Genomic DNA, 53,745 nt, shown 5'->3' on the forward strand with positions numbered 1-53,745 from the left:
AGGGAAGGGGTATCGCCCTGCGGCGGAGCATCCTCGCCCCTGACGGCGGCGGCGGCCGGCTTCGCGGCGCCGTTCGGCGTAGCAGCCGGTCGTGCGGCCGGCGGCGCGCCGGCGCCGACATCGGGACCATGCGCTGTGTCGGCGCGCTCGATGGTGACGGCGGAAGCCTGGACGTCGCCGATCTCGGTCGCGGTCGCCTCGGCGACGCGGCGCGTCAGCGTTGTGAACTCCATCGTCTTCAGGAAGCCGATCAGCTTCGGCCCGTCCGGCGCATGCAGGACCAGATCGTCCAGCCCCTCCTTCAGGGGCACGTCGTTCTTCAACGTCACCAGCTCACGCGAGATGCGCGCCTTGTCGGCATTGGCGATGATGGTTTCGCGTCGCTTGTCCTGTTTGATCTCCGTGGCGCGCGCGAGCAGGCCGTCGAGGTCGCGGAACTGCTCCAGAAGCTGCGCCGCGGTCTTCGGCCCGATGCCGGGCACGCCGGGCACGTTGTCGACGGAGTCGCCGGTCAGCGCCTGCAGGTCGATCATCTTTTCCGGCGGCACGCCCCATTTCTCGATCACTTCCGGGATGCCGATCTGGCGGTCCTTCATCGGGTCGTACATGCCGACCGTCGGGCCGACCAATTGCATCAGGTCCTTGTCGGAGGAGACGATGGTGGTGTCGGCGCCGACCTCGCAGGCCAGCCGGCTATAGGTGGCGATGATGTCGTCGGCCTCAAAACCTTCCATCTCGATGCAGGGCAGGTTGAACGCCACCGTCGCCTGGCGGATCAGGCCGAATTGCGGGATCAGGTCTTCCGGCGGCGCCGAGCGGTTGGCTTTGTATTCGGGATAGAGATCGCTGCGAAAGGTCTTTGACGAATAGTCGAAGATGACGGCGAAATGCGTCGGCACGATGCCCACGCTGGTGTTGCGGGCGTCCTGCATCAGCTTCCAGACCATGTTGCAGAAGCCGAGCACGGCGCTGGTCGGCAGGCCGTCGGATTTGCGGTTGAGCGGCGGCAGCGCGTGGTAGGCACGGAAAATGTAGCCGGAGCCGTCGACAAGAAAGAGATGATCGCCTTTTTTCATGCCGGCAGGGATAGCGCGGCCAGGCTTCGCGGTCCATGCCAAAGGCTGCGCAAACCAACGGTTCCGGCAACACCCCTGACAGACACTGTCTCGGCCGAATCGAACCGCTCACGGGCATGTTACAAAAGTGTAATCCTCGTGCCCTTGAATCGCCATGTTCACAGACCCAAATAGCTGTCATCGGCAATTTTCGCCGAAGTCCGGAGTAAGGCCCGTCCCCCGCCTATCCCGGGCAACCTGCGGCAGCCTATCCCCCCTCTCCGGGCTGCCGCAACGTTTCGAGTAAAGACCGCCGTGGTTCCCCCTCCACCACGGCGGTTCTTTTTTGCCCTTCGACATGCCGCTCATCCGTGGTCCAACGATCGCGGCTTTGCGTTTTCGGTCCGGCCCTTTAGGGTCTGCCCAAACTCGAAAGGCAAAAGCATGTCCAGAATTTCCCCCGTCCTCGACCGTCTCGACCAGAATCTCGACCAGAGCCTGGAGCGGCTTTTCGGCCTGCTCGGCATCAAGTCGATCTCTACCGATCCCGCCTACGCCGCCGACTGCCGCGAGGGCGCCGAATGGCTGGTGGCCGAGCTCAAGCTGATCGGCTTCGACGCCAGCCTGCGCGACACGCCCGGTCACCCGATGGTTGTGGCGCATCACGAAGGGCCGGCCGGCGCGCCGCATGTGCTGTTCTACGGCCATTACGACGTGCAGCCGGTCGATCCGATCGAGCTGTGGGAAACCGATCCTTTCGCGCCGTCGATCAAGGAGATCGAGCCCGGCCACAAGGTGATCACCGGGCGCGGCTCGGCCGACGACAAGGGTCAGCTGATGACCTTCGTCGAAGCCTGCCGCGCCTGGAAGCAGGTGCATGGCAATCTGCCGTGCCGCGTCACCATCCTGTTCGAGGGCGAGGAAGAATCCGGCTCGCCGTCGCTGAAGCCGTTCCTCGAGGCGAACGCCGCCGAGCTGAAGGCGGATTTCGCTTTGGTCTGCGACACCAGCATGTGGGACCGCGAGACGCCGTCGATCTGCGTGTCGCTGCGCGGCATGGTCGGCGAGGAAGTCACCGTCAAGGCGGCCAGCCGCGACCTGCATTCGGGCCTCTATGGCGGCCCGGCCGCCAATCCGATTCGCATCCTGGCCAGGATCCTCGCCGACGTCCATGACAAGGACGGCCATGTCACCATTCCGGGTTTCTATGACGGCGTCGAGGAGACGCCGTCGCAGGTGCTGAAGTCCTGGGAGGGGCTGGGCGAGACCGCCGAGACCTTCCTCGGCCCGGTCGGCCTCTCCATCCCCGCCGGCGAAAAGGGCCGTTCGGTGCTCGAACTCACCTGGGCGCGGCCGACGGCCGAATTCAACGGCATCACCGGCGGCTACACAGGCAAGGGCTTCAAGACGGTGATCGCGGCGGAAGCCTCGGCGAAAGTTTCGTTCCGGCTCGTCCACAAGCAGGACCCGAAGAAGATCCGCGCCGCCTTCCAGGCCTTCGTGCGCGAACGCATCCCCGCCGACTGCTCGGTCGAGTTCCACCCGCATGGCGGCTCGCCGGCGATCCAGCTTTCCTACGACTCGCCGTTCCTGGCCAAGGCCAAGGATGCGCTCTCCGACGAATGGGAGAAGCAGGCCGTCACCACCGGCGGCGGCGGCTCCATTCCCGTGGTCGGCGACTTCCAGACCTATCTCGGCATGGAATCGCTGCTCGTCGGCTTCGGCCTCGACGACGACCGCATCCATTCGCCCAACGAGAAATACGAGCTCACCTCCTTCCACAAGGGGCAGCGTTCGTGGGCGCGCATTCTCGACGCGCTGACGCGCTGAAATCGGTGAAAGTCAAGTTTCTATTGATTTTTCGGCGGATCGCGGCGAGGACGAATTATCCAGCGCAAAGGGCTGCAGCGTCCTTTGCGCAAAAGATGCGCGGCGCTGCAGGCCCGATCCGGAGAAGAGAATGACCGACATCCGTTTCCACAAGAGCGATCTCCCGGACCTGTCCCGCTACAATGTCGCGGCGGTGGCCATCGACACGGAAACGCTGGGGCTCAATCCGCATCGTGACCGGCTCTGCGTGGTGCAGATTTCGCCGGGCGACGGCAGCGCCGACGTTATTCAGATTGCGCCTGGCCAGAAGGAGGCGCCCAACCTCGTCAGCCTGCTCAGGAACGACGCGGTGGTGAAGTTGTTTCACTACGGCCGTTTCGACATTGCCGTCCTTTATCACGCGTTCGGCGTCATGGCCGAGCCGGTCTTCTGCACCAAGATCGCCTCGCGGCTCGTCCGCACCTACACCGACCGCCACGGGCTGAAGGACCTTTGCAACGAGCTGCTCGGCATCGGTCTCTCCAAGGCGCAGCAGTCTTCCGACTGGGCGGCGGAAACGCTGTCGCCCGAGCAGATCGAATATGCAGCCTCCGACGTGCTCTACCTGCACCGGCTGCGCGAGGTTCTGGCCGCGCGGCTGGCGCGCGAGGATCGCACCAAGGAGGCTGAAGCCTGCTTCCGTTTCCTGCCGACGCGCGCCAAGCTCGACCTGATGGGCTGGGCGGAAGAGGATATCTTCGCGCACAGCTGACGGAACCCGGCGCGTCGAGCGGCGTTCCTGCCGGTCCATTGTCGGAATGTGATGGGGAGGGAGAAGATGGCAGAGCGCAAACCGATAGAAAGCGCGCCGAAGGACGGCTCCAAGGTCACCATCCTGTGGAAGGACAATGACGGCGTCGTCAACGAATCCGTCGGCCAATATCGCGATGGCGCCTGGTGGGTCTACACCGACAGCAACACCCAAAAGAAGGTCGACCCGACGAGCTGGCGGCCTGCATCGGGCGATGACGACGAGGACCGGTAGCGCCGGCGCTGGCGAAGCCAACGACTTTCGCATAGCCTGAAGCCGTTGATATCGAAGGCTGATTCGGGGCCTGGCTCCGCAATCGCCGCTTGCCTGGAGGAACCCTGCATGGGTATCGAAAGTCTTCTCGTCTTCATCATCATCGGCGCCATCGCCGGCTGGCTTGCCGGTCTTATCGTATCGGGCTTCGGCTTCGGCCTGATCGGCAACATCGTCGTCGGCATCATCGGCGCCTTCATCGCCGGCTGGCTCTTCCCGAGGCTGGGCTTCGCTATCGGCGGCGGCATCCTGGCGTCGATCATCCATGCCACGATCGGCGCGATCATCCTGCTGCTCGTGGTCAAGGTCTTGAAACGAGCGTGAGGCTCGATCGCTGGAAAGGGGCGCGATGAGGCAGAACCTGCTCTATCTCATCATCGGCGCGCTGGTCGTCGTGGTCATCGCGCTCGGCATCTACATCTATCGTGAGCAGACCAGGCCGAAAGGCGTGGAGCTCAAGATCGACGACAAGGGTATTTCGATCCAGCAGAATTGAGCTGCCACGATGCGACCGCGAAATCGGCCGCATCGTGCGATCGGCAAGCATTTGATTTTCAATCGCTTCGAACGCGACTTCGTCGCGTCGACAGCCGCTAGTCACGGGCGAATTCGTAGGCGTAGAAGACGAGCCCATCACCGACCTTTTGGGTTTCGATCAGGTGCATCGGCTTCGTGTCGCTGGTTCCGTCGAAGAACCGCAGGCCAGTGCCGAGAACAACCGGGAAGACGACCAGCCGCAGTTCGTCAGCCAGGTTCTGGCCTATCAATGTGCGGACGAGCCGATAGCTGCCGTGGACGAGAATTTCCCCGTCCACTTTCCGCTTGAGCTCCGAAATCTCCTTTACCGCATCACCGTTGATGACCGTGGTGCCGCTCCACGGAAACGGCGAAACGCCCGGGTTTCCGGGGGTAGAACCACCGGCCCGCTTCGTCGCGCCGTGTGAAGTTGAAGGCGCGACGTTACCGCCTCAATAAGTCCCGCGGATTAGCCCCAGGGCAAAACGTCTACAGGTAGCTATCTCGATCTTTGGCCTTCTCGGTTTGGCAATCAACCTCACTCAGAGCAGCCTTGCGGTAAGCGCCCTCGAACACGCGGATAGCTCTCTCGAATTTAGCCGGATTAGGCGCCAAGTGCCTATCCAGCCCATGGTACAAAAGGATGGAGACAGCCATCATGGCTTTCCCACTTTCGCTTGGTCTCAGCCCCGGGCACTTTTTCAATACGCCATAGATGTTACCTGAAATTGCTGCAGCCCGATGCAATTTGCCATCTGCCATACGTGCCAAGTAACTGATGTTTTGCTGCTCTCCCTGTCCGGCTGAAGCCGTCGATATTGTGAAGCAGATGCCCGCGACGACCGTTGCTAAAATGCGGTTCAACATTTCCCCCTTTTTTTGCAGTCAACTCGCCCCTACTATTCACCCGTTATCATAGCTTAGCTTGAATTTCAAAAAGCTCGCTAACGGCGCTATAGGTCATCAGCAAAGATCAGCTTTGGCTCGTCCCCGGGCCGGGCGGGGATTTTCCGGGCTCGCGTCTGCGCCTCCGGCATCATTGAACGGAAGGGAAGCTAAGCCGAAGAAGTGTTCCCGTTCCAAGCCCGCTCCCTTGCAACCCGGCCCAGCCGGGCGCATCGGGGGCCGATGGTTCTAACCCGTCAAGAGCGCCATTTCGCGCTCCTGCCAATTTGCAAAAGCCAACCACGGTGCTTTCGAAATAGCGAAAGCGTTGGAAATACTTATTAGATTTCCGCGCGGAATATCTTTAAACCTGTAGGTGCGATTCCTACTTCATTTGTCGTTATGTCTATCAAGGCAACACCGATGTGAGATTTCTCACGGCCACGCCTCTCCTCACGGGGGACTCGGGAGGCGCGGTCATTTTCCCATACAATGAGCAGCCCAAGCGTTCGACACACCCTTAGTGCGTCGAACGTATAGGTGCGCAATCTCCCCGCTTCATTAGTCAACACCAGCCGGGTGACGGTCGGGTGAACGAGCCCGCGCGCCCTATAGGAGAGAAGAGATGGAAGCCCTTCAATATCTCGGCCCGATGAAATGGATGGCGATCGAGGTAGCCGTGCTGGTCATCGTGCTGGCAATCCTGTTCTGGTGGAGCGGCGTGGTCCGCTACGTCCCAAACGACAGGCTCGGCATCTTAGAAAAACTATGGAGTTTTCGCGGCTCGGTCAGCAGTGGCTTCATTGCGCTCAACCGTGAGGCAGGCTACCAGCCGGAAGTCGTGCGCGGTGGCCTGCACTTCTTCATGCCGTTCCAATATTCGATGCATCGCGCCAATCTTGTCACCATCCCGCAAGGCCAGATCGGCTATGTCTTTGCCCGTGATGGCAAGCCGTTGCCTCCAACGCAGACACTTGCTTCCAACACCGACGCTGATGATTTCCAGGATGTGCGCGCCTTTCTCGAAAAAGGCGGACAGAAAGGACCGCAACGCAAGATCTTGCGTGAAGGCACCTATGCGATAAATCTCGCACAATTCATCGTGCTGACTGCCCAGTCGATCTATGCCGTTAATCTGAGTTCGTCGGAACAAAGCCTTTTTTCCAACATGTCCAGCATGATCTCGGAGCGGGGCGGCTTTGAGCCAGTCGTCATCCATAATGCCGATGACATGATTGGTATCGTCACCATCCATGACGGTCCGGCCCTGCCAGACGGCGAGATCATCGCGCCGACCGTCGCCAACGAACCGAACGACCCGAACTTCCACAACAATTTTCAGGACCCGGAGAAGTTTCTCAACGCCGGCGGTTACCGTGGCCGGCAGCTTCAGGTGCTGGCCGACGGCAGCTACTTCCTCAATCGCATTTTCGCGACCGTCGAACTGGTCCAGAAGACCATTATCGACGTTGGCACGGTGGGTGTCGTCGTCTCCTATAACGGCCGTCATGGCACGGATCTGTCCGGGCAGGCATACCGTCACGGCGAGCTGGTCGAAATCGGCGCACGCGGTGTCTGGTCAACGCCGCTGCTGCCAGGCAAGTATGCGTTCAATACCTATGCCGGCAATATCGTCACCGTGCCGACCACCAACTTCGTGCTCAAATGGACAAAGGAGCAGTTTGGCGAACACAGGCTGGACGAGAACCTGGCTGAAGTCTCGTTGATCACCAAGGATGCGTTCGAGCCTGTGCTGCCGCTCTCCGTCGTCGTGCATATCGACTATATGAAGGCGCCGCTCGTGGTGCAGCGTTTCGGTGACATCAAGCGGCTGGTCGAGCAAACGCTCGATCCGATGGTTTCTGCTTACTTCAAGAATATCGCCCAGACAAAGACGCTGATCCAGCTTCTGCAGGAGCGCAGCGATATCCAGCGCAAATCGGGCGAGGAGATGCGCGAAAAATTCAATTCCTACAGTCTCGAGCTGCAGGAAGTGTTGATTGGCACGCCGCGCGCCGCCAATGGCCAAAACAGCATAGAGCAGATTCTGATCCAGCTGCGCGAGCGTCAGATCGCAGTCGAAAAGGTCGAGACTTATAAGTTGCAGGAGAGGGCGGCCATCCAGGAACGCACGTTGCGTGAGAAGCAAGCGCTCGCCGAACAGCAAGCCAAGATCACGACGTCGGCACTTACCATCGAGATCAGTGAGAACGAGGGCAAGGCGCAACTCGCCCGCACCCGCCAGGAGGCGGAAACCATTCAGGTCAATGCCAAGGCAGAGGCCGAGAAGGTGCGCCTCGGCGGCCAGGGCGAGGCCGACATGATCAAGGCTGTCGCGCTTGCCGATGCCGAACGCATCAAGGCGACCGGTTTTGCGGAGGCCGAGAAGGTGCGCGCCCTCGGTCTGGCGGAGGCCGAGGCCACCGAGAAGAAGGTCGCGGCCTTCGGCGGCCCGGACTATCAGCTCAACTCGCAGGTTCTCATGCGCTTCGCCGAGGCGATCGAGAATGGCAGGCTGCCCCTCGTGCCGCAGATCCAGATCGGCGCTGCCGGCGGTGAGAAGGGGGCCGCCAATGGCCTTGTCGAGATGATGCTTTCGATGCTCGTTGCCGACCGGATTGGACGGCAAAACCTACCGGATGCTATCCCGGCACCCGTTGAGGAGGAATGATTGAGGATGGGCCGGTCGTACCGGCCCATTTTGCGCTTCAAGCCTGCTACAATATGCGGCGTCAGGCTTGTCCATCATGTGGGGTTGGTCGGTTGCTTCTGGGAATCCATCATATTGCAATCATCTGCAGTGACTACGAGCTGTCGAAGCAGTTCTACAAGGATAAACTCGATTTCGTCATCGTCGACGAGAATTGCCGCGCCGAAAAGCAATCTTGGAAGTGCGACTTGCGCCATGGTCCTGTCCAGATCGAATTGTTCAGTTTTCCAATGGCACCCAGCCGGCCGACCAGGCCAGAGGCATGCGGACTACGACACGTAGCATTCTCGGTGGACTCAGTAGAGGCGACAGCCCGGTTGCTTCGGGCACGGGGCGTCGAAGTTGAGCCTATCCGCATAGACCCTCACACGGGGCGTTCGTTCACTTTCGTGGCAGACCCCGACGGTCTCCCCATTGAGTTCTACGAGGATCGAGTTTGACAGTCGAAGGATTGCCACGAGAAGGGTGTGAAGCTGCCGGCATCTAGAGCAATTCCAGGAAAGTGTGAGCGGTTTTCCGTCCGGAATTGCGGAAAAACAAGGAGATAGGGTGTTTTCGCAGTTTCCGTGAAACAGTGAAACGCTCTAGCTGACGGTGGGAAAAGCGAAGTCGCGCCGGTCGTTCGCACCCCGTTAGATGGTTTCAAGCCGACTGAACCGAACCGGGATGAGTTTCCGCGTCTCGAGTTGCCCAACAGCATCCTTGTCGATGATAGTCAGAAACTGTACTTCTTCAGACGCCAAAGGCAGAACAAGGCGTCCCCCTGGCTTGAGCTGATTCAGCAAAGCCGGCGGCGTCCGCTCAGCCGCCACGCTAACGAGGATCTTGTCGTATGGGGCGTGCTCGGGCCAGCCGCGAGACCCGTCTCCGACACGAATGGCGACATTCGAGAAGCCAAGGCTCTGCAGTAGAGCTTCGGCAAGGCTGGCAAATTCCTCGATGATTTCGACGCTCCAAACCTGTCCTGCGAGTTCCGCCAGGATCGCGGATTGATAGCCCAGGCCAGTCCCGATCTCGAGCACTGCCTCGTGCGGTTGGGGAGCAAGGAGATCGGTCATCAGAGCGACGATGAAGGGCTGCGAGACGGTCTTATCGAAGCCGATCGGCAGCGGCATGTCCTGATAGGCATAAGGCGCGAGCGCAGCTGGCACGAAGAGATGTCGCGGGATCCGCTGCATCGATGCCATCACCCGCTCATCGAGCGTTGCCTTACCGAGTTCTTCGCTTGCAAGGTCGGCATGGATCGCAATCATCTCGACCATTTGCCTGCGCAGAACCGCAAGGTGCTCTTCGTTCATCGGTTTCATGACGGCAAGCCTTCCTCGACCAGATGCTGCCAGATAGCTTTATATCCTGTTCGTCTTGTCACAGTAACCGACAAGGCCGATGCGCTGGGCATTGCCCATTTTGATGCGTACGGACTGGTTTCGCCAGACCTACATCAAAGCTGCTACCCCACGCGATTCTCGCTGACGCACCGGCGCAACCTGAAGGCCAAGCATCCTGGATGCCAGCGCTGAAAGCTGCGAGGCCTGCCGGCGACCTTGCGGGCTCGCGATCTGCGTGCGTCTGGTATCACGCAAGGCACGGCGTCGGGGCGCCAGGCTGGACGATACCAGCACCGGGACCAAGACGACAGAGAACTATGATCGCGCCATGTTGAAAGCCGCCGATCGCTCCGCCGAGGCTCGGCTCAAGCGCCGCGAACAGAGCGGTAGCGGCAGCGGTAACGCGCGGTAACGGATTAAGAAATTGGCAAGGAATTTCAAAAGGCTGGCCGCCCATCAATTTAACGCGCCTTTAAACCGCCGCATCTACTCTGCAACCCGAGCGCCATCGGCACCGGGGACAGACAAGCACAGCGCATGGCGAACCGCAGAGACAGTCGCATCGAACCGAGCTTCGAGGGCTCGCCGCGGGCGAAATCCTCCGACGGCTTTTCGGTCAGCGAGGAGGATCGCGTCGTGCCGGCAAATCGCAAATCCGCAGCGAAACGGAAGTCCGCCAAGGCGAAATCGCGCAACCGCGGCCGCGATCGCAACCGGCGCGGGCTGTTTCCGGTCTTCGGCCGCCTGCTCTACTGGTGCTTCGTGCTCTGCATCTGGGGCGGCATCGCGGCGGTCGGCATCGTCGTCTATTACGGCGCCAAGATGCCGGCGGCGACCACGTGGTCGATCCCCGACCGGGCGCCCAACATCAAGATCGTCTCTGTCGACGGGCAGCTCATCGCCAACAGAGGCATGTCGGGCGGCGAGGCCGTCGGCCTGCATGAAATGTCACCCTATATCCCCGAAGCCGTCGTCGCCATCGAGGACCGCCGCTTCTATTCGCATTTCGGCATCGACCCGATCGGGCTATCGCGCGCCATGGTCACCAACGTCCTCGGCGGCCATTTCTCGCAGGGCGGCTCGACGCTGACGCAGCAGCTGGCCAAGAACCTGTTCCTGACGCCGGACCGCACGCTGGAGCGCAAGGTGCAGGAGGTGCTCCTGGCGCTCTGGCTGGAGCACAAGCACAGCAAGGATCAGATCCTCGAAATGTACCTCAACCGGGTCTATTTCGGTTCCGGCGCCTACGGCGTGGAAGCCGCCTCGCGGCGTTATTTCGGCAAGAGCGCGCGCGATGTATCGCTGTCGGAGGCAGCCCTTCTCGCCGGCCTGTTGAAGGCGCCGTCCAGGCTCTCGCCGGCGCGCGATCCGAAAGCGGCGGAAGAGCGGGCGCAGCTCGTGCTCGCCGCCATGCGCGAGGAAGGCAAGATCGGCGACAAGGAATACAAGATGGCGCTGAGCGCGCCGGCGACGCGCGCGCCCTCCTACTGGACCGGCTCGGAGAACTATGTCGCCGACACGGTGATGGAAGAACTGCCCGACCTGATCGGCGACGTGCGCGGCGACATCGTCATCGACACCACAGTCGACCTCACGTTGCAGAAGCTCGCCGAGCAGTCGATCCGCCGGCTGGTCGACGAGAGCGGCAAGAAGCTCAACGTCACGCAAGGGGCGCTGGTGTCGATCGACGATTCCGGCGCCGTGCGCGCCATGGTCGGCGGCTACGACTATTCGACCAGCCAGTTCGACCGCGCCTCGGAAGCGCGGCGCCAGCCGGGCTCGGCCTTCAAGCCTTTCGTCTACATGGCGGCGCTGGAAGCCGGCCGCACGCCGGACAGCGTGCGCAACGACGCGCCGATCAAGATTGGCAAATGGACACCCGACAATTACGGCGGCAAATATTATGGCAAGGTGACGCTGGCGACCGCGCTGGCCAAGTCGCTCAATTCGGTGGCGGCGCAGCTCACCATGGAAGTCGGCCCCGACGCGGTGGTCGAGGCGGCGCACCGCATGGGCATCCAGTCCGACCTGCAGTCGAACACCTCGATCGCGCTCGGCACGTCGGAAGTGACGCCGCTGGAGCTGACCGCCGCCTATGTGCCTTTCGCCAATGGCGGCTATAAGCCCGACATCCATTTCATCCAGCGCATCACCACGGCCGGCGGCAAGGTGCTCTACGAGAACAATGGCGGCGGTGCGCCGCGCGTCCTCAAGGCTGATATCGTCGGCATGATGAATTCGATGATGACCGGCACGGTCGAGGTGGGCACCGCCAAGAAGGCGGCCTTCGACTGGCCATCGGCCGGCAAGACCGGCACCAGCCAGAATTCGCGCGACGCCTGGTTCGTCGGCTACACCGCCAACCTCACCACCGGCGTGTGGTTCGGCAATGACGACGGCAGCCCGATGAAGAAGGTGACCGGCGGCGCCTTGCCGGCGCAGGCCTGGCACGAATTCATGGTCGCGGCGCATGAGGGCGTGCCGGTGAGGCCGCTGCCCGGCACGTGGAAGTCGACGCCGTCCGATACGATCGTGCCGGACGAGATACCGTCTGCGGATAACGCGCAGCCGGCGCCGGTGCCGCCAGCAGCCGTTGGCCAGTCTTCCACGCCCGTCGCCCGGGTGCCCGCCCGCCAGGCGCGCCCGGCCCAGACGGTCGATGCCGACGGCTTCGACATGCCGAGCGACGGCGGCACCACCGCGTCGGTCGGGCATCCGGTGCCGCCCGGCGACGTCGGCGGCCCGAAGAAACGGCGGCAGACCTCGATCCTCGACATCCTTGGCGGTGGCTGAAGCCTGATCCCGCTTTTTCGGGATCAGGGTCCAGCCGGCAACTCGCCTCTCGCAATGGCAAGCGCCTTCGGCTACATGTCCGGCCGGAGATCAAGCCATGGCCGAGACCGACACCAGAAAAACCATTGTGCTGACCGGCGCCAGCCGCGGCATCGGCCATGCGACGGTGAAGCGCTTTTCACGCGAGGGCTGGCGCGTCATCACCTGCTCGCGACAGGCCTTCGCAGAGGATTGTCCGTGGCCGGCCGGCCCGGAGGACCACATCAAGGTCGATCTCGCCGACCAGGAGGATGTCGGCATCGCCGTCTCGGAAATCCGCCACCGGCTGGAGGCGCATGGCGGGCAGCTCAATGCGCTGGTCAACAATGCCGGCATCTCGCCGAAGCTCAAGGACGGCGGCCGGATGAACTCGATCGAGACGCCGATGCATGTCTGGCGCGACGTGTTCCAGGTCAATTTCTTCGCGCCGATCATGCTGGCGCGCGGCCTGTTCAAGGAGCTTGCCGCGGCCAAGGGTTCGATCGTCAACGTCACCTCGATCGCCGGCACCAGGGTGCATCCGTTCGCCGGCACGGCCTATGCGACATCGAAAGCGGCGCTGGGCTCGCTGACGCGCGAGATGGCGCATGACTTCGGCCCGCACGGCATCCGCGTCAACGCGATCGCGCCAGGCGAGATCGACACGGCGATCCTGTCGCCAGGCACCGACAAGATCGTCGAGACGATCCCGCTCAGGCGCCTCGGCGCCACCTCGGAAGTCGCCGACATCATCTTCTTCCTGTGTACGGGCCAGGCGTCCTACGTGACCGGCTCGGAAATCCACATCAACGGCGGCCAGCACGTCTAATTCCAAGCCGAGGACCGCTCATCCGGTCATGGTGAGAACGGCCTTGCCGCTGATGCTGCGCTGTCGCAATGCGTCGAGTGCCTGGCCGATCTCTGTCCACGGTGTAGTCAAAGCCACGCGGGTTTCCAGCCGGCCGGCCGCGACTAACCCAAGCAGCCAAGCGATGTCGGCGCCGATGGCTGAGCCGGACGTATAGTAGGCAAAGGTCTGAAGCCGCGCCCCCTCGTGGCCCGGAACGAACTGGCGGAACCCGACCGGCGTCAGCTCGCCGCTGCTCGAACCGAACATGACGATGGTGCCGCCAGGCGCGACGCGTTCGATCGCGTGCGCGAGGCTTTGCCCGCCGATCGACTCGGTGATCAGCGAGAACGGCCCCTCGGCCTGTTCGATCGTACCGACAACCCGATCGGCGCCCAGCCCACGCAGATCCTCGTCGTGCCGCGAGGCGGCGACCGCGGTCACCGACGCGCGCTGCTCACGGGCGACCTGGATCTGGAAACGACCGACCGCGCCGCTTGCACCGGTGATCAGGACCCGCTGGCCGGCCAGGTCGCCGCCATGGCGCAACGTCCTCAGCGCCGTCGTGCCCGAGACCGGAAGCGTGGCTGCGGACGCGAAGCTGACCTCATCCGGCAGGATGGCGAGACGATCGGTCGGAACGGCGGCACGTTCGGCCCAGCCGGCCTGGTCGACCAAAGCCGCGACGCGCGTGCCCGCGGCCGGGCCTGAGCCGTCGGCGGCTGCCCGCTCGACAATCCCGGCGACATCCTGGCCGGGGATCCAGCCATCCGGGCGGATGCCGAGCAGGCGCAACTCGCCACGATTCAACGATGTTGCATGAACTGCCACCAATGCTTCATCCGGACAAAGCTGTGGCTCATCGATTTCGGTGAGGTTCAGCCTGTTGGGACTGTCGGAGGAAATAGCGAGCGCGAGCATGGGCCACCTTTGAGATTGGCGGTTGGGGTCGCGATCGATCGCGACGATGACGGCTCGAGCCTATCGACTTTCGTGGTTGAGGAATCTAGATATAAGCTCAAATAATCGCTAAAAGAAGTCAGTATGAGACAGCTTCTTCGCTGGCCCTGGCTGGATTTCGACGTCGACGATGTGCTCGCCCCGGCGATCGCCGTGCGCGTCGACGTGACCGAGACCAAGGCGGAGGTGCCGGACCACTGGCACCGCAAGGGACAGCTCGTCTTCGCGCTCGGCGGAGGCGTCACCTGCCGCGTTCCGGGTGGCCTATGGATGGTGCCGCCGCATTGCGGCGTGTGGATTCCCGGCAGCATGGAGCACAGCAATATCGCGACCGCCAATGCGCGGATCTTCTTCGTCTATATCGAGCCGGGCGCGGCCGAGCTGCCGGAACGGTGCTGCACGCTTTCGATCTCGCCGCTGCTGCGCGAGCTCATCATCGAAATGTCGGACTGCGCGCCGGACGACGCACGATGCGGCTTCCTGGGAAAGATCCTGCTCGCCGAGCTGCCGTGCATGCCTGTGCAGCAATTGCATCTGCCGGTCTCGGCCGAGCCGCGCCTGCGGCGGATCGCCGAAGCGTTGGCCGAGGATCCGGCCGATCGCAGCACGCTCTCGGAATGGGCGAACCGCCTGGCGCTCAGCGAGAGCAGCCTGGCGCGCCTTGTCGTGAAGGAGACCGGGCTGACTTTCGGGCGATGGCGCCAGCAGCTGCATCTGATCGTAGCACTTCGGGAACTGTCCTCCGGCGCCAGCGTGCAGCGGGTCTCCGGCGATCTCGGCTATGAATCCGTCACGGCCTTCATCACCATGTTCAAGAAGGCTCTGGGCAAGCCGCCGGCAAAATATCTCAGCGATATCGCGCAACACGGCGGTTCCGCATTTATCGCTTGATCGCCCGGCCCGCGCGCGGACGGGCACATCAGGCAGGCTGCGGCTTGATCTCGACAGCGGCCTCGCTCAACCGAGCGGGCGCCATGCCGGTTGGCGGCTGAAAAGACGTCCGCATTGGCGGCACTGCCGGCCACCGTTTCGACGCCATCCTCCTTGAGCTTGGCCAGCGTCTTGTCGGCGTCTTCGATGACCAGGAAGGGCAGGGCGGCCTCCTTCAGCGCTGCCCCGACGAGGCTGCCGACGCGGCCGTAGCCGATCAGGATAGAATGGCCCGTCTGCGACGTGCGCGGCGGCGGACCGTCCTCTTTCGCCGGCGCCGCCACCGAAGCCACCCGGCCAGGCTCGGTCGAATGGCGTTCGATAGCCTCTCGCTGCCTGGCTCAAGCCGCTTGGAGAAGTTTCTCGATCTCGAAGATGGTGTGGTTGGTCAGCGTCTTCGGTATCTGCGCCTTCACCTTGTCGCAGACTTCCTTGTGCAGCTTCTGCCGCATCTCGCCGAGCACCTGCGGCGGCGCGATCAGCACGACTTCGTCGAAGTCGCCCCGATGCGCAAGCTTGTAAAGCCGCTCGGCGATATCGTCGGCAAAACGTTCCTTGCCGAGGCGATGCCAGTCGGTCTCCTCGATGGCGCTGCGGGGCCCTTCAGCGTAGCGGCCTGGCTTGTCGGTGCCTTGCTCCCGGGTGGCCGGGTTTTCCTGTTCCATTTCCTGCACGACCTGCAGGTTCGGATATCTCGTATCGCCCTGGTTGCGGAGGAAAAGCGCCTTTTCGCCGTCGGCCACGATGACCCAAAGATCGTGTTTCAGCCTGATGCTCATAACGCTCCTCCTTTTCAGCTTCCGGCCTGTCGACGGAGCTTCAAAATGCGATCTGTCGGCAGGGATGTGATTGCTAGCCAAACGTGCCGCCGAGCGTGATTGTTCCCGTCGGCGACGACTGCTCGATCATCTTTTGCGGGGCATCACCCGCCGCCTGGCGAGAGCACGGCTTTAATCTACTAACTTAGTAGAAATTAGAAAAAACTGTTTTGCCGCGCTGCGTGGGCGACGCTAAAAATTACGCTGCATCAATGGGTGCCGGCGGGGTGTCTGGCCACCTCAGGCCACGGCGTAGAATTTTTTTCTCCTGCCTTTCGCGGTTGCGAAAAAGCGATTGCCTGCCATCGAGGGATGCGCGAGTGCTTGCCTTCTGGTTTTTGCCGCGCCCGCATAAAACTGCCAGACTGTTCTCGTATCGCTTATCGCCATGTCGCAAGCCAACGCCAAGCTCAATGCCTTTCCCGTCTTCATGCGGGTCGACGGCGAAGCCGTGGCCATCGTCGGCAACGGCGAGGAGGCGCTGGCCAAGGCCAGGCTGCTTGCGCAGTCGAGCGCGGCGCTGCGCGTCATCGCCGAGGACGCCGATCCCGAACTTCTGAGTTTCATCGCCACCGCCGGCGCCGTCCATGTCGATGCCGCCTATGATGCCGCACAGATCGAAGGCGCAGCCATGGTGTTTGCCGCCAGCGGCGACGAGGCGCTCGACCGCCGCGTCGCCGAGGACGCGCGCAGGCTGGGCATCCCGGTCAACGCCGTGGACCGGCCGGAACTCTGCGATTTCTTCACGCCGGCGCTGGTCAACCGCGCGCCGGTCGCCATCGCCATCGGCACGGAGGGCGCCGGCCCGGTGCTCGCGCAACTGCTGCGCGCCCGCATCGATCGCTTGCTGTCGCCTTCGCTCGGCCGGCTGGCCGCCCTGGCGGCGTCGTTCCGCACTGCTGCCGAGCACCTGCCGAAGGGCAATCGCCGCCGCCGCTTCTGGAGCGATTTCTTCGCCGGCGCTCCGGCCAAGGCGGTTGAAGCCGGGGAATTCGACAAAGCGCGGGAGGCCGCGCTCGACCTTCTGGCTTCTGATGCGCCGGCGGCGGGCCATATCGCGCTGGTCGGCGCCGGTCCGGGCGCGGAAGACCTGTTGACGCTGCGCGCCCACCGCCTGCTGATGGAGGCGGACGCGATCGTCTACGACGCGCTGGTGCCGGAGGCGATCGTCGCCATGGGCCGCCGCGACGCCGAGCGGCTGCCCGTCGGCAAGCGCAAGGGCTGCCATTCCAAGAGCCAGGAAGAGATCAACGCGCTGCTCATCGAGCTTGGCCGCGCCGGCAAGCGCGTGGTGCGGCTGAAGTCGGGCGATCCGCTGGTGTTCGGCCGGGCCGGCGAGGAGATGGCAGCGCTTCGCGATGCCGGGGTCGCCTATGAGGTGGTTCCGGGCGTCACCGCCGCCTTCGCCGCCGCCGCCGATTTCGAATTGCCGCTGACGCTGCGCGGGGTCTCGTCGTCGATGGTGTTCACCACCGGCCACGACCTCAAGGGCAACTCGCTGCCCGACTGGGCAAAGCTCGCCATCTCGGGCGCCACCGTTGCCGTCTATATGGGCCGCTCGGTCGCTGCCGAAGTCGCCGGCCGCCTGATCGAGGCCGGGCTGTCGCCCGACACCGCCGTCGCCGTCGTCGAGAATGCAAGCCTCGGCAATCGCCGCCGCTTCCACGGCACGCTGGCCGACCTGCCGTCGCTGGAGGAGCGCGCCGATCTCACCGGTCCGGTCATGACCATCATCGGCGACGCGGTCGCCGGCGCTAATTTCGAACGATCCGAGCCGCTCGCGGCACACAGGCTAGAAGAAACGGCCAGGATCACGGCCGAAGGAGTCCAGCAATGAAGGTTGTGACCGCGAACAGGCTCTCCGACGGCATTGCCGTCTGGTATGCCGATGGCGGCTGGGCGGAGACCGTCGGTCATGCCGACATCGCCCATGACAAGGCGGCGGAGGACCGGCTCGAAGCCATCGGCGCCGCAGCTGCAGCCAACAATGAGGTGGTAGACGTCAACCTGATCGACGTGACCGTGATCGACGGCCTCGTCGAGCCGGTGCGGCTGCGCGAGAAGATCCGCGCCGCGGGTCCCACCATCCGCACCGACATCGGCAAGCAGGCGAGCCCGGCAGCGGCCCGGGCGGCATAAGTTTCAAGGAAAAGCGGGCGGACGCGCCCTGAAAGACGAAGCATGTACCGTTACGACGAGTTCGACCACGATTTCGTAGAGGCCCGTGTCGCGGAGTTCAGCGACCAGGTGCAGCGCCGGCTTGCCGGCGAGATCACCGAGGATCAGTTCCGGCCGCTCCGGCTGATGAACGGCGTCTATCTGCAATTGCACGCCTATATGCTGCGCATCGCGGTGCCCTACGGCACGCTGAACAGCCGGCAATTGCGCATGCTCGGTCACATCGCCCGCAAATACGACAAGGGCTACGGCCATTTCACCACGCGCCAGAACATCCAGTTCAACTGGCCGGCGCTGTCCGATATTCCGGCGATCCTCGCCGATCTGGCGAGCGTCGAGATGCACGCCATCCAGACCAGTGGCAACTGCATCCGCAACGTCACCGCGGACCATTTCGCCGGGGCCGCCGCCGACGAGGTGGCCGATCCGCGTCCCTATGCGGAAATCCTGCGCCAATGGTCGTCGGTGCATCCGGAATTCTCGTTCCTGCCGCGCAAGTTCAAGATCGCGGTGACGGGCGCGGAGCGCGATCGCGCCGCCATCCAGACGCATGACATCGGCCTGCATCTGAAGAAGAATGCGGCCGGCGAGCTCGGTTTTGCCGTCTATGTCGGCGGCGGCCAGGGCCGCACGCCGATGGTGGCGAAGAAGATCCGCGACTTCCTGCCGGAAGCCGATCTATTGTCCTACTGCACGGCGATCCTGCGCGTTTACAACCTCTATGGCCGCCGCGACAACAAGTACAAGGCACGCATCAAGATCCTGGTCCACGAGACCGGCGTGGAGGAGATCACCCGCCAGATCGAGACCGAATGGCAGGAGCTGAAGGACGCCGAGCTGAAGCTGCCGGAAGCCGACATCCAGGCCATCAATGACTACTTCGCGCCGCCGGCTCTGCCCGACCGGCCGGAAGGCGACGATCTCGTGAAGCAGGCGCGGCTCGACTCCAAGAGTTTTTCGGAGTGGCTCGACCAGAATGTCGTGACCCATCGCCATCCCGATTATGCGGCGGTGACGATCTCGCTCAAGGGCATTGGCGAGGTGCCGGGCGATGCCACCGACAGCCAGATGGAGGCGGTCGCCGACATCGCCGAAAAATACGCCTTCGACGAGTTGCGCGTCAGCCACGAGCAGAACCTGATCCTGCCGCACGTTGCCCGCGCCGACCTGAAGACGGTCTATGACGCGCTGGTCGAGATCGGCCTGGCCACGGCCAATTCCAACCTGATCAGCGACATCATCTCGTGCCCGGGCCTCGACTATTGCGCGCTGGCCACGGCGCGTTCCATTCCGGTGGCGCAGGAAATCTCGCGCCGCTTCGCCTCGCTGGAGCGGCAGCGCGAGATCGGCGAGCTGAAGCTGAAGATCTCCGGCTGCATCAACGCCTGCGGCCACCACCATGTCGGCCATATCGGCATTCTGGGCGTCGAGAAGAAGGGCACCGAGCTCTACCAGGTGACGCTCGGCGGGTCGGCCGACGAGAACACCTCCGTCGGAGAGATTATCGGCCGCGGCTTCGCCTCGGAAGAGATCACCGATGCCATCGAGCAGATCGTCGATACCTACCTCGGCCTTCGGCTCAGTCCCGATGAACGTTTTATCGACGCCTACCGCCGTGTCGGTCCCGCGCCGTTCAAGGAGGCGCTCTATGCTGGCGAAACCAAGGCCGCTTGACCATATCGTGGACGCCGAGGCCGGCGTTGCCGCGGAAGCGGCGGGGCTCGACGCGCTGCTCGGACATCTGAAGCCGATCGAGATCATCGAACGGTCGGCGCGCGAATTCCGTGGCGCGATCGCCGCCGTGTCGTCCTTCGGCGCGGATTCGGCGGTGCTCCTGCACATGATTTCGGAGATCGACCGCACCTTGCCGGTGATCTTCCTCGATACCGGCAAGCATTTCGAGGAAACGCTCGGCTACCGCGATGCGCTGGTGGCCGATTTCGGCCTGACCGATGTCCGCGTGATCAAGCCGGACGAGGCCGCGCTCGAACGCGTCGATCCGACCGGCAATCTGAACGAGACCGATACCGATTCCTGCTGCAATGTGCGCAAGGTCGAGCCGCTGGCGCGCGGCGTCGAGCCGTTCCGCGCCTGGTTCACCGGGCGCAAGCGCTTCCAGGCCTCGACCCGGGCGGCGCTGCCGGCCTTCGAAGCCGTCGGCTCGCGCATCCGCATCAATCCGCTGGCGCACTGGACGACGTCGGACCAGGCCGACTACATGCGCGCGCACGCGCTGCGCGAAAATCCGCTGGTCGCCTATGGCTATCTCTCGATCGGCTGCTTCCCCTGCACGCAGCCGGTGCAGCCCGGCGAGGACGCGCGCAGCGGCCGCTGGGCGGGGCACGCCAAGACCGAGTGCGGCATTCACCTCTCCGGCCTGGAGAAGTCGCTGACCGACGCTTCACTTTAGGGTATATCGCTATTCGCGTGATGTCGGCCCCCAAGTCACGGCTGCTGGCCGTCCGCCGGCTCGCTTGGGACTCTTTGGACTTTAGGATTTTTGATGACTGAATCGACGACACCCGGGACCCGCCTCTGGACCCCGAAGGGTTTTCGCGAGGACGAATGGACCCATGCCGAAAGCGCCGAGGCGCTTGCGGGCAATGGCCGCTTCATCCTGCCGCTGCAGGTCTTCCTCGGGCTCGATGACGAGACCCGCAAGTCGGCCAAGGAGCGCATTGGCGTGCTCCTGCTGCCTGGCGACGAGCTCGACAAGATCGTCGGCCTGCTCGACCAGCTGTCGCTGGTGGCGCTCGCCTTTCCGGCGTTCAATGACGGCCGCTCCTTCTCCAAGGGCGAGCTGCTGCGCGCGCGGCATCACTTCAAGGGCGCGGTCCGCGCGACGGGCCAGGTGCTGGTCGACCAGCTGCCGCATATGCTGCGGCTTGGCTTCGACGAATTCGAGGTCTCCAATCCGGTGCTGTTGAAGCGGCTGGAGGAAGGGCGCACCGGCGGCCTGCCGGTCTATTACCAGCCGGCCGCGGAGCCGGAAGCCAAGGGCCCGAAATATTCCTGGCGGCGCAAGCGCCCCGGCTGACGCAGCGGCATCTTTACAAGACTCACCACGAGGTCTTCTCTCACAGGACGGACGGAAACATCCGCCGGGAGGGAACCATGCGCTACGACTATGTGATCGCCGGCGGCGGCTCCGCCGGCTCGACGCTTGCCGCCAGGCTTTCCGAAGACCCGTCGAAGACGGTGTGCCTGCTCGAAGCGGGAGGCGCCGGCAAGGACCTCCTGATCCGCGCGCCCGCGGGCATCATCGCGCTGCTGCCCGGACGGCCGAAGCTCAACAACTGGGCCTTCCAGACCGTGCCGCAGGAAGGTCTCAACGGCCGCAGGGGCTACCAGCCGCGCGGCAAGGCATTGGGCGGCTGCAGCGCCATCAACGCCATGCTCTATACGCGGGGCAACCGTCGCGACTATGACGAATGGGCCGACCTCGGCTGCGACGGCTGGTCCTGGGACGAGGTATTGCCCTATTTCCGGCGCGCCGAAGGCAATCAGCGCGGCGCCGGTGTGCTGCATGGCGGCGAAGGGCGCTGAGGGTCGCCGAGCAGCAGGAGCCGCGCCCCATCTCGAAAGCCTTTGTCGAGGCCTGCGGCGAAAACCAGGTCAGGCGCAACGACGATTTCAATGGGCCGGAGCAGGAAGGCGCTGGGCTCTACCAGGTCACGCAGTTCTGGGGCGAGCGCCGCAACGGCGAGCGCTGCTCGGCGGCCGCCGCCTACCTGCACCCGGCGATGAGCCGGCCTAATCTCACCGTCGTCACCGGGGCGCATGCGACGGGCGTCGTGCTCGACGGCAAGCGGGCCAAGGGCGTGCGGTATCGCATCGGCAAAGGCGAGGCGCTGGCGGAAGCCAGGCGCGAGGTCATCCTGTGCGGCGGAGCGTTCGGCTCGCCGCAACTGCTTCTCTTGTCCGGCATCGGTCCGGCGGTCGAGCTCGCGGCTCACGGCATTCCGCTCGTCCACGAGTTGCCCGGCGTCGGCAGGAACCTGCAGGACCATCTCGATTTCATCCTGGCCTGGAAGTCGCGGGAGACGGATCTGATGGGCATCGGCCTCACCGGCATGCCGGGGCTGGTCAGGCATATGCTGCGTTGGCGCAAGGATGGCACCGGCATGATCGCCACGCCTTACGCCGAAGCCGGCGCCTTCCTAAAATCCGATCCTGCGATCGAGCGTCCCGATCTGCAATTGCATTTCTGCATCGCCATCGTCGACGACCATGGCCGCAAGCTGCATATGGGCTACGGCTTTTCCTGTCATGTCTGCGTGCTGAGACCCTATTCGCGCGGCGAGGTGGGATTATCCGGCAGGGACCCGCTGGCGCCGCCGCGCATCGACCCGCGCTTCCTCGAGGACGAGCGCGACGCCGATCTTCTGCTCAAGGGTGTTCGCATGACGCGCGCCATACTGGAGGCGCCGGCGCTGGCGAAGTATCGCAAGAAGGAGATCTATACGGCCGGCGCTTCCAGCGATGCCGAGCTGATGGCGCATATCAGAGCGCGCGCCGACACGATCTATCACCCCGCCGGCACCTGCAAGATGGGTATCGACGACATGGCCGTGGTCGACCCGAACCTCAAGGTTCGCGGGCTGGAAGGGCTGCGCGTGGTCGATGCCTCGGTGATGCCGACCCTGATCGGCGGCAATACCAACGCGCCGACGATCATGATCGCCGAGAAGGCTGCCGACATGATGCGGGCGGCTGCTTGACCTCCGCCTGCTTGGTCAGACCAGCTTCGTGGAGTTTGTCGCGGGGCTAGTGCGTTTCACCGTTTCACGGAAACGGTGAAACGCCCTATCTCCTTGTTTTTACGCAATTCCGGACGGAAAACCGCCCACAATTTCCTGAAATTGCTCTGGCCGGCTTTCTCGCCTTGCCCGAGAGGTCGAATCGATCTGGTCTGACCAATTGATCGATTTGCACTTCCTCTTCCGCCGTCTTGCCCTTAGGATAGGGCTATAATTTCACACCTCGAAATAAATAGCTGTCAAGGGAGGACCCGGCATGGCAGGCAAGAAGATATTGATGCTCGTTGGCGAGTTCAGCGAGGAATACGAGATTTTTGTCTTTGAGCAGGCCATGCACGCGGTCGGCCACACCGTCCATGTCGTGTGCCCCGACAAGAAGGCCGGCGACGTGCTCAAGACCTCGCTGCACGATTTCGAGGGCCACCAGACCTATACCGAAAAGCTCGGCCACGACTATATACTCAACAAGACCTTCGCCGAGGTGGACCCCGCGGACTATGACGCGGTCTACGCGGCCGGCGGGCGCGGGCCGGAATATATCCGCATCGACAAGCGCGTGCAGGCGCTGGTCAGGCACTTCCATGAAACCGGCAAGCCGATCTTCACCATCTGCCACGGCGTGCAGATCCTGATCGCGGTCGACGGCGTGGTGCGCGGCAGGGAAGTGGCGGCGCTGCACTATTGCGAGCCCGAGGTGACGCTCGCCGGCGGCACCTATATCGACGTCGCTCCGACCGGCGTGCATGTCGACGGCAATCTGGTGTCGGCAAAGGGATGGCCCGGTCTTGCCGCCTTCATGCGGGAATGCCTGAAGGTGCTCGGCACCGAGGTCCGTCACGGCGAAGCGCTGATGCGCGACCAGCGCAAGGCAGCCTGACCTCTATCTGCGCCTCGCGCCGCGCGTTTCAAGCTGTTGGGGGCGGCAGTCTACAGACGTCGTTCCCCACCCATTTTGTCTGCCTCGGCACCCTCCAGGCGGTCGAGCAGGTCCGTGAGCCGCTTGGGCATCTCCTTCTCCAGGCGGAAAGCCGGCAGCGTGCGCAGGAAGCGCTTCGTCGCTTCCGCGCCGACCTGGCGCCGGATATCGTGGGCGAGTCTGGCGCGCCTTTCTGCATTGTTGCCGGTCATGGTCCCAAAATCCTGTGTCGGCTTCGAAACTCTCGCAGCCAGCAATGGTTCCCGTATCAGTCCTCAGAGGCAAGCAAAGCCGTCCGGTACGGTAAAATTTGAATTAATTTGGAACGATCGGGAGAAGGCCGCCAACGGTGCTTGCCCCTTGATTTTTGGCCCTCAAACCTCGATATCGGGCGCAAATCCAAACCAATCCGAATAACGGGAAACGGCGATGAGCGACCAGGCAAAAGACGAACGCGCGCCCGAGGAAATCGAAGCCAACCAGGCTTCCGGTGCCAAGGCTCCCGGCGAACGTGCGGAAGGCGGCGTCGACGGCGACTATGAAGCGCTCGTGCGGCTGCTGAAGGAAAACGAGGAACTGAAGGACCGCGCGCTTCGCGTCGCGGCCGAAATGGAGAACCTGCGGCGCCGCACGGCGCGCGACATGCATGACGCGCGCACCTACGCGGTGGCCAATTTCGCGCGCGACATGCTGTCGGTGTCTGACAATCTGCGCCGCGCGCTCGACGCCATTCCGGCCGAGGCCAAGGCCTCCGGCGATGCCGGCTTCAAGGCGCTGATCGAGGGCGTCGACCTCACCGAGCGCGCCATGCTGTCGGCGCTGGAGCGACACGGCGTGAAGAAGCTTGCGCCGGAAGGCGAGAAGTTCGACCCGAACTTCCACCAGGCGATGTTCGAGGTGCCCAACCCCGACGTTCCGGCCGGCACCGTCGTCCAGGTCGTGCAGCCGGGCTATTCGATCGGCGAGCGCGTGCTGCGGCCGGCGATGGTCGGCGTCTCCAAGGGCGGCCCGAAGGCTGCCGCGGCCGAGGCGCCGGTCGAGCCGGGTCCGGTGAACGAGCAGGCTGAGAAGGATGCGTGATAGCGAATAGGGAGTAGTGAGTAGCGAATAGGGAAGCAGGCTACCAACCGCACTGCTTCGTGGTATTCACTACTATCCGCTATTCGCTATTCGCTACTCGCTCACCCAATGAATCCCATCGAGCTGCTCGACTATGCCGGCGTCGCGGTCTTCGCGGCGACGGGCGCGCTTGCCGCGTCGCGCAAGGAGCTCGACATCATCGGTTTCCTGTTCCTGGCCAGCGTCACCGGCATCGGCGGCGGGACGCTTCGCGACGTCATCCTCAACCTGCCGGTGTTCTGGGTCGCCAATAGCGGCTATGTGATGATCTGCGCCGTTGTCGCAGTGCTTGTCTTCTTCAGCGCCCATCGCGTTGAATCGCGCTACAAGCTGCTGCTCTGGCTCGACGCGATCGGGCTTGCCGCCTTCGCGGTGATGGGGGCGGCAAAGGGCCTGGCGATCACCGGCTCGCCGGTCGTGTCCGTCATCACCGGAGTGCTCACAGCGACCTCCGGCGGCATATTACGCGACCTTCTCGCCGGCGAGCCCTCCGTGCTTTTGAGACCCGAAATCTACGTCACGGCCGCGCTCGCGGGCGCCGCGCTCTTCACGCTTTGCGATCTTGCCGGCATGCCGGCACTCCCATCCAGCCTGCTCGGCTTCGCGGCGGCTTTCCTGGTGCGCGGTGGGGCGCTCAAGTTCGGCTGGTCGTTCCCGGCCTATAAGAGCCGGCCCGGGCGAAGGCCGGAGGATATTCCGTGAGCGAGCGAATAGTGAATAGTAGGGATTGAACGGACAGGGTCCCGCCACTTTCTTCTATTCGCAATTCGCAATTCGCAATTCGCAATTCGCAATTCGCAATTCGCTATTCGCTATGCAGCGAAGCGCTGCCCTTCACCGCCATAGTAGTTGACGTAGCGGGCGCCGATTTCCTTGACCGGCATGACGACGAAGACGTCGACCGTGGAAAATTCGTGGTCGATGACGCAGCCGTCGCCGATGCGCGCGCCGACGCGCAGATAGCCCTTGACCAGCGGCGGCATGGCGGCGATCGCGGCCTTGGCGTTGACCGCCTCGATCGGCATCAGGTCCATCGAGCAGTAGCGGCCGGCCACCGCCCGGACATCCCAGGCCTGGTCGGTGCGGCAATGATGCGCGAGATAGGTCAGCGCCTCGGCATGCGCGGCGGGCACGATGCCGTGGAAGGAGGCGCAACCGGTCATCACGCCGATGCCATAGTGGTTGATATAGGCCCAGATGCCTTGCCAGAGCGCCTCGATGGTCCGCTTGGAGCGGTATTCCGGCAGGACGCAGGAGCGGCCGAGCTCGAGGAAGCGCTGGCCGGGATGGCGCGCGACCAGCTTGGTCAGCTCGAACTCGCCCTCGGAGTAGAACCCGCCCGCGGCCGTGGCGATCTCCTGCCGCAGTAGGCGATAGGTGCCGACGATGCGGCGGTGCTCGGGGCCCGGAAGCGAGGTGTCGAAAACCAGGAGATGGTCGCAGAGCGGGTCGAAGCGGTCTGCATCGCGCCGGTCCTGCGCCTGGAACAGATCCTTCCTCGCGCCAAGCTCGTCATAGAATACCCGGTAGCGCACTTCCTGGGCGGCCGCGATCTCGGCCTCGTTGCGGGCGAGCCGCACTTCAAGATTGCCGATGCGGCCCAGCGGTGCGCCGTTTGCGACGGAGTCGGCGGTGCGAGCGCCGAGCAGGGCGCTGGCGTTCGGCCGAGCATCGCATTCAGGCATGACTGTATGCACGAGTGATTCTCCTTCGAGCCATCCCTCTTGGCACGGGGATACGGTGTAGGTGCAACAGGATTGTGACAGTACCGTGATACGGCGGGCCCGGCAATACTTCGTCGGCTGGGCAATACCCTCAACCGGCTATCTTACGGCTGTGAAAGCCAAGCAATCCAAGGCGTTCGGGAAAGTCTAAAAAATTCGTTACGCCGCAGCCTGGCTCTCGACGGCCTGGACGAGCGCATCGGGGTCGAGAGGCTTGGTGACGAAGCCGCTGGCGCCATGGGCCAGCACGGTGTGGCGCGTCTTTTCCTGGCTGTCGGCCGAAAGCACCATGATCGGGACCGGCGGCACGGCAAGCGCTTCCTCATGGCGGCGGATGGCAGCGATCGCGTCCAGCCCGTCCATCACCGGCATGTGCAGGTCCATCAGGACGACGTCGAAACGATGCTTGAGGCCGGCATCGGTGACGGCCTCGACCGCAGCCTTGCCGTTGCCGACAATCCTGACGCGATGTCCGGCCTTGAGAAGCGTGGCGCGGGCAAGCATTGCGTTGATGTCGTTGTCCTCGGCGATCAGCACGGACAGGCCCTGGTCGCGGCGGCGGGCGGACGTGGCGCCACGCGGCTGCGGCTGCGGCTCGGCGGGTGCCGGCACATGGCTGGTCAACAGCACGCGCAGCAGCGTTTCGCCGCGCACCGGCCGGGCGAGGAACGTCGCGTAGCCGTTGGCGCGGAATTCGCCGAGCATGCCGCGATCGGCGGGTGCGATCAGGGTGACGGCCTCGCAGTCGACAAAACCGCTCTGACGCAGCCGCTTGAGCAGGCGGCCGTCGCTGTTCTCGAGCGCGGCGTCGACCAGAAGCACGTTGCAGCCGGCGGCGAAGGCGGCGGCCTGGTCCGGCGTGGCCGCAATCTCGACGCCGCCGCCATGCGCGCGGATGGTGCGGGCGATGGCGTCGGCCTCGACGGCGTTCCTGGATACGATCACCGCGCGCCGGTCGGAAAGGATGCTCCGGCGATATTGCGGCGGTTCGGTTGCCGCGGTCGCCGGGATGTCGAAGATGAATTCGGACCCTTCGCCGAGCCGGCTCGAAACCGAGATCGTGCCGCCCATGGCGATCACCAGCCGCTTGGATATGGCTAGGCCGAGACCCGCGCCGCCATGCACCCTGGTCGAAGTGCCGTCGGATTGCTCGAATTCCTCGAAGATGCGCTCCATATCCTCCTCGCGCAGCCCCGGACCGGTGTCGGCGATGGTGAAGCAGATGCGGTCCGTGCTCTCGCTGCGGGCGCGCGAGACAGTGAGCAGCACGCCTCCCGCGTCGGTGAACTTGACGGCGTTGCCGATGAGGTTGAGCAGCACCTGGCGCACGCGGCCGGGGTCGGCGGTGATCATCTGCGGCACGTCGGGCTCGACATGGCAGCCGAGGCCGATGTTCTTGGAGAAGGCCTTCGCCGCCAGCAGCTCGATGATGTTGTCGGCGATCTCGCGCAGCGACGTCGGCTGCGGCTCGGGATCGAAGCGGCCGGCCTCGATCTTGGAATAGTCGAGCAGGTCCTCGATCAGCGCAAGTAGCGAGCTTGCGGATGTCGAGACGGCGCCGACATAGGTGCGCTGCTCGGGCGACAGGTCGGTGTCGGCAAGCAGCTTCGCCATGCCCATGATGCCGTTCATCGGCGTGCGGATCTCGTGGCTGACTGTGGCAAGGAAGCGCGACTTGGCCTGGCTGGCGTATTCGGCCCGCTCGCGGGCGGTGATCAGCGAGGATTCAGCGCGCTTGCGGGCGGTGATGTCGCGGGCGATCGCCCGGTGCGAAACAGTGCCGGTCTCCCTGTCGCGCACCGAGAGCTCGATCCAGGAGAACCAGCGCGGCCCGTTCGGCGTGCGGATGGCGACGTCGGTGGAGCTCAGGCATTCATGGTCCGAGAAGGCGGCGTCGGGCACGACGCCCACGTCTATGCCGAGCTCGGAAAGCGTCTTGCCGGCGAGATCGCGCTGATCCGTGTCGACGAGCGAGGCGAACACCTTGTTGGCGTAGACGATGTGCCCGTCGCGGTCGCGATGCACGACGAGATCGCCGAGCGCATCGATCAGGCCGCGAAAACGCTCCTCGCTTTCCTGCATCTCCCACATGCGGTCGGCGAGCGTCTCGATCTCGGCGCGGCTGCGGGCGGCCGTCTCGTCGAGAAGTAGAGCGGCGCGGCGCTCGGTGCGCTGGTTGCGCAGATGCATCATCAGGCCGCCCAGGCCAGTCGCCAGCAGGCCGATGGTGATGAAGATCGGCGCTCCGGTGAGGTGCGCCAGCCCGGCCAGCACGATGATCGCGACGACCGTCAGGAACGACAGGCCTTCGCGGCTGGCCGGCGGCAATTCGGGAGCCAGCGGCGGCGCGATAAGCACCTGCCGCTTCGGCGTGTCCGGACCCAGCCCGTCATCGCCTGCGGTCTTGCTGTCCTGTCTGAAGTCGGAGTCCGCGAACATGCGGGAAACCTTGCCAGACAGAGATTATGGAAGACTGGGGCGGATCGTTCGAATTTTAGTCGTCTGAGCCAATTCGGGCGGTTTCTGCGCGTTTTGGCGCAATTCCGCACGGAAAACCGCCGAACGCTTCTCCTGGAAGGCACTACATATCGACGACCACGCGGCCCCTAATCTTGCCGTCGACGATGTCGCGCGCGGCGCCGATGATGCCGTCGAAGCCGATCGAGCGGGACAGCGTCGACAGCTTCCTGAGGTCGAGGTCGGCGCCGATGCGGCGCCATGCCTCGAGGCGGACCGGTTTCGGCGCCATGACGGAATCGATGCCGAGCAGCGAGACGCCGCGCAGGATGAAAGGCGCGACGCTTGTCGGAAGGTCCATGCCGCCGGCCAGGCCGCAAGCGGCGATCGCGCCGCCATAGGACGTCATCGAAAGCACATTGGCGAGCGTATGGGTGCCGACAGAGTCGATGCCGCCGGCCCAGCGTTCCTTGGCGAGCGGCTTTGCCGGCTGGCTGAGCTCGTCGCGCGAGATCACCTCGGCCGCGCCGAGATCGATCAGATAAGGGCTTTCGGCATTGCGTCCGGTCGAGGCGATCACATGGTAGCCGAGGGTGGAGAGGATCGAGATGGCGACCGAGCCGACGCCGCCGGCGGCCCCCGTCACCACCACCGGCCCGCGATCCGGCACGATGCCGTGCCGCTCCAGCGCCATCACGGCGAGCATCGCGGTATAGCCGGCGGTGCCGACGGCCATCGCGTCATGCGGGATCATGCCGTCGGTCAGCGGCACCAGCCAGTCGCCGTTGACGCGGGCGCGCCCGGCATAGGCGCCGTAATGCGTCTCGCCGACGCCCCAGCCGTTGAGGATCACGCGATCGCCCTTGCGCCAGTCGGCATGGGAGGAGGAAATGACGGTGCCGGCGAAATCGATGCCGGGCACCAGCGGCCAGCGGCGCACGACCGGAGCCTTGCCGGTGATGGCGAGCCCGTCCTTGTAATTCACGGTCGTCGCCTCGACGGCGACGGTGACGTCGCCTTCCATCAGGTCGGCGTCGGAGAGGTCGACGATTTCGACCGACTGCTTCTTTTCGGCGTCGCGCGAAACGAGGATGGCTTTGAAGGTCTCGGACATTTTTGTCTCCTCGGTTCCGGCGGTTTGTTATTGCGCAGTTGCCTCGACTTTGAGGCGGTGGTCGCGCGAGGTCAATTGCCTCGGTCCTGGGGTTTGGTCTCCCGCCGCCAGCCGATCAATTCGTCGAAGACGACGAGCGCGGCGCCAACGGAAATGAAGGCGTCGGCGAGATTGAACACCGCGAAGGACCAGACCGGCGTGTGGAACAGGATGTAATCGATGACGTGGCCGTAGACCGCGCGGTCGATCAAATTGCCGAGCGCGCCGCCGACGATCAGGGCAAAGCCGATGCGGGCAAGGACGTGGCCGGCGGGCGTGCGCGCCGCCAGATAGAGCACGAAGGCCACGACGAGCACGGCGATGACCACCAGGCCGGTGTCGCCGAAGGAAGAGAACATCGAGAAGGCGATGCCGGTGTTGTAGGTGCGAAACAGCGCCAGGAAGGGCAGGAGATCGACCTTTTCCTGGAAGGCGAGGCCGTTCTCGACCAGCTGCTTGATCCACTGGTCGAGCGCGATGGCAACGACGATCAGAAGGGCATAAGGGGACCAGGATTTCACTTAGCAGCCCTATCGCGTGTCGGTAGCGGGGTCGAGCTTCAAGGCGCCGCGCCTGATCTCGAACAGCATCACGCCGGTGGCGACCGCCAGATTGAGTGAATCGGCGCGGCCGGCCTGCGGGATCCTGAGCAGCCGATCGCAGCTCTCGGCGAGGTTGTCGGGCAGGCCCTGCTGCTCGTTGCCCATCAGAAGCAGGACCGGGCCCCTGGAGAAGTCGACCGAGCGGTAGTCGACGGCGCCCTTCAGATGCGTGCCGGCGACCAGGCCCGGGAAATCGCGGCGCCAGGCGAGGAAGGCCTGCTCCGTCGCCCTGGCGACCGGCACGGCGAAGATCGAGCCCATGGTGGCGCGCACCGTTTCCAGCGAAAACGGATCGGTGGTGTCGCCGACCAGGATGATGCCTTTGGCGCCGACGGCATCGACGGTGCGGATGACGGTGCCGAGATTGCCAGGGTCGCGCACGCGGTCGAGCGCAACCCAGACATCGCCGTCCGTGGCGCGGATATCTTTTAGCGGCAGCGTCTGCTGCGCGAAGACGCCGACGACCATTTGCGGATTCTCGCGGCGGGTGATTGCCGCCAGCACCTTCTCCGAGACTTCGAGCACGGTGCCGCCGGCGGCGACCGTGCGTGCCGCGACCTTTTCTATCGCCGCGTTGCCGCGCCCGGCCTTGGCAAAGACCAGGGTGCGGATTTGCCAGCCGAGGTCGAGCGCGTCGATGACCAGCTTCAGGCCTTCGGCCATGAAGGCGTTCTGCTGGTCGCGGAATTTCTTCAGCGCCAGCGCCCTGATGTCCTTGACCAGCGGATTGGCGAGGCTGGTGACTTCCTTGACCTGCCCGACCGGGCGATGTCCGTCAAATGCGACCATTTCAAGCCACCCAGCGCGAGAACAGCGAGGTCGACAGCGCGCGGCCGGCGGATTTCTCGCGGATGATCAACTCGCCGGATTCGACCGTCCCGCCCATGCCGGCGAAGGTATCGCGCATCAGGGCATGGATGGCGAAGAAGGAGGCGCGGATCGAATAGGCGGTCAGAACCACGGCCAGCGGCTTCGGCGTCAGGATCGAGCGGCAGAGGTCGGTGAGCCTTGGCAGATCCTCGAACAATTGCCAGACTTCGCCCTTCGGGCCGCGGCCATAGGCGGGCGGGTCGAAGAGCACGATGTCGTAGCGGCTGCCGCGGCGCTCCTCGCGCTCGGCGAACTTCACCGCATCCTCGACGATCCAGCGGATCGGCTTGTCGGACAGGCCGGCCATCTCCTGGTTCTCGCGCGCCCAGCCGATCGCTTTCTTGGAGGCATCGACGTGGGTGACCTCGGCGCCGGCGCGTGCGGCGACCAATGAGGCAAGCCCGGTATAGCCGAAGAGGTTCAGCACCTTGACCGGACGCCTGGCCGCCGCGATCAGCCCGGCCATATGGTCCCAGTGCGAGGCCTGTTCGGGAAAGACGCCGACATGGCGGAACGAGGTGAAGCGGCCGAGATAGTCGATGCCGTCATGCTTCATCGGCCAGGTCTCGCCGAGCGGCGCTTTCGGGAAACGCCAGCGGCCGATGCCTTCCTCGTCGGTATCGCCGGTGAAGATGGCGTCGGCGCGCTCCCATTCCTTGGCGGCAAGCGCCCGCTGCCAGATCGCCTGGCCTTCAGGGCGAACGATGCGGTAGGGGCCGTACTGCTCCAGTTTTTCGCCGGCGCCGCTGTCCAGCAGCGCATAATCGGCATTGGGCGCGACCTCGAGGATCAGCGGCAGCCGCTCGGCGGGCAAGGGACCCTCGCGGCGCTGGAGCACCCGCGGCGCAGGGTTGGCGTCCTGCCGATCCAGCGATTTCGTTTCCGGGCGCTCGCCGGTCTTTGGCGGTGCCGGGGCAAACGTGTCGCGCGGGCGCACCGGCTCTGTTCTTGCAGAGTGCGGACGGCTGTCGCGGCGCTTGTCGCGAAAGGATTTCAAGAAGAGGCATCTCCGGCGGTTCGGCCCGCTTCTGCCACAGCTATGCCCACCGGCGCAACAAAGGCGCGTGCAGCGCGGCCATCCGGAGCTTAGACCTGGCGGATCGACAGCATGCCGAAAGCAAGCGAAATGAAACCGATGGCCTTGGCGGCCGTAACCGCCATATGGCCGGTCTCCCAGCGCAACCGGATGGCGGCGAAATTCTCGGGGATCGGTCCGGGTGTCCACGTCGCGAGGACGTCGTTGGCCGGTTTGACGAGCCCGAACCAGAGCGCCAGCGAGACGGCATAAAGCAATGTAGCGACGAGGACGAACCAGAAGGCAGTGGCTTGGCCGCGCAGCATCCACGCAAGCAGTGCCGGGCAGAAGATCGCGGCGAGATCGAGCGGCGCTCCTACTAGCAGAAACAGCTGGAACTGTGCGTTGAAAACGGTCGCCTCGCGCCAAAGCGCGGGCGACCATCTCGTCAACCTGGGAAGCGATTCCAGGGCATGGGCAAAGGACGGTCCTAGGCTGAGCGCCGCTATCGTTATGGTCAGGACCGACCAGAAGAACAGATATCCGCGCATCTCCATCGGGGAGACAACGGCATCGGAGCGCAGGCGTTCCGACGCTGCCTTGCAGCGGCGCGCGCTGGGGACCTATGGTCGGGCTGCAGCAAACAGCAAATCGATGGCCCGTTCCGAACGCCTCCTTGACCTGATCCAGATCCTGCGCCGCCATCGCCGGCCGGTGAGCGGCCGCATGCTCGCGGATGACATGGGCGTGTCGATCCGCACGCTTTATCGCGACATCGCGACGCTGCAGGGGCAAGGGGCGCCGATCGAAGGCGAGGCGGGGCTGGGCTATGTGCTGAAGCCCGGCTTCATGCTGCCGCCGCTGATGTTCACCGACGAGGAGATCGAGGCGATCGTGCTCGGTTCGCGCTGGGTGGCGAAACAGCCGGACAAGCGGCTGGCCGCGGCCGCGACGGATGCGCTATCGAAGATCGCTGCGGTGCTGCCGGACGATTTGCGCGAGGATCTCGACGCCACGACGCTGCTGGTCGGGCCGGGTTCTGGAACCGTCGAGGCGATCGACCTCGGTGTGGTGCGGCAGGCGATCCGCAACGAGCGCAAGCTCGGCTTCCTCTACCGCGATGCCGGCGGCGCCACGTCGGAGCGCTTGGTCTGGCCGTTCGCTCTCGGCTTCTTCGACAAGGTTCGGGTGATGGTGGCATGGTGCGAGATGCGCCGGGATTTTCGCCACTTCCGCGCCGATCGCATGTCCCACCTCACCGCCACCGATATCCGCTATCCGCGCCGCCGCCAGGTAATGCTGAAGGAATGGCGGGCGACGCACGACAAGCCGGGCCAGAACGCGGCGTCAGACTCCGCTGGTTGATGCTACTGCCAGAATCTGACAGTGGTGGAGGTTAAACCACCTGTCGTTCAAACAAACTTGGAGATCTGACATGGTCACGCCCAATTTCGCCATCCTCTACGTCGACAGCCCGGAACGGAGCGGCGCCTTCTATGCTTCACTGCTTGGGCGCGAGCCGGTCGAGACCTCGCCCACATTCGCCATGTTCGTGCTCGACAAGGGCTTCAAGCTCGGGCTCTGGTCGCGCCACACCGTTGAGCCGGCGGCCGCCGCGGCGGGCGGAGGCGGCGAGCTGGTGCTTGCGGTCGAGAACGCGGCCGCCGTCGACGCCACCCATTCCGACTGGGCGAAGCGCGGCCTGAAAATCCTCCAGACCCCGACCGACATGGATTTCGGCCGCACGTTCGTCGCGCTCGACCCCGACAATCACCGCTTGCGCGTCTACTGGCCTTTCGAGGGAGCGCAGGGATGAGCGCCTACTGGGTCGCTGTCGCATCGGCCGGGCATGTCAGGATCGGCCGCCAGGCCGGCTTCATGCAGGTCAATCACGGCAAGGCCTCACCGCTGCGCCGTATCAAGCCGGGCGACGGCATCGTCTACTACTCGCCGAGCACCGTGCTCGGCGAGAAGGACGGGCTGCAGTCCTTTACGGCAATAGGCACGGTGCGCGAAGGCGAGATCTACCAGGGCGAGATGGGCGGCGGCTTCACGCCGGCGCGGCGCGACGTCGATTGATCAGACGCCAGGGAAGCGCCGATCAAGCCGCTGCTCGACCGCCTTGATTTCACCGCCGGCAAGCCGAATTGGGGCTATCAGCTTCGTTTCGGCCTGTTCGAGATCAGCGAGCACGACTTCCGACTGATCGGCGGGGCGATGGGCGTAAAGCCGGCGGTGTCGGCTATTTGAGCGCCTTGCAGACGGCGATGCCGGCGGCGAGGTCTTCGAGCGCGGCGCCGACCGACTTGAACAGCGTGATCTCGTCGTCGCTTCGCCGGCCCTGTTTCTCGCCGCGCGCCAGCTCATGCAGGTCGGCGACGATCGCTTCCGGTTTCAGCACGCCGGAAGCGAGTGGCTGGACGATGTCGCCGGCCTCCTTGGTGGCGCCGGCGCGGGTGTCGACAAAGACGCGGGCGCGAGAAATCGCCTCATCGTCGCTCTCGCGCATCTGCGGCGTGAAGCCGCCGACCAGGTCGACATGGGTGCCGGGCGTCAAAAGCGCACCCTTGATCAGCGGCGTGGTCGAAATCGTCGCCGAGGCGATGATGTCGGCCTCGCCAAGCTCGGCTTCGAGATCGCCGGCAGCGCTGGCCGGGTGACCTTCGGCACGCAGTGCGCTTGCCACTTTTTCGGCATTGGCCGGCGTGCGGTTCCAGATATGGATGGACTTGATCGGCCGCACCGCCGAATGCGCCTTGGCAAGGAAGGACGACAGCGCGCCGGCGCCGATCACCAGCAGCCGCGAAGCGTCCTCGCGGGCAAGATAGGAGGCGGCGAGTGCCGAGGCGCAAGCTGTGCGCCATTGCGTCAGCCGCTGGCCGTCGATCAGCGCCTGCGGCTCTCCGGTCACGCCGTCGAGTAGCAGATAGAGGCCCATCACCGCCGGCTTGCCGATGGCGTTGTTGTCCGGCGAGACGGTGACGATCTTGACGCCGATATGGCCGCCGGCCGAACTGCCCGCGGCGTTGAAGTCCGTCCAGGCCGGCATCAACAGCAGCGTCGAGGCGGCGCCGTCCGGCCGTTCGACGGCGTGGTGATGGCGCACCGGCTGCACGGCGCCGTCGCGGAAGGCGATGCGCAGCGTCTCGACCAGCCCTGGAAAGGTCAGTGCGCGATCGACCTCGGCGGCCGAGATGGTCAGCATGGCACGCTCCGTAACGGTATGCCGTTCAGTTCGTCGGCAGCGCCGGCCCTTTCGGCGCAGCGGGCGCGCGGCTCACTGCCTGGCGCAGGTTCTCGGCCTCCAGTCCGCGCTGGCGCGCAAGCTTGCGATAGCGGCCCTGCTTCACCCAGGTCGCCATGCTGCCGACGATCATGCCGACGGCCAAAGCCAGGAACAGGAAGATGAAGAGCGGCAAATTCAGCGTCAGCGCCGGATTGCCCGGATGGAACGGGTCGAGCGTGAAGGCGACCGGTCCGCGGTTGGCGACGGCAAGCGCGATCAGGATGACGGCCAGCGGCACGAAGACCACGACGAGCACGAAGCGATTGAACATCAGATCTCCATGGAGAGGCGACTTAAAAGCGCGCTGCGATCCTTCAGGTTTGCCCTGTGCGCTTCAGGTTTTGATACTGCGCATGTCTTTGTCCCGAAACCGGTTCCCACTTTCGCGAGACATGCTTTCAGCGCCGAGAGGTCGTTTCGACCTGCCGCCGCGGCGCCTATTTGCCGCCGTTCAGCCTTTCGCGCAACTCCTTGCCGGTCTTGAAGAACGGCACCCACTTCTCCTCGACCTCGACGGATTCGCCGGTGCGCGGGTTGCGGCCGGTGCGGGCAGGACGGTTTTTGACCGAAAAAGCGCCGAAACCGCGCAGCTCGACCCTGTTGCCTTCGGCGAGCGCGTCGGTGATCTCGTCAAAGATCGCGCCGACGATGTTTTCAACGTCGCGCAAAAAGAGATGCGGGTTGCGCGCGGCAATGATCTGCACAAGTTCGGATTTGATCATGAGAACGTTCCCCGTAAACCACTGCGGTCAAATTATCAGGATGATTTTATTGCTTTATTTGGCTCGTCCCAACAATTGTCAAGGGTGCCAGACCGAAACGAGACCGTCAAGGAACAAGCGGCCGGCGCCAAGTTCGTGAATGATGTCGCCGCCGGCGTCCGGCAGGCCGAGCGCGCCGGCGACGGCTTTGGTCATGCTCTTCGAAAACGGCAAACCGCGCCGGTCCGTGTCCTTCCACTCGACGACCTTGAGCTTGCTGTCGACGCCCTTGGTCGCAAGCCAGTCGATCGCCTCGGCCTCGCCGCCGACCGCGTCGACCAGGTGGTTGCCGAGCGCCTGGCGGCCGGTGAAGATCGACCCGTCGGCCAGCGCCAGCGCCTGTTCATGGCTCATCTTGCGCCGCTCTGCGACGATGCCGACGAACCAGTCATAGCTGTCGAGGATGAGCTTGCGCACCATGGCGCGCTCGTCGTCATTGGTCGGCTTGAAGGGCGAGGGCGAGGCCTTGAGCGGCGAGGACTTCACCTCTTCCAGCTTGATGCCGAGCTTGTCCATCAGGCTGCTGACGTCGGGGTACTGGATCAGCACGCCGATCGAGCCGACGATCGAGGTCTTGCGGGCAACGATATGGTCAGCCGCGCTTGCGATCATGTAACCGGCGGACGCCGCCAGCGTGCCGACCTCCGCCGCCACCGGCTTGTCGCCGGCAAGCTTGCGCACCTCCTCGTAGATCGACTCGCCGCCGACCGTGGTGCCTCCGGGCGAATCGATCGACAGGATGACGCCCTTCACGGTCGGCGATTTGCGGATCGTCTCCAGCCTTTTGATCAGCTCCTCGTCCTCGGTGATGGTGCCCTCGATCTTGACCTTGGCGATGTGATCGACCGCCCGGCCGGTGAAATCGTCATTGTAGACCCATGCCGAAAAGGCGATCAGCGCCGCCGCCAGAACCACAAACGCGGCCACGCGCCAGAAGGTCAGCTTGCGGCGCAAGCGGCGGCGGTCGATCAGGTCGTCGGCTCTCATTGCCATCGTCAGCCTCACAATCGGTGGGGAAAGCACGCTTTTAAAGCAACCACCCGCGCGCGGCTACCGTTTCCTGAAGGCCCGACAGGTCTCGGCGCAACTTGGCAATCACGACAACCTCACGAAAAATTAACGCAGCCGGCCCCTATCTGCTATGAAAGGCTGGCAGTTCAGCCGAATTCGTCCTAGTCGTGCGGTAGTAGCCGTCACATTTTTGCAGTTTTCCTCCGCTTGTGCTTGCTTGCGGGGACCGGCATACCACCTATAGGCGGTGTTTGGCGGGGCAAGGGCTCATTAGAAAACAGTCATGTTGGCGCGATCTGACGAAACGAGCGATGCCGAAACGGTGTCGGCTGCCGCTGGCGAAAGCGGCACGCGCGGTGACGCGTTCGACCGCGCGCAGCGGCATTCGCGCCGCGTGCGGGTGCTGAAATTCGCCGTGCCGCTGCTGGCGGCGGCAATCGCGATCGCCTTTCCGGTCTATTCCTATCTCGCCGCGCCGGTGTCGATCTCGGTGCAGGCCGACGGCACCGCCTTTTCGAACGGCAAGCTGGTGATGGCCAATCCCAAGCTCAACGGCTTCACCAAGCAGAAACTGCCTTATTCGCTGACGGCGACCAGGGCGACGCAGGATGTCGGCAAGCAGGGCATCATCGACCTCGAAGGCATCAACGCCAAACTGCCGGTCGCCAGCGATAATGTGGTGTCGGTCAACGCCGCGCACGGCATCTACGACCGCGACGCCAACACGATGGACCTCACAAGCGATGTCCTGGTGACGACGAGCGACGGCATGCAGGCCAAGTTCAAATCGGTCTTCCTAGACATGGGCAAAGGCTCTATGAAGACGGACAATCCGGTCGATGTCAGCCGCAACGGGTCGCGTATCACCGCCGATTCGATGTCGGTGGAAGAGAACGGCAAGGTGGTGGTCTTCGAGAACCGGGTGCGCGTCGACATCGATGCGGCAAGTCTGAAGGCGGCAGAGGCAAAGGGCGGAGAGCAGAATGCGTCGCAGTAGTTCGGCAAGGCTTGCAGCGGCGGCCTCTCTCTTCATGCTGGCGGCGCCCGCGCTTGCCCAGACCGGCGGCACCAGCCAGATGTCCGGCCTGAAACTGTCGGGCGACCAGCCGATCCAGATCGAAAGCGACAAGCTCGAGGTCCGTCAGGCCGACAGCGCGGCGATCTTCAGCGGCAACGTCACCGTCAATCAGGGGCCGACGCTGCTCAAGGCCGGCAAGATGACGGTTTACTACGTCAAGGATGCCAACGCCCCCAAGGGTGCGGCTGCCGGCGCGTCGGCGATGACCGGTGCAGCCAACATTGACCACCTGGTGGTCGAGAACAAGGTCTACATCAAATCGAACGACCAGATCGCCACCGGCGACAAGGGCACGTTCGACATGAAGACCCAGGTGCTTGTCCTTTCCGGCAGCGAAGTGGTGCTCTCGCAGGGCGACAATGTGCTCAAGGGCTGCAAGCTCACTGTGCAAATGAAAAGCGGTCTTGCCAATGTCGACGGTTGCGGCACTGGCGGCCGAGTCATCATGTCGATCACGCCGCAGAAGCAGGGCGCGCAGCAGCAGGGAGCGCAGCAGCAGTAATGGCTGGCGTATCGTCGCTGCTGGCCCGCCTCCCAGGGCGGGCGGCCGCAAAACCGGCTGCCCCGGCAACGGTCAGTGTCGACAAGGCGAAGTTCAAGGGCACCCTGATCGCCAAGGGCCTGACCAAGAGCTACAAGGGCCGCAAGGTCGTCAGCGGGGTGACGCTCGGCGTGCGCGCCGGCGAGGCCGTCGGGCTGCTCGGCCCCAACGGCGCCGGCAAGACCACCTGTTTCTACATGGTCACCGGTCTCGTGCCGGTGGACGAAGGCACGATCGAGATCGACGGCTTCGACGTCACCTCGATGCCGATGTACCGCCGAGCCCGTCTCGGCATCGGCTATCTGCCGCAGGAGGCCTCGATCTTTCGCGGGCTTAACGTCGAGCAGAACATCCGCGCCGTTCTGGAGGTGGTGGAAAAGAGCCGCAAGGAGCGCGAGCGCACGCTCGACGAGCTGCTCGAGGAATTCCACATCAGCCATCTTCGCAAGGCGCCGTCGATGTCGCTGTCGGGCGGTGAAAGACGCCGTCTCGAGATCGCGCGGGCGCTGGCGACGCGGCCGGCCTACATGCTGCTGGACGAGCCCTTCGCCGGCATCGATCCGATCGCGGTCGCCGACATCCAGCAGCTCGTTCGGCATCTGACCGCGCGCGGCATCGGCGTGCTGATCACCGACCACAATGTGCGCGAGACGCTCGGCCTGATAGACCGCGCCTATATCATCCATGCCGGCCAGGTGCTGACGCATGGCCGGGCCGACGAGATCGTCGCCAACGCCGATGTGCGGCGGCTCTATCTCGGCGAGGGTTTTACCCTCTAACGGTGAAAATCCGGCTTTCCGCCGAAATTTCGCGCCGTTTCGCCGGATTTATCGGCAATCCGTCCTCGGATAACGCTCCGGTAAGCCGTCGCTGCTAGCGTTTAGCTTGACAAGCAAAAGGCGGGCCAGTTTCTATGCCCGACCGAAAAACCATTGTTCGATGCGTAGACGAGGCGTTTGAATCCCACCATGGCGCTGGCAGCCAAACTGCAGCTCAGACAGTCCCAGTCGCTGGTGATGACGCCCCAGCTGATGCAGTCGATCCGGCTGCTGCAGCTCACCCATGTCGAGCTCGAGCGCTTCATCGACGAGGAGATCGAGCGCAACCCGCTGCTGGAGCGGGCGGAGCCGCAGGACGATGCAAGCGGCGACCAGCCGCAGAAGAACGAGGCCGCGCCGGAACCGGCCAGCGGGGATGACTGGTTCGAGGCCGAGACGGAATGGAGCGCCGAGGCGATCTCGGACAAGCTCGACTCTTCGCTGGAGAACCTTTTCCCCGACGATCCCGGAACGAGCGAGAGGCTGGGACCGGATCTTACGGCGCAATGGAAGTCGGCGTCCGGGAGCAGCGCCGGCGGCGCGTCGTCGGAGGGCTTCGATGTCGGGGAGATGGCCGCGACCGTCGTGACGCTACGCGAGCATGTCGGCGAGCAGATCGCGCTTGCTTTCCCTGCTCCTGCTGAACGCCTGATCGCCGGCGAGCTTGCCGACAGCCTCGACGAGGCGGGCTATCTGCGTGCCGACCTGGAAGAAATCGCCGCGCGGCTGGGCGCGGACGACGGAGCGGTGGCGCGCGTTCTCAGCGTCTGCCAGACCTTCGAGCCGGCCGGCCTGTTTGCCCGCGATCTCGCCGAATGCCTGTCGCTGCAGCTTGCCGTCCGCGACCGGCTCGATCCGGCGATGAAGGCCCTGCTCGCCAATCTCGAACTTCTGGCGCGGCGGGATTTCCATGCGCTGAAACGCATCTGCGGCGTCGACGAGGAGGATCTTCTCGACATGCTGGCCGAGATCCGGGCGCTCGATCCGCGGCCCGGCACTGCGTTTTCGGGCGGCGCCAGCGACGCGATCGTCGCCGATGTCGAGGTGCGGGCGGCCGCCGACGGCAGCTGGGCGGTGGAGCTCAACGCCGACACGCTGCCGCGCGTTCTGGTCGACAATGTCTATTTTGCCCGCGTCTCATGCCATGCCAGGGACCAGGCGGAAAAGGAGTTTCTCGCCGAGTGCCTGCAGAATGCCAACTGGCTGACGCGCAGCCTCGACCAGCGGGCGAAGACGATCCTGAAGGTGGCCTCGGAAATCGTGCGCCAGCAGGATGCGTTCCTCGTCCATGGCGTGCGGCATCTCAAACCACTCAACCTGCGCACGGTGGCCGACGCGATCGGGATGCATGAATCGACGGTCAGCCGCGTCACCGCCAACAAATACATGCTGACGCCGCGTGGCGTCTTCGAGTTGCGCTATTTCTTCACCGCTTCGATCGCCTCGGCGGAAGGCGGCGAAGCCCATTCCTCCGAAGCGGTACGCGACCGCATCAAGCAGCTGATCGACGAGGAAAAGCCGGCGGACGTGCTTTCCGACGACGCCATCGTCGATATGCTGCGGGAAAGCGGCGTCGACATCGCGCGCCGCACCGTCGCCAAGTACCGCGAAGGCATGAACATCCCTTCATCGGTGCAGCGCCGCCGCGAAAAGCGGGCATTGGCCAACGCCGGACGCTGAGGGCGGTTGACAATCAGCCGGCCTGACCTGGTCGATGCGGACTCCGGGGAACGGCGGATTCCCACAGTTTTCGTGCTTCATTGACAAGCCGCAATGAAGTGTCTAGAAGCCCGCCCGCATGAGCCGGGCCGCGATGCCCGCTCGCGAATGGGTCCGTCAAAGCGAAGGCCTCGGACGGCCAAGAAGGCGACTTGTGATCAACCGCAAAGTTCGGGTCTAAAATCGGCGCGCGTGCCGCCGCAAAGCTTGTGCGCGCGCACCACGGGTATAAACTCGGGACAGTTTGAAGCCTGAGCAAGGAAGGTCAGTTTTCAGATGAATCTGCGCATTTCGGGAAAACACATGGACATCGGCGATGCGTTTCGTACGCGCATCAACGATCGTGTCAACGAAGCGATCGAAAAGTATTTCGATCGGGGTTTTTCAGGACATGTCACGGTCATCAAGGCGGGGTCGCGCTTCTCGGCCGATTGCATGATCCGGCTCGATTCCGGCGCCTCGCTGCAGGCGACCGGCGACGCCCAGGACCCCACGCTTGCCTTCGAGGCGGCCGCCGATCGCCTCGAAACGCGGCTCAGGCGCTACAAGCGCCGGCTGAAGTCGCGCAATGTCGGCAACGGCAATGGCGAGGAGCCGACCGACATCGCCTATACGGTGATGGCGCCGCTCGCCGACGATGAAGAAGACATTCCGGAGGACTTCGCTCCGGTCATCGTCGCCGAATCGACCATGACGCTCCGCACCATGTCGGTGGCATCTGCCGTCATCGAGCTCGATACCAAGGACAGCCCGGTTTTCGTCTTCCGCAACGCCGGAAACGACCATCTCAACATCGTCTACCGCCGGCCGGATGGGAACATCGGCTGGATCGATCCGTCGACTACCAAAGTCGCGCAGGGATAAGAAGCCGGCCGCGCGAGGGGGACGACCGGCGCGGGCAGGCGAGCAAGGGATTTTTCAAGCATGGATCTTAGCGATCTCATCAGCGTTCCGGCTATCATGCCGGCGTTGAAGGCGAATTCCAAAAAGCAACTTCTGCAATTGCTGTCGGAGAGGGCGGCGGCGATTTCGGGGATTCCGGAGCGGGAAGTGTTCGACACCATCCTGCAGCGCGAGCGTCTGGGCTCGACCGGCGTCGGCAACGGCATCGCCATTCCGCACGGCAAGCTCGCAGGCGTGAAGCGGATCGCCGGCGTCTTCGCCCGGCTGGAGACGCCGGTGGATTTCGAGGCGCTCGACGACCAGCCGGTCGACCTGGTGTTCCTGCTGCTTGCGCCCGAAGGCGCCGGCGCCGACCATCTCAAGGCGCTGTCGCGCATTGCGCGGGTGCTGCGCGATGCCGATACGGTGGCCAAGATCAGGGGGACGCGCGACGCCGTGGCCATCCACGCGTTGTTGTCGGACACGCAGGCCTCGCACGCGGCTTGAATTTTCGGGGTAAACCTTCAAAGGGCCGCGGGAGCGGCCCTTTCCGTTTCAAACGCAACCACACGCCGCCTGGGACGGCGGGAAGCGATCCTTAGTGGATCGCGACCGTGGTCAGATCGTTCTCCAGCGCACCCGCCAGCGCCCGGTCGCGGGCATCGGAAAGCAGGATCGGCTGGCCGTTGGCGGCAAACAGCGCCCACAGTTCCAGGCCGGGCGCGATCTCGGTGAGGCCGGGGAAGCGGCCGCGCAGATCGTCGCTCGATACTTTCCTCAGGTAAGCGACCGAACCTTCGCCCAAATGGGCGAGTTCGCCGCTGGTCATGGTCAGGGTTTCGTCAGTTCTGGGCATTTTCAAGCCTCCTTGGCGCGAGGACGCCACTTCCGGCCGTCCCGCATTAGAGCCATTGGCAAAGATCAGTCTTTCACCGATATGTTTATTTTCCGTACCAGCCGCTCGGCTTCCGGCCGATCGAGATCGATCGACAAAAGGCCGTTCTTCAAGTCCGCGCCGATCACCCGCATGCCGTCGGCCAGCACGAAGCAGCGCTGGAACTGGCGCGCGGCGATGCCGCGGTGGAGGAATTCGCGCTCGGTGTCGTCGGTTTGACGGCCGCGCACGATCAGCTGGTTTTCCTCCGTGGTGACATCGAGGTCGTTCTCGGCGAAACCCGCCACGGCAAGCGTGATGCGCAGCCTCTCGGCCTTGCCGTCCGAGGCGCCCAGGCGCTCGATGTTATAGGGAGGATAGCTGTCGCCCGACTTCGCCAGACGTTCGAGCGTCTTTTCCATGGCGTCGAAACCCAAGAGAAGCGGGCTAGAGAAGGGCGTCATTCGACTCATTGTTACATTGTCCTCTCAAGAGCGACACAAACCGGAAAAACCCAGATGGCATTTTTCCCGATGGTCTTGATATGGTCCGCCGCGCAACCAAGTTCAAGCCATCAAAACCCCGCCCAAAAAGACTCCCCAAAAAGGAATTGAAATGCCCCAGTCACGAAAGATCATCATCGACACCGACCCCGGCCAGGACGATGCCGTCGCCATATTGCTGGCGCTCGGCAGCCCCGAGCTGGAGATCGTCGGCATCACCGCCGTCGCCGGCAACGTGCCGCTGAAGCTCACCGAGAAGAATGCCCGCAAGATCTGCGAGCTCGCCGGCCGCCCCGACATCAAGGTCTATGCCGGCGCCGTCCGCCCGCTGGCGCGCGAGCTCGTCACCGCCGAGGAAGTGCACGGCAAGACCGGCCTCAACGGGCCGCAGCTGCCCGAACCGACCATGCCGCTGCAGGCAGAGCACGCGGTCGATTTCATCGTCGAGACGCTGATGCGCGAGGAGAGCGGCACGATCACGCTCTGCCCGCTGGGGCCGCTCACCAACATCGCCCTGGCGCTGATCCGCGAGCCGCGGATCGCGCCGCGCATCAAGGAGATCGTGCTGATGGGCGGCGGCTTCTTCGAGGGCGGCAACGTCACGCCCGCCGCCGAGTTCAACATCTATGTCGACCCGCAGGCCGCCGATGTGGTGCTTAAGTCCGGCGTTCCGATCGTGATGATGCCGCTCGACGTCACCCACAAGGCGCTGACCACGGCCAAGCGCACTCAGGCCTTCCGGCAGCTGGGCACCAGGGTCGGCACCGCGACCGCCGAGATGCTGGAATTCTTCGAACGTTTCGACGAGGAGAAATACGGCACCGACGGCGGGCCGCTGCACGATCCGTGCGTGATCGCCTACCTGATCAAGCCGGAACTGTTCAAGGGCCGCCTCTGCAACGTCAGCGTCGAGACGACCTCCGAGCTCACCATGGGCATGACGGTGATCGACTGGTGGGGCGTCACAAAGCGGGAAAAGAACGCCATGGTGATGCGTGACATCGACCATGATGCCTTCTTCGCGTTGCTGATCGAGAGGCTTGGGCGGCTGTAGGGCCTCTTCCTTCCTCCTTTTGTTGGGGAAGGTGGATCGGCGCGCAGCGCCGAGAGGGAAGAGTTTGCGCCGAATGAACTCCGCGGATCATTCGGCAAACCGGTAGAAGACGAAGCCGTTATCGCGGGTGACGCGCTCTATCGTCGCACGCGAATTGAGCAGATGCGGACGATCGTCGTCGATCACTGCAGACCCGCCGTTTTCGATGGAGACGACATAGATTCCGCGGCCGTGGTCCAGCTGGACACTCTTGACCGTTGCTTCGATCGAGTCGGTCGACCGGATCGGACTGGCGTCATTGGTCCATTTGTTGACGGCCAGGGAAAACATCACCGCGAACGCGACGATGAACAGGACAACACCAGCAGCGTTCCCCTTCAAATCTGTGTAAGACCACGACACCAGCATGAATCCCCTGCTGGGCATTACGTGGCGACAGGAAGGCCGACTTTCAATGGCCCTCCCGTCGCAGCAAGATGCTGTTTAAGTCTCGGCTTTCGCCCGCCGTTACTTCGCCTTCGAGAACGCCAGCCATAGCCCGCCGCCTACCAGGAAGCTGCCGCTGACCCTGGACATGAGCTTCACGCGGCTCGCCGACAGAATGCGGCCGGCGCGGCCGGCGGCAAGCGCGTAGGTCGAATCCGACATGGCGGCGAAGACCATCGCGGTCAGGCCCATGACCACGATCTGCAGCGTGTAATTGCCGTGCGGCGCGATGAACTGCGGGAAGAAGGCGCCGAAGAAAACAAGCGTCTTCGGATTAGAGATCGCCACGAGGAAACCTTGCAGGAAGAAGCCGCCGCGCGGCTTCCTGGCCGATCCATCGGGGTTCAGCGTGCCCTTCGAACGAAACATCTGCACGCCCATCCAGATCAGGTAGGCGGCGCCGATCAGCCGCACCCATTCGAACCAGTGGCCCATGCCGGCGATCAGCGTGTTGAGGCCGATGCCGACGATGGCGATCATGATGGCGAGGCCGGCCTGGGTGCCGGCGACATTGGCAAGCCCGGCGCGCGAGCCGTGGCGCATGCTGTTGGCAATGATCAGCGTGACCGTCGGGCCGGGCACCAGGATGATGACGACGCAGGCGACGACATAGGTGGCGTAAAGTTCCAGCGACATGGTTTCCCTCGAACAGGATGGCACCGACTTGGGCGGAGCGCGATCAATGCACGGAGTTGGCGCCGGTGCAAGCTGGCCGAGCCGCGCGGTCTGTCAGCCGGCCCCCGCCGGCCATGGCAGCGTCGCCTCATAGGCGGCGCCGGCCTTGAGCACGGCGAGATCGCCGCGCGGACGGCCGATCAGCTGCATGCCCATCGGCCGGCCCCTGCCGTCGAAGCCGACCGGCACGTTGAGCGCCGGGCAGCCGCCCAGCGTGGCAAAGGCGGAGACCTGCATCCAGCGGTGATAGCTGTCCATCGTCCGCCCTGCGACCTCGCGCGGCCAGTGGGTGGCGACGTCGAAAGGGAAGACCTGCGCGGTCGGCAGGACGATGAGGTCGAAGCGCTCGAACAGCGACAGCAGCGCCCTGTGCCATGAGGAGCGCCGGACTGTGGCGGCGTGGACCTGAGGCGCGTTGAGGCGCATCGCCTGCTCGACTTCCCAAACCGCTTCCGGCTTCAAAAGCCTGCGTTTTTCCGGATCGTCATAATGCGCCTTCAGCCCGCAGCCGCTGCTTGCCTGGCGCAGCGTCACGAAGGCCTGCCACAGCGCCTCGAAGTCGAAATCCGGCACCAGCGCCTCGGCGTGGAAGGATGCCTCGGCGAAGCGGGCAAGGGCGGCTTCGCACAGTTCGAGGATTCCGGGCTCCATCGGCAGGTGGCCGCCGAGATCGCCGAGCCAGGCGATGCGGCCGCCGGTGGCTTTCGTGCCCAAACCTTCGAGGAAGGAACCCTGCTTGTGATGCGACAGCGGCGCGCGCGGATGATAGCCGGCCTGCTCGTCGAGCAGCAGCGCGATGTCGGCGACGTTGCGGCCCATCGGCCCTTCGACGCCCATCTGGGCGTGGAAGACGTCGATGTCGGGGCCGGCGGGCACCAGCCCCTGCGACGGGCGGAAGCCATAGACGTTGTTGTAGGCGGCCGGATTGCGCAGCGAACCGCCGAAGTCGCTGCCGTCGGCGACGGGCAGCATGTCGAGCGCCAGCGCCACCGCCGCGCCGCCGCTCGAGCCGCCGGCGGTGAGCGCCGGATCGAAGGCGTTGAGCGTCGGGCCGAAGACGGGATTGTAGGTGTTGGAGCCCAGGCCGAACTCCGGGACATTGGTTTTGCCGATGATGATGGCGCCGGCCTTGCGGAGGCGCTCGACGAAGAAATCGTCCTCCTGCGGGACAAAATCGGCGAAGATCGGCGAGCCGAAACTGGTCCTCAGGCCCTTGGTCAGGGCCAGGTCCTTGATGGCGATGGGCAGCCCGAACAGCGATCCGGTCGCGCCGCCCTCGGCCAGATGGGCATCGGCCCTTTCGGCTTCCGCCAGGATGCCGGCGCGCTCGCGCAGCGACACGATGGCGTTGACCAGCGGGTTGACGGCCTCGATGCGGTCGAGAAAGGCATTGACGACTTCGCGCACCGACAGGCGCCGCTGCCGGATCGCCTGGGCAAGATCGATCGCGGACAGGCGGCAGATGTCGCCGGCCGGCGGCACGGCATGTTTCGTCGACGGACGCATCGCCGTCACCGCGCGGCCAAGGCGGCGTCGACGTCCTTTGCCAACGGGATCGCCGGCTGCGCGCCAGGCTTCAGGCAGGCGAGCGAGCCGGCGGCCGCGGCGCGCATGAGCGCCTTTTCGAGCGCAAGGCCGGACGCCAGGCCGGCGCCGAAATAGCCGCAAAAAGTGTCGCCGGCGCCGACCGTGTCGACCGGGGTGATCTTCAGCGCCGGGACGGTGAGGAAATGGTCGGGCGTGGCGGCCAGCACGCCGTCGCCGCCGAGCGTGACGACGATCACGCGGCCGGTCTTCTGGGCATAGTCGCGCATCCGGGCCTGCCGGTCGCGCCCGGAGAGCGCCAGCGCCTCGCCATAAAGGTCGAACTCGGTCTCGTTGGCGACGGCGTAGTCGGCCCTGCCGAGGAAACCGGAGGCCTCGGCGCGGAAAGGCGCGGTGTTGAGCACGCTGACGGCGCCTGCCGCGCGCGCGGCGTCGAGCGCCGCTTCCACAGTCTGCAGCGGGATCTCATGCTGCAAGAGCACGACATCGCCTTTCTTCAGATAGGCCTTGGCAATGTCGCCGGGCAGAACCGAATCGTTGGCGCCCGGCACGACGGCGATGACGTTCTCGCCGTCGGCGCCGACCAGGATCAGCGCCGTGCCGGTCGAGGCGAAGCTCTCGCCGACGCCGGAGAGATCGACATTGCCGGCTTTCAGCAACGCCAGCGCCTCTGCGGCGAAGCTGTCCTTGCCGACGGCGCCCACCATGCGCACCTTGGCGCCGGCGCGGGCGGCGGCCAGAGCCTGATTGGCGCCCTTGCCGCCTGGCGCGGTGGCGAAACCGGAGCCGCGGACCGTCTCGCCGGGCTCCGGCAAGCGGTCGACATTGGCGATGAGGTCGAGGTTGATCGAGCCGACAACGATAATCAAGAAGTGCCTCCTGCTGACTGCGCGGGAAGCTAGCCCGTAAGAGTGCCGGTTGCCAGCCCATTGAAGGGTTTCGCGTAAGCCGCCACGCTTTCATTCGCAGCGCACGGTGACCATGCCCTGATAGTTGCCGGCCGGAAAGATACCCGGCGACTTGGTGGCGGTGAGGTCGACCTGGATGGTGTGGGTACCGTTGATCACCCGCTGCGGCGAGCTGCCCGGGATGTCCGTGCCCGAGCCGTCCAGCCGGAAGACGGTGTCAAAGGTGACGTTCGTGTCGCCGCCGCTCGGCGCCGAGCTGAATGCGATCGGTGGCGGAGCCGACACAGAATAGCAGTCGAGCAGGTTGAGGATCGTGCACAGAAGCGAGCTTGCGGTGATGGTGGCGCCGGCGCTCGACCCGCCCGCCTGCCTGGAGCCGAAGATGTTGATCGCCGGGTTCGCTTTCATCGTTCCCGAGGCGCCGATCACAATGGTGCAGCTGCCGACGATCGCCGCCTGGGCCGGCAGGCAGAGGCCGGCAAGCACTGCCGCCGCGATCAGCGCGCGGCTATTTCTTCTTCTTTTTCCTGTCATTGCCGGTTGTGCCTCTGATGCTCCAGCCTTCGTTGGCCCATCCAGTTGATGCGGCGGTGGCGGCGGCCGCGGGGCGGGGGCAGCCACGCTCCCCGTCTGGCCGTCGGCGCCGAGGCCCATCTTGAGGAGCTTCAACTCGAGCTGCAGACGCTCGACCTCGAGTTCGTAAAGGCGACTGCAATCGACGCGCTTCGGTGTCCGCCCGATCGGGACCACCACGCGGCCGTAAGTGGCGACGTCGCTGTTCGACTGGCTGTTGCTGTTACCGCGGATGACGCCAACATCCAGATAGGCGCCGCTGCCGGAAACGGCCGAGCGGCAGGTCGTGCCATCGGAAGCATGAACCTCGTCCTGGCCCTGGGGCAGGGTGACGCCGGGCAAGGTGAAACCCGTCTGGTTCTGGTTCAGGTTCAGGATATCCTCGGCAAACCCCTGACTGGCGACCGCCAAGGCGGGCAGCAGGGCAAGCGTCAGAACCTGCGATGCCCGAAGAACTTTCCGCATATCTGTGCCCTTATCTGCGTCTGCTCGCTTGGAAAGGGGATACTCTCGGTACAGATACGCACTTTACGCTCGTTGGCGCCGTCGAACGGAACGACCACCAGAACCGGACGCGACGCCTGGCCGGCCAGGAGGAAGGCGCTCGGCGTGATCCTGGCGTCGATCGGCCGGAAATCCTGGTCATAGACATGAATTTCGACGCGTATGCGCCGGTCGTAGGGGTTGCCGGGGAAGACCCGCACCGCGAAGGCGTCGGTGAAGGACCTCACCTCGCCCCGCATCGGCGTCATCGACTGGCCCGTTGCAGCAATGGGTGACAGCACGGCGATCAGCCCCGCCGCCAGGATTCCAATCGTTCTCAAGGACGGCTCCTTTCGCGGGAGGGCTATTCGCAGCGCAGCGTCACGGTTGCCTGGTAGTTGCCGGCGGAGAAGCGGTTCGTGCCGCTCTTTGGTGCCGGCAAGATTGACCGCGACCGTCGATGTGCCCGGTACCGTCAGCGCCGTCGCGGTGCCGGTCTCTGCAATGGTCTGCGCGCCGGAGGTGGCGAAGGTCGGGGTCCATGTCGTGGCCGTGGTGTCCGCGGCAGGCACCGTGGTGGTGGTGACCGGATCGACGCTGAGCGTGACGCCGCCGGTGGTATCGACCTGGGCGCTGCCGGCCGAACCGCCGGCATTGTGGGAGCTCAGCGACTGGAGATTGCTGCTGACGGTCATCGTGCCGTTGGAGTTGATCGTGATCGTGCAAGTGGCGGTGATAGTGCCATTGAACAGCACGTTCCCGGTGGCTGCCGATGCAGCCTGGCCGGTGCAGGCGGCCAGCAGGCTCGCGGCCACCACGGCGCGAAAGAACTTCATTGGGGACCCCTCTTTCGAGCCGGAGAGTGCGGCTCAATATAGAGGCATCATCCCTTTGGCATGGTTAATTTAGCGTTAAGTGGAATAACGACGGCAAGCAACTTGCAATATAACCGGCGAAACCAGAGGTTGTCGCCGGTTGCATTCCGCAGACATACCAGACGATTTGTTTCGATTATACTTGCTTATATTCCGATCCACGGTTTTTCGCAATGGTGGGGCGGAAAAATCGAGGTTTCAGGACGCCACCTGTCCCGCCTCCCAGCCAAGGATGGCGCGCTTGCGCGTCAGGCCCCAGTGGTAGCCCGTCAGGTCGCCGGACTTGCCGAGCGCGCGATGGCAAGGAACGACGAAGGACATCGGATTGGCGCCGACGGCCGCGCCGACGGCCCGGCTGGCGCTGGGACGGCCGATGCTTGCCGCGATCGAGGAATAGGTACAGGCCTTGCCCATCGGGATGCGCAGCAGCGCCTCCCAGACGCGCAGCTGGAAATCGGTGCCGATCATCACCACGCGCAGCGGCTGGTCGGCACGCCAGAGCGTCGGATCGAAGACGCGCGCGGCGTAGGGCTGGGTGGCCGACATATCCTCAACGTAGCTGGCGTTCGGCCACCGGCCGGACATGTCGGCGAAGGCGGCCCGCTCGCCGCCGGCATCGCAGAAGGCGAGGCCGGCGAGCCCGCGGTCGGTCACCATGATGAGCGCGATGCCGAAGGGCGAGATGTGGTAGCCATAGCTGATGGTGAGGCCGGCGCCGCGGGTCTTGTAGTCGCCGGGCGACATCGCCTCATGGGTGACGAAGAGGTCGTGCAGCCGGCCGGGGCCGGACATGCCGAGCTCGAACGAGGTTTCCAGCAGCGGCATGCCGGAATCGAGCAACCTGCGGGCATGGTCGAGCGTCACGGCCTGCAGGAAGGCCTTGGGCGAAAGGCCGGCCCAGCGCGTGAACAGTTTCTGCAGGCCGGTCGGGGTCTCGCCGACGGCTTCGGCCAGGGTCTCGAGCGAGGGCTGGTCGCGGTAGTCGAGGCTGATCTTCTCGATGGCGCGGCGCACGACTTCGTAGTCGCTGCCTTCGGGCGTGATGTCGTTCTCGAGGATCGCCGTCGGTTTCATCAACGTATTCATGGTCATCTGGGCGTTCATGGCAATATCTCCCATGGCAATATCTCGTTGACCGCGAATATCGGTCTTCCGGCGCTTCGCAACCACCCGAAACTTGCCTTCCCGCAAGGTCGGCAGGCTGTTGCGTTGTCGGTTCTCTGAAACGCCGGGTTCAGCGCGTCTTGGCGGTCGCCAGCGCGCGCGAAAAGGCAGTCGCGAAACTTTCGCGGGAGCCGGGGTCGAGGAAAGACCCGATCGAAACGCTTCTGCCCTGCGCCTCGACGGCCATCCGGGTGATGCCGATCTCGGCGTGGCGGGCGATCGAAAACCGGGTCCAGAACGGGTTGAAGCGATGATCCTCGAAACGGCCCGACGGCGCCGTCTTGCGGATGTCGAGACGCGTGCGCGAAACCGATATTTCCTCGCGGGCACGGGCCGCTCGGTAGTTGATGCGGAAGGCGACATAGACGCCAATCACATCCAACCCGAAGAAGCCGAAGACCGGCCATGCGCCATGAGCCAGGAAGATCGCGCCGGTGACTGCCCAACCGAACATGAGGGCTCCCATCAGGATCAAAAAACCGGTCCGGCCAAGGGAACGATGCGGCGTCAGCAAAACCTCGAAGAACGGCTTGTCGGCTTCGAACGAGGCGTTTGTGTCGCTCATGAGGGAATATTATAGGGAGGGAATGGCGCTTCCCAAGTCCAAAAATTCCTTGCCCGTCAAAAAGCCATCTGCCTCCGCCTCAGGCGGCGGCGCGAAAGCAAAGGCGCCGTCGCGGAAGCGCGGGCCGCGCTCGCTCTATAGTCCAGCCGAGGTGCATGAGATTTTCCGGCGCTTTTCCGTGCAGCGGCCGGAGCCGAAGGGCGAGCTTGACTACATCAATCCCTTCACGCTGCTGATCGCGGTGGTGCTGTCGGCGCAGGCAACCGATGCCGGCGTCAACAAGGCGACGAAGCCGCTGTTTGCGGCGGCCGATACGCCGCAGAAGATGCTGGCGCTCGGCGAGGCCAAGGTCGGCGACTATATCCGCACCATCGGGCTTTGGCGCAACAAGGCCAAGAACGTGATCGCGCTCTCAAAGGCGCTGATCGACGACCATGCCGGCAAGGTGCCGGAGGACCGCGACGAGCTGGTCAAGCTGCCGGGCGTGGGGCGCAAGACCGCCAATGTCGTGCTCAACGTCGCCTTCGGCCAGCATACGATGGCGGTCGACACGCATATCTTCCGCATCGGCAATCGGATCGGGCTGGCACCCGGCAAGACGCCGGAACAGGTCGAGCAGGGGCTCCTGAAGGTCATCCCGGACGAATATATGCGCCACGCGCATCACTGGCTGATCCTGCATGGACGCTATGTCTGCAAGGCGCGCAAGCCGGACTGCCCGGCCTGCGTGATCGCCGACATCTGCAAATCCAGGGAAAAGACCACCGACGTGCCGGCGCCGCTGGTGCCGATCGCCCCGCTGCAGGAGACGCTTGCGGAGGTTCAATAGCCGTAGCCGCGCGCCATGGCCGCGGCAAAGACAGGAATGAGCAGGAAGATGAAGCCCTCGGCGCGGACATAGTTCCTCACCGAGGCGAGTTCGGACGCCGGCACCGAGAAAGAGGGATTGCCGCTCGCCTGCCTGCTCCATGAGATGAAGCGCATCGTGGGAACGATCGACAGCAGGCCGACGATGATGAAGGCCGCCATCTTTGCCCAGAACACCCAGTTGTAGACGTAGAACTCCCAGCCTTTCAGACCGAAGAACACCCTGCAGATGCCAACGATGACGATCAGCGCCGCGATGATGCCGTAGTGGCGGTCGATGCCGGCAAGGCGCTTGAGCGTCGCCGCTCCCAGGTCGCCGCGCACCAGCACGAACTCGGCGCCGATGATGCCGGCCAGCGAGAACACCAGAAGGTGATGGGCGATCGCCAGCAGAAGGTCGGTGGTTTCCATGGTTCTTCCTTTGGTCGAAGAGCGCGAGTGCTGAATCAGTCTTCAGCAATTGCAAAGTAGCATCGCGAGGCAGAATCCCATACGCGCAACCTGACCATAAGCGTCGTTGACGCCATCTG

General features: G+C 64.3%; 57 protein-coding genes and 4 pseudogenes (1 of these 61 cut by a window edge). 30 read left to right on the plus strand and 31 right to left on the minus strand.

Features of this window, described 5'->3' with window-relative positions:
* On the minus strand, positions 1 to 1,076 hold the 5' end (the start) of the coding sequence (gene polA / locus EJ067_RS23420) for a DNA polymerase I (RefSeq protein WP_189510082.1). Its footprint begins 1,891 nt before the window's first position; 1,076 of the gene's 2,967 nt are visible here — the first part of the coding sequence; it begins with the start codon at positions 1,074 to 1,076; the stop codon falls past the left edge of the window.
* A 423-nt stretch (positions 1,077 to 1,499) separates the two neighbouring features.
* Here polA and EJ067_RS23425 point away from each other — a divergent pair, with 423 nt between their 5' ends.
* From EJ067_RS23425 to EJ067_RS23445, 5 genes are all read left to right on the plus strand, one after another.
* Positions 1,500 to 2,885, plus strand: a complete 1,386-nt coding sequence (locus tag EJ067_RS23425) for a M20/M25/M40 family metallo-hydrolase (RefSeq protein WP_126087583.1) — start codon at positions 1,500 to 1,502, stop codon at positions 2,883 to 2,885.
* Between the two features lie 130 nt (positions 2,886 to 3,015).
* Positions 3,016 to 3,636, plus strand: a complete 621-nt coding sequence (locus EJ067_RS23430; RefSeq protein WP_126087584.1) for a ribonuclease D — start codon at positions 3,016 to 3,018, stop codon at positions 3,634 to 3,636.
* Positions 3,637 to 3,702: 66 nt separating this feature from the next.
* The gene (locus EJ067_RS23435) at positions 3,703 to 3,909 is read left to right on the plus strand and encodes a hypothetical protein (RefSeq protein ID WP_126087585.1); all 207 of its coding nucleotides are present in this window, start codon (positions 3,703 to 3,705) and stop codon (positions 3,907 to 3,909) included.
* A gap of 108 nt (positions 3,910 to 4,017) precedes the next feature.
* Positions 4,018 to 4,272: a GlsB/YeaQ/YmgE family stress response membrane protein gene (locus EJ067_RS23440; RefSeq protein WP_112096624.1), complete on the plus strand. Its 255-nt coding sequence runs from the start codon at positions 4,018 to 4,020 to the stop codon at positions 4,270 to 4,272.
* Positions 4,273 to 4,297: 25 nt separating this feature from the next.
* A complete protein-coding gene (locus EJ067_RS23445) occupies positions 4,298 to 4,444 on the plus strand; it encodes a hypothetical protein (protein ID WP_126087586.1) in 147 nt (48 codons plus the stop codon).
* Positions 4,445 to 4,541: 97 nt separating this feature from the next.
* Here the strand turns inward: EJ067_RS23445 and EJ067_RS23450 are convergent, their stop codons facing one another.
* Positions 4,542 to 4,763, minus strand: a complete 222-nt coding sequence (locus tag EJ067_RS23450; RefSeq protein ID WP_245468027.1) for a dihydrofolate reductase family protein — start codon at positions 4,761 to 4,763, stop codon at positions 4,542 to 4,544.
* Between the two features lie 190 nt (positions 4,764 to 4,953).
* The gene (locus EJ067_RS23455; RefSeq protein ID WP_126087588.1) at positions 4,954 to 5,331 is read right to left on the minus strand and encodes a hypothetical protein; all 378 of its coding nucleotides are present in this window, start codon (positions 5,329 to 5,331) and stop codon (positions 4,954 to 4,956) included.
* A 643-nt stretch (positions 5,332 to 5,974) separates the two neighbouring features.
* Between EJ067_RS23455 and EJ067_RS23460 the strand changes: the two genes are divergently transcribed.
* Together EJ067_RS23460 and EJ067_RS23465 are read left to right on the plus strand one after the other, a co-directional pair.
* Positions 5,975 to 8,020 carry a flotillin family protein gene (locus EJ067_RS23460; RefSeq protein WP_126087589.1) on the plus strand — a complete coding sequence of 682 codons (2,046 nt, stop codon included), beginning with the start codon at positions 5,975 to 5,977 and terminating at the stop codon, positions 8,018 to 8,020.
* Between the two features lie 53 nt (positions 8,021 to 8,073).
* Entirely contained in the window at positions 8,074 to 8,499 is a 426-nt protein-coding gene (locus EJ067_RS23465) for a VOC family protein (RefSeq protein ID WP_126089718.1), read from the plus strand.
* A 192-nt stretch (positions 8,500 to 8,691) separates the two neighbouring features.
* Here EJ067_RS23465 and EJ067_RS23470 read toward each other — a convergent pair whose 3' ends face one another.
* On the minus strand, positions 8,692 to 9,366 hold the full coding sequence (locus tag EJ067_RS23470) for a protein-L-isoaspartate(D-aspartate) O-methyltransferase (RefSeq protein ID WP_126087590.1): 675 nt from the start codon (positions 9,364 to 9,366) through the stop codon (positions 8,692 to 8,694).
* A gap of 558 nt (positions 9,367 to 9,924) precedes the next feature.
* On the opposite strand from EJ067_RS23470, the gene EJ067_RS23480 reads away from it, so the two are divergent.
* Positions 9,925 to 12,180, plus strand: coding sequence for a transglycosylase domain-containing protein (locus EJ067_RS23480; protein ID WP_126087591.1), 2,256 nt, complete (start codon positions 9,925 to 9,927; stop codon positions 12,178 to 12,180).
* A 97-nt stretch (positions 12,181 to 12,277) separates the two neighbouring features.
* Positions 12,278 to 13,027, plus strand: a complete 750-nt coding sequence (locus EJ067_RS23485; protein WP_126087592.1) for an SDR family oxidoreductase — start codon at positions 12,278 to 12,280, stop codon at positions 13,025 to 13,027.
* Positions 13,028 to 13,045: 18 nt separating this feature from the next.
* Here the strand turns inward: EJ067_RS23485 and EJ067_RS23490 are convergent, their stop codons facing one another.
* Positions 13,046 to 13,966, minus strand: a complete 921-nt coding sequence (locus tag EJ067_RS23490; protein WP_126087593.1) for a zinc-binding dehydrogenase — start codon at positions 13,964 to 13,966, stop codon at positions 13,046 to 13,048.
* 123 nt (positions 13,967 to 14,089) lie between these two features.
* Between EJ067_RS23490 and EJ067_RS23495 the strand changes: the two genes are divergently transcribed.
* Complete coding sequence (locus EJ067_RS23495) at positions 14,090 to 14,896, plus strand: helix-turn-helix transcriptional regulator (protein WP_126087594.1); 807 nt, start codon at positions 14,090 to 14,092, stop codon at positions 14,894 to 14,896.
* A gap of 74 nt (positions 14,897 to 14,970) precedes the next feature.
* Here the strand turns inward: EJ067_RS23495 and EJ067_RS23500 are convergent.
* Together EJ067_RS23500 and EJ067_RS23505 are read right to left on the minus strand one after the other, a co-directional pair.
* Positions 14,971 to 15,246, minus strand: a pseudogene (locus EJ067_RS23500) (NAD-binding protein); the annotation flags it as partial.
* Between the two features lie 30 nt (positions 15,247 to 15,276).
* Positions 15,277 to 15,714, minus strand: a complete 438-nt coding sequence (locus tag EJ067_RS23505; RefSeq protein WP_126087595.1) for a host attachment family protein — start codon at positions 15,712 to 15,714, stop codon at positions 15,277 to 15,279.
* 427 nt (positions 15,715 to 16,141) lie between these two features.
* Here EJ067_RS23505 and cysG point away from each other — a divergent pair, with 427 nt between their 5' ends.
* From cysG to EJ067_RS23540, 7 genes and pseudogenes are all read left to right on the plus strand, one after another.
* Positions 16,142 to 17,590, plus strand: coding sequence for a siroheme synthase CysG (cysG, locus tag EJ067_RS23510; protein WP_126087596.1), 1,449 nt, complete (start codon positions 16,142 to 16,144; stop codon positions 17,588 to 17,590).
* Entirely contained in the window at positions 17,587 to 17,892 is a 306-nt protein-coding gene (locus tag EJ067_RS23515; protein ID WP_126087597.1) for a DUF2849 domain-containing protein, read from the plus strand. Before cysG ends, EJ067_RS23515 begins: the two co-directional genes overlap by 4 nt.
* A gap of 42 nt (positions 17,893 to 17,934) precedes the next feature.
* Positions 17,935 to 19,605, plus strand: a complete 1,671-nt coding sequence (locus EJ067_RS23520; RefSeq protein ID WP_126087598.1) for a nitrite/sulfite reductase — start codon at positions 17,935 to 17,937, stop codon at positions 19,603 to 19,605.
* A complete protein-coding gene (locus tag EJ067_RS23525; RefSeq protein WP_126087599.1) occupies positions 19,580 to 20,341 on the plus strand; it encodes a phosphoadenylyl-sulfate reductase in 762 nt (253 codons plus the stop codon). Before EJ067_RS23520 ends, EJ067_RS23525 begins: the two co-directional genes overlap by 26 nt.
* Before the next feature lie 93 nt (positions 20,342 to 20,434).
* Positions 20,435 to 20,968: a DUF934 domain-containing protein gene (locus EJ067_RS23530; protein ID WP_126087600.1), complete on the plus strand. Its 534-nt coding sequence runs from the start codon at positions 20,435 to 20,437 to the stop codon at positions 20,966 to 20,968.
* Positions 20,969 to 21,045: 77 nt separating this feature from the next.
* Positions 21,046 to 22,652: pseudogene (locus EJ067_RS23535) on the plus strand (GMC family oxidoreductase N-terminal domain-containing protein).
* 295 nt (positions 22,653 to 22,947) lie between these two features.
* Positions 22,948 to 23,568: a DJ-1/PfpI family protein gene (locus tag EJ067_RS23540; protein ID WP_126087601.1), complete on the plus strand. Its 621-nt coding sequence runs from the start codon at positions 22,948 to 22,950 to the stop codon at positions 23,566 to 23,568.
* Positions 23,569 to 23,618: 50 nt separating this feature from the next.
* On the opposite strand, the gene EJ067_RS23545 is transcribed toward EJ067_RS23540, so the two are convergent.
* Positions 23,619 to 23,819 (minus strand): hypothetical protein, encoded by a 201-nt coding sequence (locus EJ067_RS23545; RefSeq protein ID WP_126087602.1) that lies wholly within the window; start codon positions 23,817 to 23,819, stop codon positions 23,619 to 23,621.
* 217 nt (positions 23,820 to 24,036) lie between these two features.
* Between EJ067_RS23545 and grpE the strand changes: the two genes are divergently transcribed.
* Together grpE and EJ067_RS23555 are read left to right on the plus strand one after the other, a co-directional pair.
* The gene (grpE, locus tag EJ067_RS23550) at positions 24,037 to 24,687 is read left to right on the plus strand and encodes a nucleotide exchange factor GrpE (RefSeq protein WP_126087603.1); all 651 of its coding nucleotides are present in this window, start codon (positions 24,037 to 24,039) and stop codon (positions 24,685 to 24,687) included.
* A 108-nt stretch (positions 24,688 to 24,795) separates the two neighbouring features.
* Entirely contained in the window at positions 24,796 to 25,428 is a 633-nt protein-coding gene (locus EJ067_RS23555) for a trimeric intracellular cation channel family protein (RefSeq protein WP_126087604.1), read from the plus strand.
* Between the two features lie 110 nt (positions 25,429 to 25,538).
* On the opposite strand, the gene EJ067_RS23560 is transcribed toward EJ067_RS23555, so the two are convergent.
* The 7 genes from EJ067_RS23560 to EJ067_RS23590 form a co-directional block, all read right to left on the minus strand.
* Complete coding sequence (locus EJ067_RS23560; RefSeq protein ID WP_126087605.1) at positions 25,539 to 26,423, minus strand: GNAT family N-acetyltransferase; 885 nt, start codon at positions 26,421 to 26,423, stop codon at positions 25,539 to 25,541.
* A 186-nt stretch (positions 26,424 to 26,609) separates the two neighbouring features.
* Positions 26,610 to 28,889 (minus strand): PAS domain-containing sensor histidine kinase, encoded by a 2,280-nt coding sequence (locus EJ067_RS23565; protein WP_126087606.1) that lies wholly within the window; start codon positions 28,887 to 28,889, stop codon positions 26,610 to 26,612.
* Positions 28,890 to 29,031: 142 nt separating this feature from the next.
* Positions 29,032 to 30,021 (minus strand): MDR family oxidoreductase, encoded by a 990-nt coding sequence (locus EJ067_RS23570; protein ID WP_126087607.1) that lies wholly within the window; start codon positions 30,019 to 30,021, stop codon positions 29,032 to 29,034.
* Positions 30,022 to 30,092: 71 nt separating this feature from the next.
* Positions 30,093 to 30,581 carry a signal peptidase II gene (lspA, locus tag EJ067_RS23575; RefSeq protein WP_126087608.1) on the minus strand — a complete coding sequence of 163 codons (489 nt, stop codon included), beginning with the start codon at positions 30,579 to 30,581 and terminating at the stop codon, positions 30,093 to 30,095.
* A 9-nt stretch (positions 30,582 to 30,590) separates the two neighbouring features.
* Complete coding sequence (locus EJ067_RS23580) at positions 30,591 to 31,451, minus strand: RNA methyltransferase (RefSeq protein ID WP_126087609.1); 861 nt, start codon at positions 31,449 to 31,451, stop codon at positions 30,591 to 30,593.
* A 1-nt stretch (position 31,452) separates the two neighbouring features.
* Positions 31,453 to 32,529 (minus strand): class I SAM-dependent rRNA methyltransferase, encoded by a 1,077-nt coding sequence (locus EJ067_RS23585; protein WP_126087610.1) that lies wholly within the window; start codon positions 32,527 to 32,529, stop codon positions 31,453 to 31,455.
* Between the two features lie 89 nt (positions 32,530 to 32,618).
* Complete coding sequence (locus tag EJ067_RS23590) at positions 32,619 to 33,104, minus strand: DUF1772 domain-containing protein (protein WP_126087611.1); 486 nt, start codon at positions 33,102 to 33,104, stop codon at positions 32,619 to 32,621.
* Between the two features lie 97 nt (positions 33,105 to 33,201).
* Between EJ067_RS23590 and EJ067_RS23595 the strand changes: the two genes are divergently transcribed.
* The 3 genes and pseudogenes from EJ067_RS23595 (at position 33,202) to EJ067_RS23605 (ending at position 34,797) form a co-directional block, all read left to right on the plus strand.
* Positions 33,202 to 33,912 (plus strand): YafY family protein, encoded by a 711-nt coding sequence (locus tag EJ067_RS23595; RefSeq protein ID WP_126087612.1) that lies wholly within the window; start codon positions 33,202 to 33,204, stop codon positions 33,910 to 33,912.
* Between the two features lie 70 nt (positions 33,913 to 33,982).
* Positions 33,983 to 34,363, plus strand: coding sequence for a VOC family protein (locus tag EJ067_RS23600; RefSeq protein ID WP_126087613.1), 381 nt, complete (start codon positions 33,983 to 33,985; stop codon positions 34,361 to 34,363).
* Positions 34,360 to 34,797 (plus strand): annotated as a pseudogene (locus EJ067_RS23605) (EVE domain-containing protein). Before EJ067_RS23600 ends, EJ067_RS23605 begins: the two are co-directional and overlap by 4 nt.
* On the opposite strand, the gene EJ067_RS23610 reads toward EJ067_RS23605, so the two are convergent.
* From EJ067_RS23610 to sppA, 4 genes are all read right to left on the minus strand, one after another.
* Positions 34,790 to 35,752 (minus strand): ornithine cyclodeaminase family protein, encoded by a 963-nt coding sequence (locus tag EJ067_RS23610; RefSeq protein ID WP_126087614.1) that lies wholly within the window; start codon positions 35,750 to 35,752, stop codon positions 34,790 to 34,792. The pseudogene EJ067_RS23605 and the gene EJ067_RS23610 overlap by 8 nt on opposite strands.
* A gap of 25 nt (positions 35,753 to 35,777) precedes the next feature.
* On the minus strand, positions 35,778 to 36,104 hold the full coding sequence (locus EJ067_RS23615; protein ID WP_126087615.1) for a DUF1049 domain-containing protein: 327 nt from the start codon (positions 36,102 to 36,104) through the stop codon (positions 35,778 to 35,780).
* 166 nt (positions 36,105 to 36,270) lie between these two features.
* A complete protein-coding gene (locus EJ067_RS23620) occupies positions 36,271 to 36,555 on the minus strand; it encodes an integration host factor subunit beta (RefSeq protein WP_027165368.1) in 285 nt (94 codons plus the stop codon).
* A gap of 78 nt (positions 36,556 to 36,633) precedes the next feature.
* The gene (sppA, locus tag EJ067_RS23625; RefSeq protein WP_126087616.1) at positions 36,634 to 37,587 is read right to left on the minus strand and encodes a signal peptide peptidase SppA; all 954 of its coding nucleotides are present in this window, start codon (positions 37,585 to 37,587) and stop codon (positions 36,634 to 36,636) included.
* 301 nt (positions 37,588 to 37,888) lie between these two features.
* Between sppA and lptC the strand changes: the two genes are divergently transcribed.
* From lptC to ptsN, 6 genes are all read left to right on the plus strand, one after another.
* Positions 37,889 to 38,602, plus strand: coding sequence for an LPS export ABC transporter periplasmic protein LptC (gene lptC, locus EJ067_RS23630; RefSeq protein WP_126087617.1), 714 nt, complete (start codon positions 37,889 to 37,891; stop codon positions 38,600 to 38,602).
* The gene (locus EJ067_RS23635; RefSeq protein ID WP_126087618.1) at positions 38,589 to 39,185 is read left to right on the plus strand and encodes an LptA/OstA family protein; all 597 of its coding nucleotides are present in this window, start codon (positions 38,589 to 38,591) and stop codon (positions 39,183 to 39,185) included. The genes lptC and EJ067_RS23635 overlap by 14 nt, the downstream gene beginning before the upstream one ends.
* Positions 39,185 to 40,003 (plus strand): LPS export ABC transporter ATP-binding protein, encoded by an 819-nt coding sequence (gene lptB, locus EJ067_RS23640; protein ID WP_126087619.1) that lies wholly within the window; start codon positions 39,185 to 39,187, stop codon positions 40,001 to 40,003. The genes EJ067_RS23635 and lptB overlap by 1 nt, the downstream gene beginning before the upstream one ends.
* Before the next feature lie 189 nt (positions 40,004 to 40,192).
* Positions 40,193 to 41,722, plus strand: a complete 1,530-nt coding sequence (gene rpoN, locus EJ067_RS23645) for an RNA polymerase factor sigma-54 (RefSeq protein ID WP_126087620.1) — start codon at positions 40,193 to 40,195, stop codon at positions 41,720 to 41,722.
* A gap of 315 nt (positions 41,723 to 42,037) precedes the next feature.
* Positions 42,038 to 42,625, plus strand: a complete 588-nt coding sequence (gene raiA, locus EJ067_RS23650) for a ribosome-associated translation inhibitor RaiA (protein ID WP_126087621.1) — start codon at positions 42,038 to 42,040, stop codon at positions 42,623 to 42,625.
* Positions 42,626 to 42,685: 60 nt separating this feature from the next.
* Positions 42,686 to 43,150 carry a PTS IIA-like nitrogen regulatory protein PtsN gene (gene ptsN / locus EJ067_RS23655; RefSeq protein WP_042641064.1) on the plus strand — a complete coding sequence of 155 codons (465 nt, stop codon included), beginning with the start codon at positions 42,686 to 42,688 and terminating at the stop codon, positions 43,148 to 43,150.
* Positions 43,151 to 43,241: 91 nt separating this feature from the next.
* Here the strand turns inward: ptsN and EJ067_RS23660 are convergent, their stop codons facing one another.
* Together EJ067_RS23660 and EJ067_RS23665 are read right to left on the minus strand one after the other, a co-directional pair.
* Positions 43,242 to 43,499: a DUF1150 family protein gene (locus EJ067_RS23660; RefSeq protein WP_126087622.1), complete on the minus strand. Its 258-nt coding sequence runs from the start codon at positions 43,497 to 43,499 to the stop codon at positions 43,242 to 43,244.
* A 65-nt stretch (positions 43,500 to 43,564) separates the two neighbouring features.
* Complete coding sequence (locus EJ067_RS23665; protein ID WP_126087623.1) at positions 43,565 to 43,990, minus strand: Hsp20 family protein; 426 nt, start codon at positions 43,988 to 43,990, stop codon at positions 43,565 to 43,567.
* Between the two features lie 142 nt (positions 43,991 to 44,132).
* On the opposite strand from EJ067_RS23665, the gene EJ067_RS23670 reads away from it, so the two are divergent.
* On the plus strand, positions 44,133 to 45,074 hold the full coding sequence (locus EJ067_RS23670) for a nucleoside hydrolase (RefSeq protein ID WP_126087624.1): 942 nt from the start codon (positions 44,133 to 44,135) through the stop codon (positions 45,072 to 45,074).
* An 87-nt stretch (positions 45,075 to 45,161) separates the two neighbouring features.
* Here the strand turns inward: EJ067_RS23670 and EJ067_RS23675 are convergent, their stop codons facing one another.
* The 9 genes and pseudogenes from EJ067_RS23675 to EJ067_RS23720 form a co-directional block, all read right to left on the minus strand.
* The gene (locus tag EJ067_RS23675; RefSeq protein WP_126087625.1) at positions 45,162 to 45,482 is read right to left on the minus strand and encodes a hypothetical protein; all 321 of its coding nucleotides are present in this window, start codon (positions 45,480 to 45,482) and stop codon (positions 45,162 to 45,164) included.
* A 99-nt stretch (positions 45,483 to 45,581) separates the two neighbouring features.
* A complete protein-coding gene (locus EJ067_RS23680) occupies positions 45,582 to 46,196 on the minus strand; it encodes a LysE family translocator (RefSeq protein ID WP_126087626.1) in 615 nt (204 codons plus the stop codon).
* A 93-nt stretch (positions 46,197 to 46,289) separates the two neighbouring features.
* Positions 46,290 to 47,741: an amidase gene (locus EJ067_RS23685; RefSeq protein ID WP_126087627.1), complete on the minus strand. Its 1,452-nt coding sequence runs from the start codon at positions 47,739 to 47,741 to the stop codon at positions 46,290 to 46,292.
* Between the two features lie 5 nt (positions 47,742 to 47,746).
* Positions 47,747 to 48,649 carry a ribokinase gene (locus tag EJ067_RS23690; RefSeq protein WP_126087628.1) on the minus strand — a complete coding sequence of 301 codons (903 nt, stop codon included), beginning with the start codon at positions 48,647 to 48,649 and terminating at the stop codon, positions 47,747 to 47,749.
* A 90-nt stretch (positions 48,650 to 48,739) separates the two neighbouring features.
* Positions 48,740 to 49,222: a hypothetical protein gene (locus EJ067_RS23695; protein WP_126087629.1), complete on the minus strand. Its 483-nt coding sequence runs from the start codon at positions 49,220 to 49,222 to the stop codon at positions 48,740 to 48,742.
* Positions 49,197 to 49,726 (minus strand): annotated as a pseudogene (locus tag EJ067_RS23700) (hypothetical protein). The gene EJ067_RS23695 and the pseudogene EJ067_RS23700 overlap by 26 nt, the downstream one beginning before the upstream one ends.
* The gene (locus tag EJ067_RS23705; RefSeq protein ID WP_245468337.1) at positions 49,693 to 50,076 is read right to left on the minus strand and encodes a hypothetical protein; all 384 of its coding nucleotides are present in this window, start codon (positions 50,074 to 50,076) and stop codon (positions 49,693 to 49,695) included. Before EJ067_RS23705 ends, EJ067_RS23700 begins: the two are co-directional and overlap by 34 nt.
* 741 nt (positions 50,077 to 50,817) lie before the next feature.
* Positions 50,818 to 51,723: a bifunctional helix-turn-helix domain-containing protein/methylated-DNA--[protein]-cysteine S-methyltransferase gene (locus EJ067_RS23715; RefSeq protein ID WP_189510083.1), complete on the minus strand. Its 906-nt coding sequence runs from the start codon at positions 51,721 to 51,723 to the stop codon at positions 50,818 to 50,820.
* Positions 51,724 to 51,853: 130 nt separating this feature from the next.
* A complete protein-coding gene (locus tag EJ067_RS23720) occupies positions 51,854 to 52,348 on the minus strand; it encodes a DUF2244 domain-containing protein (RefSeq protein WP_126087631.1) in 495 nt (164 codons plus the stop codon).
* A gap of 22 nt (positions 52,349 to 52,370) precedes the next feature.
* Between EJ067_RS23720 and nth the strand changes: the two genes are divergently transcribed.
* Positions 52,371 to 53,177, plus strand: coding sequence for an endonuclease III (gene nth / locus EJ067_RS23725; RefSeq protein WP_126087632.1), 807 nt, complete (start codon positions 52,371 to 52,373; stop codon positions 53,175 to 53,177).
* On the opposite strand, the gene EJ067_RS23730 is transcribed toward nth, so the two are convergent.
* Entirely contained in the window at positions 53,171 to 53,626 is a 456-nt protein-coding gene (locus tag EJ067_RS23730) for a DUF2214 family protein (protein ID WP_126087633.1), read from the minus strand. The two genes, nth and EJ067_RS23730, sit on opposite strands and share 7 nt — an antisense overlap.
* Between the last annotated feature and the right edge of the window lie 119 nt (positions 53,627 to 53,745).

This window comes from Mesorhizobium sp. M1D.F.Ca.ET.043.01.1.1 (genome assembly GCF_003952385.1).
Lineage (GTDB): Bacteria > Pseudomonadota > Alphaproteobacteria > Rhizobiales > Rhizobiaceae > Mesorhizobium.

What these genes read in the sequence shown, in the direction of transcription:
- EJ067_RS23665 (WP_126087623.1), bottom strand. Translation starts at nt 43,990, where the DNA reads ATGAGTCGAATGACGCCCTTCTCTAGCCCGCTTCTCTTGGGTTTCGAC.
- EJ067_RS23490 (WP_126087593.1), bottom strand. Translation starts at nt 13,966, where the DNA reads ATGCTCGCGCTCGCTATTTCCTCCGACAGTCCCAACAGGCTGAACCTC.
- nth (WP_126087632.1), top strand. Translation starts at nt 52,371, where the DNA reads ATGGCGCTTCCCAAGTCCAAAAATTCCTTGCCCGTCAAAAAGCCATCT.
- EJ067_RS23615 (WP_126087615.1), bottom strand. Translation starts at nt 36,104, where the DNA reads ATGTTCAATCGCTTCGTGCTCGTCGTGGTCTTCGTGCCGCTGGCCGTC.
- EJ067_RS23545 (WP_126087602.1), bottom strand. Translation starts at nt 23,819, where the DNA reads ATGACCGGCAACAATGCAGAAAGGCGCGCCAGACTCGCCCACGATATC.
- EJ067_RS23660 (WP_126087622.1), bottom strand. Translation starts at nt 43,499, where the DNA reads ATGCCCAGAACTGACGAAACCCTGACCATGACCAGCGGCGAACTCGCC.
- raiA (WP_126087621.1), top strand. Translation starts at nt 42,038, where the DNA reads ATGAATCTGCGCATTTCGGGAAAACACATGGACATCGGCGATGCGTTT.
- EJ067_RS23570 (WP_126087607.1), bottom strand. Translation starts at nt 30,021, where the DNA reads ATGTCCGAGACCTTCAAAGCCATCCTCGTTTCGCGCGACGCCGAAAAG.
- EJ067_RS23445 (WP_126087586.1), top strand. Translation starts at nt 4,298, where the DNA reads ATGAGGCAGAACCTGCTCTATCTCATCATCGGCGCGCTGGTCGTCGTG.
- EJ067_RS23670 (WP_126087624.1), top strand. Translation starts at nt 44,133, where the DNA reads ATGCCCCAGTCACGAAAGATCATCATCGACACCGACCCCGGCCAGGAC.
- EJ067_RS23600 (WP_126087613.1), top strand. Translation starts at nt 33,983, where the DNA reads ATGGTCACGCCCAATTTCGCCATCCTCTACGTCGACAGCCCGGAACGG.
- EJ067_RS23430 (WP_126087584.1), top strand. Translation starts at nt 3,016, where the DNA reads ATGACCGACATCCGTTTCCACAAGAGCGATCTCCCGGACCTGTCCCGC.
- EJ067_RS23635 (WP_126087618.1), top strand. Translation starts at nt 38,589, where the DNA reads ATGCGTCGCAGTAGTTCGGCAAGGCTTGCAGCGGCGGCCTCTCTCTTC.
- EJ067_RS23540 (WP_126087601.1), top strand. Translation starts at nt 22,948, where the DNA reads ATGGCAGGCAAGAAGATATTGATGCTCGTTGGCGAGTTCAGCGAGGAA.
- EJ067_RS23435 (WP_126087585.1), top strand. Translation starts at nt 3,703, where the DNA reads ATGGCAGAGCGCAAACCGATAGAAAGCGCGCCGAAGGACGGCTCCAAG.
- EJ067_RS23555 (WP_126087604.1), top strand. Translation starts at nt 24,796, where the DNA reads ATGAATCCCATCGAGCTGCTCGACTATGCCGGCGTCGCGGTCTTCGCG.
- EJ067_RS23720 (WP_126087631.1), bottom strand. Translation starts at nt 52,348, where the DNA reads ATGAGCGACACAAACGCCTCGTTCGAAGCCGACAAGCCGTTCTTCGAG.
- sppA (WP_126087616.1), bottom strand. Translation starts at nt 37,587, where the DNA reads ATGGCAATGAGAGCCGACGACCTGATCGACCGCCGCCGCTTGCGCCGC.
- EJ067_RS23590 (WP_126087611.1), bottom strand. Translation starts at nt 33,104, where the DNA reads ATGGAGATGCGCGGATATCTGTTCTTCTGGTCGGTCCTGACCATAACG.
- rpoN (WP_126087620.1), top strand. Translation starts at nt 40,193, where the DNA reads ATGGCGCTGGCAGCCAAACTGCAGCTCAGACAGTCCCAGTCGCTGGTG.
- EJ067_RS23525 (WP_126087599.1), top strand. Translation starts at nt 19,580, where the DNA reads ATGCTGGCGAAACCAAGGCCGCTTGACCATATCGTGGACGCCGAGGCC.
- EJ067_RS23580 (WP_126087609.1), bottom strand. Translation starts at nt 31,451, where the DNA reads ATGGTCGCATTTGACGGACATCGCCCGGTCGGGCAGGTCAAGGAAGTC.
- EJ067_RS23520 (WP_126087598.1), top strand. Translation starts at nt 17,935, where the DNA reads ATGTACCGTTACGACGAGTTCGACCACGATTTCGTAGAGGCCCGTGTC.
- EJ067_RS23695 (WP_126087629.1), bottom strand. Translation starts at nt 49,222, where the DNA reads ATGACAGGAAAAAGAAGAAGAAATAGCCGCGCGCTGATCGCGGCGGCA.
- lptB (WP_126087619.1), top strand. Translation starts at nt 39,185, where the DNA reads ATGGCTGGCGTATCGTCGCTGCTGGCCCGCCTCCCAGGGCGGGCGGCC.
- EJ067_RS23675 (WP_126087625.1), bottom strand. Translation starts at nt 45,482, where the DNA reads ATGCTGGTGTCGTGGTCTTACACAGATTTGAAGGGGAACGCTGCTGGT.
- lptC (WP_126087617.1), top strand. Translation starts at nt 37,889, where the DNA reads ATGTTGGCGCGATCTGACGAAACGAGCGATGCCGAAACGGTGTCGGCT.
- EJ067_RS23685 (WP_126087627.1), bottom strand. Translation starts at nt 47,741, where the DNA reads ATGCGTCCGTCGACGAAACATGCCGTGCCGCCGGCCGGCGACATCTGC.
- EJ067_RS23715 (WP_189510083.1), bottom strand. Translation starts at nt 51,723, where the DNA reads ATGAACGCCCAGATGACCATGAATACGTTGATGAAACCGACGGCGATC.
- EJ067_RS23485 (WP_126087592.1), top strand. Translation starts at nt 12,278, where the DNA reads ATGGCCGAGACCGACACCAGAAAAACCATTGTGCTGACCGGCGCCAGC.
- EJ067_RS23495 (WP_126087594.1), top strand. Translation starts at nt 14,090, where the DNA reads ATGAGACAGCTTCTTCGCTGGCCCTGGCTGGATTTCGACGTCGACGAT.
- EJ067_RS23530 (WP_126087600.1), top strand. Translation starts at nt 20,435, where the DNA reads ATGACTGAATCGACGACACCCGGGACCCGCCTCTGGACCCCGAAGGGT.
- EJ067_RS23620 (WP_027165368.1), bottom strand. Translation starts at nt 36,555, where the DNA reads ATGATCAAATCCGAACTTGTGCAGATCATTGCCGCGCGCAACCCGCAT.
- EJ067_RS23455 (WP_126087588.1), bottom strand. Translation starts at nt 5,331, where the DNA reads ATGTTGAACCGCATTTTAGCAACGGTCGTCGCGGGCATCTGCTTCACA.
- EJ067_RS23515 (WP_126087597.1), top strand. Translation starts at nt 17,587, where the DNA reads ATGAAGGTTGTGACCGCGAACAGGCTCTCCGACGGCATTGCCGTCTGG.
- EJ067_RS23505 (WP_126087595.1), bottom strand. Translation starts at nt 15,714, where the DNA reads ATGAGCATCAGGCTGAAACACGATCTTTGGGTCATCGTGGCCGACGGC.
- EJ067_RS23680 (WP_126087626.1), bottom strand. Translation starts at nt 46,196, where the DNA reads ATGTCGCTGGAACTTTACGCCACCTATGTCGTCGCCTGCGTCGTCATC.
- EJ067_RS23610 (WP_126087614.1), bottom strand. Translation starts at nt 35,752, where the DNA reads ATGCTGACCATCTCGGCCGCCGAGGTCGATCGCGCACTGACCTTTCCA.
- EJ067_RS23480 (WP_126087591.1), top strand. Translation starts at nt 9,925, where the DNA reads ATGGCGAACCGCAGAGACAGTCGCATCGAACCGAGCTTCGAGGGCTCG.
- grpE (WP_126087603.1), top strand. Translation starts at nt 24,037, where the DNA reads ATGAGCGACCAGGCAAAAGACGAACGCGCGCCCGAGGAAATCGAAGCC.
- EJ067_RS23730 (WP_126087633.1), bottom strand. Translation starts at nt 53,626, where the DNA reads ATGGAAACCACCGACCTTCTGCTGGCGATCGCCCATCACCTTCTGGTG.
- EJ067_RS23595 (WP_126087612.1), top strand. Translation starts at nt 33,202, where the DNA reads ATGGCCCGTTCCGAACGCCTCCTTGACCTGATCCAGATCCTGCGCCGC.
- EJ067_RS23565 (WP_126087606.1), bottom strand. Translation starts at nt 28,889, where the DNA reads ATGTTCGCGGACTCCGACTTCAGACAGGACAGCAAGACCGCAGGCGAT.
- EJ067_RS23440 (WP_112096624.1), top strand. Translation starts at nt 4,018, where the DNA reads ATGGGTATCGAAAGTCTTCTCGTCTTCATCATCATCGGCGCCATCGCC.
- cysG (WP_126087596.1), top strand. Translation starts at nt 16,142, where the DNA reads ATGTCGCAAGCCAACGCCAAGCTCAATGCCTTTCCCGTCTTCATGCGG.
- ptsN (WP_042641064.1), top strand. Translation starts at nt 42,686, where the DNA reads ATGGATCTTAGCGATCTCATCAGCGTTCCGGCTATCATGCCGGCGTTG.
- EJ067_RS23425 (WP_126087583.1), top strand. Translation starts at nt 1,500, where the DNA reads ATGTCCAGAATTTCCCCCGTCCTCGACCGTCTCGACCAGAATCTCGAC.
- EJ067_RS23460 (WP_126087589.1), top strand. Translation starts at nt 5,975, where the DNA reads ATGGAAGCCCTTCAATATCTCGGCCCGATGAAATGGATGGCGATCGAG.
- EJ067_RS23465 (WP_126089718.1), top strand. Translation starts at nt 8,074, where the DNA reads ATGCGGCGTCAGGCTTGTCCATCATGTGGGGTTGGTCGGTTGCTTCTG.
- EJ067_RS23470 (WP_126087590.1), bottom strand. Translation starts at nt 9,366, where the DNA reads ATGAAACCGATGAACGAAGAGCACCTTGCGGTTCTGCGCAGGCAAATG.